The sequence below is a fragment of the Alcanivorax sp. 1008 genome (assembly GCF_020667895.1).
Classification (GTDB): Bacteria; Pseudomonadota; Gammaproteobacteria; order Pseudomonadales; family Alcanivoracaceae; genus PGZG01.
Window position 1 is genome coordinate 1 of record NZ_JAFMPS010000005.1, and the last position, 56,153, is coordinate 56,153.

The window sequence follows — 56,153 nt, forward strand, 5'->3', positions numbered from 1 at the left end:
GAGTAGGTCTTGGAGCTGACTATGCCCTGAATGATGGTTGGGCTTTAAGGTTTATGGCAACGAGCTTTAGCGAAGATGCAGTGGCATTTAGTATCAACATCATGAAGCGATTTAACGTTAGTGATAGTTCAAGAGTGAGATAAAAGAATCAAACAGAGTCTTATTTGATTTTGATGCGGTCTTTATCTGGCATTTTTGTTAAAACAGGTGGGGTTGCCAAGTGTTTTGGCTGTGAGGTTCGCAGTCAACTCATTAAAGCAACCCCGCTTGAAGAACGAGCATCAATCCATCATTTAACTTAGGCTGGTGCTTCTGGATTGCAGGCATCATGTGCCTTTGCTGGCCATTACCGGTGGTCTCTTGCCCCGATGCTGACGGCATTTCCTCGATAGCCGATGTCGCCGCCCATTGCGGAGCAGCATCTCGACACAGTCAGAAAGACCAGTCCTGATGGCGTTGATCCTTGTGTTGATATTGCTGATTGCCCTTCACTACTTACCGAGCAAAGGCGCCGATCTAATCGTCTGTCGGTGACGAGGTGCGCTGATACCCAGTAGCTTGTTGATGCAGGACGATCCGCGCCGGCAACCGATACAACCACCGGCCAAGGTCTATGGTAATCTTCCCGCGGGCACTTGGGGGGCATATCCGTTGGTTGATATGCATACAGGCCCTGGTGGCCATCCTATAGATGAGTTTATCGCGCCGCCGTCGCCCTGATTAAACACCGTCAGCGTAGACAGCCGCCAGTGTAATCCCCTCGATCCGTCACCTGACGGACCGCCTCAATCCTGAATTCCTCGGGATCACGCCGGCTGCTCATAGATACCCCTCTGAACGCCATAGCGTGTGCCTGAAAAGTGTCTTGTACATTGGTGGCGACTCAGGTTGTCTAACCTAAGATGCGAGCAAGGATGTGCCTATAAAATACGCTCAAAAAGGGTGACTACCGTAGACGAGCTAGCTCGGTCAGATCTTTGCCCTATGTAACTTCTCTGAAGTGGGCAGCCAGAGACGGGTAAATGCGGGTTTCAAAAGATACCGATTTAAATTTACCAACTTTATTTGTATGAAATGTGCCAATTTTTGGCCGACCTCACTACAATTTACCAACTTTATTTTTTCGACAATCGGCCTGAATCCCTTATAACAAGGGGTTAAGTGCAGATTATTTACCAACTTTATTTGTATATTACAGGTCGCCCGGTAACGATAGCGGCTCAGGTTGGCCAGGGAAGACCCCGCTACCGAACCGGACGATTAAACTGGTTAAAGTGATGGAGCTTCCATCCGCGCTGCCGCGGGAGATGATTTCTCATCGTGGTTCGAGTGTTTAATTTCTGCAAGCGTAGGCTGAGACTCCCCTTCAAAAGAGGGAGTTGGAATGTCCTCCAGGCAGTAACGCGGCGCTTTTGCACCCAGAGGGGTTTCAACTGACGTTAGGAAAACTGCCTTGTTCTCTGCTTGGCGAATCGCAACCAATGTGGGGACATAAACTGGAACCTGCGCTTCATTGATGTCTGTGCTGTACATCTGCGAGTAGGCGCTGATCATGTGATCGCTGGACATGATTCGGTCCTGGTAGTTCTTGCCAGGGGAGATCGTCATGCCTGCAATCATTTCGATAGAAGAGATCGCCCCTTCGGACATCGCGCCCACCAGGCTTCGACCCACTTCTCCGGACAAAAATGCCTCTGCGCTTTCTTCCCCACTCGGACGGATGCCATCTTGCTTTTTCAAAGGCCGAGCCTCAAACGCCAGCCGCTCACCGGTAACAGTGGTGGCACGAAGCACAACGTAGCGGTAGTAAGCAATCTTCGATTGGTCAAGCCAGCTACCAAGGAGCGGAGGGAGTTGGTCCATGGTGGTTGTGCGTTCCTGTGCGGGGTTGCCATCGCCGGGAAGAATGGTAATAACCTGGTCCGGTCCATTCAGAAGCATGCTGACAGTGAAAACACCATTTCTCTGCCATTCTTCCGGGGCGCTGGGCCGGCGGGGCTGGATCTTAACGTGAGTCGGCAAGTAACGCAGGTGTGCCTGTCCAGGGAAGTAACTAAGCACCTCCCCCCAAAAGGCGGAGTACACCTTCGGCTGATCGCCGTTGCCCTCGCTGACCTGGTGGCATGACTTGAAGAGCATTGTGCCTCCAGCCTGCACCGCCGGCGCAGTGCCTTTGCCAGAAAGAAAGTTGGGCATTTCATAGCGCGGCGATCGCCGACTGGCGGCATTCGGGTCGGGGCGAAGAAATACACGAATCGGCGCCCCAGTAAAAAAGTCAGTACCAAAGGCGCATTGCGGTTCGCTGGAGAGGTCAAACCCGCCGATAACCATCGCGATGGTCTCCCCGCCGCCCGTGTTGCTTTTGGCTCCCTTGCGTTGAGCTTCAACGCTCTTCGAGAGGTTCTTGAGGTGTGCCAGAGATGATGTGTTTGCAGTCATGGGCTAACTCCTAAGGATTCCCTGCTATCAAGCTCGGGATTATCGATGTCATGATCATTAACAATATCGGCATCGTCAGCCGGGGTGGGTGCGAGTGATTCGCAAAGTGCCTCGAATGATGGGATGAGCAAATCGCCCGCGACATCTCGCACGGCCCTGTATAGCTCCGCCTCTACAGACTTGGATTGATGGTGAGGCGGCCGCAACGAGATAATCTCATCCTGAAGTAGCATGCCCTGTGGATCTGCCTGTATGGCCCCGGCTGCATGCAGGCTCACGAGTTTTTCGAAGGCCGCCTTTTCATTAAACTCACCGCTCTCAAGCATGAAGGATGTGGGTGAAATCCCAGCAGACTGCAGCAGCAACAAAACACCTTGGCGATCTATGGATTCCTTTCGGCGCGCGCTAATGCTGTATGGCCCGGTCTTCACTTTATGCCCATCGGTAAACCCACGAGACTGCAGGTACGACTTGATTTGCTCACTATGGGTCTTCGCTCTTTGCTCGGCGAAAGTCAGCAAGGCCTTCCAGGCGCCATACTCTGCCACCATCATGTCGAGTTCTGGAGATGATTCTAGTAGGACGGCCTCGTCAAGAAAGTCCGGCGCTGCTGGTGTCTTGCCGGCAAGAACATACTCTTCCCAGTAGAAGTCTCCCGCATCAAGAACCTCGGACAGTATCCCCGGGTCGTGGCGAACATTGACTAGACGGGGGATGCGTCGCGGGGTGTCCAGTACGCAGAGGGCGTAGGCGTCAAATTTCACGCCTGCTCTTTTGCCTTCATGGGCATATTGGTGCAGTTGGCAGCGATATTCGAGCGGCGCGCCTTGGGAGAAAAAGTGGGCAATCTCGCCAGGAGCCTTGTAGTCAATAAGAATGCGCGCATTGCCAATCCGCCAAATGGAATCTAGGTTGCGGCGCACCCATGGATGCGTGGCGTCAGGGGCAAGAGACTCAATGGCATCGATGGCCTCCTGGTCTACCGTCGCGCCGAAGCGATGCAAGGAGAGGGCTTCAATATCATCTTCAAGCAGCGTACCCCAAAGCATTGGCCCTACCGGTCTTTGAGGGTGATTGAGAAGTAGCTTGTCTCGGACGATGTCTCGATCGCTTTTGAACGTGTGGATGTGCTCACCCGTTCGCGCAGTGCGCTGGGCCGCTACGAGGCTGCCAATGTCGGAACCGCCGAAGCCTTTTAACCGGTCAATATGCCAAAGCAACCGGTCGGGCTCCTCGCGCGCGACGATCTGAAGCCATTCCTCTGCTCGTTTGTGCGGGATATATCGGGCCTGTGGTAGTGCCCGGATCGCTGTTAAGGGTGACATGGGATAATCCCGTATATAGTGTCTTATACGAAGGACTGTAGCATGAAGAGAGGTCAAAAAAAAGCCGGCCGTGTCGGGGGGGAGTGGGCCGGCTGCAAAGTGCAACAAGTTATGAAAGGGGCCTGCAAGGGCAGCAGGCCATGACCACTATAATACATAATATACGGAGGCAAAAGAAGTAAATCAGGGCCGGCTAGGGGGGCTATAAGGCTCTTTCGGGGCTGAATTTAGTGGGCTTCTTTTCGGCTTAAACCTGCGGTATGATACGCCAATAGGGCATTATACGGGATATTTTAGATGACTAAGAAGGCGTTGGGTGATGATCAAGCGCTGTTCAACGAGCGTGAAATCCGCACCTTGCAGGGCGTTAATAGAGCGCTAATGGTTGCAGTCATTGTGCTGGCGGTCCTTGTGGGCGTCCTCGGGATTGCAGTATGGGGCGCGGGCGCGCTTAAGCCGGCTCCTCAGTATGTGGGCATTACCAACGATCTGCGTTTCGTCGAGCTTAGCGCCGAGACGGACCCTGTTCTTCAGGATGCACAGATCACGGCCTTTGCTGCTCGAGCGATCCAGTCGTGCCTAGCGTTTGATTTTGCGAATTATCGAGATCAAATACTTGCTTGTACCCAGCGGCACTTCACCGCAGAGGGTGAAAGGGCATTTCTTCAAGCGATGACGTCGTCAGGAACCATTGAACTTCTGAAGAATGAGCGTCGAGTGTCTAGGGCTGTGATAAAGGGCGTGCCCGTCATCTCTCGAAAGGGTAGCCGCGGTACGGTTTACGCTTGGGAAGTGACCGTGCCGCTCACGCATGAGCTTGCTAACAATGCGGACACTCAGCGTCGCGAACGTATCGCCAGAATTCTGATCGTCAGAGACAACACCAAAGCCCTCCATGAGGGGGTCGGGGTGACCCAATTCAACATGGAAATTGACAGAGGCAAATAATGATTCGAAGAATTATCTGTACTCTGAGCCTTATAGCCATTGCAGGCGCCGCGTCTGCGCAGGATCGGCTATCTGCCATTGCAGAGGAAGAGGGCGGGATGTCGCCAACCACAGAGGGCGCTATACGAGATACGATGCCCGTGCCTCCTGAGGAGATCACGATCTATCGCCGGTATTCGGATGATGTATCCCGGGCGGTAAACGAGCCTCTTCGCCCGCCGGCCCCAGAGGTGCGAAGCGTTAAATTAAATACGGGGCCAGGAGCCCTTCCGCCTGTCATTCAGGTGCAGCCTGGGTTTGATACGACGATTAATTTCGTCGATGTCACCGGCAATGCCTGGCCGGTAGTTGAGGCTGGAACCGGGCGTCCTGACAACTATATGGTCAAGGTCACTGCAGAATCGTCGGTTACGATACGGCCAACAGCGGCCTATCAGCTAAGCAATCTACGAGTACACCTCAAAGGGTATCCGCGTCCCCTGGCCTTCACCATGCTGCACGATGCCTCGGCCGTCGATTATGACGTCACGGCAATCATGCCAATCATGAACCCAGAGACAGATATCGCAAGAATGGTTCAGTCAAGGATCCAGTCTGAGGCCCCCGGCCTGCCGGAGGCGGTATTGACGCAGTTCCTTGATGGCGTCGCAGTGCGCGATGCTCAGCGCATTATGCTGACCGGCAACAGCAAAACGGATGCCTTTTGGTACAAAGGTAAGTTGATTATCCGGTCACCGCTAAGGCTGATGTCTCCGAGACCAACAACCAAGCTGGCGGGGCACAGCGGATATGCTGTGTATGTCGCGGAGCAGGCCCGTGCGGTCGTTTTGCTCATCGATGAGAGCACCGGTCAGCCCGTTCATGTACAGCTATCGCTTACCCAAGACATTCGAGAGAAGTCAATGCAGGCAGCCGCGGGAGAAACTCGATGAACCCACTTAAGGCTATGTCTGCGCGACAAAAAATCGTCCTGGTGATCTTGGGCGTATTCGCCCTGTTGTTCTTTGTTGTTGTCGTATCGATGTTTGGCGGCGATGAAAGAAGTCAGCTCAGCGAAGTGCAGGGCGGTGCTTCCGTAGGAGCTGGTGCTGGCCAGGTTGTCGAGGGTGAGGAAACGGACGCCTATAACGATTTGAACGTTGACTATCAGATCAGGCAGCAAGAAGAGTCCAGGGAAACCGGCGAGCAAGTGGTCGCGCCCATTTCGCTGGACCTTTCTGTTGAGACGACCACAAGTCCGATCGCTCAAGGGCCATCGGTAGATCAAATGGCGCAACCAGATCTTGAAGCGCAGAGACAGCGGGCGGATGCAAGAGCCCAGGCTGTCCAGCAAAAAAGAGCTTTTTTCGAGGCCCTCCTGCAGAAAAAATCTAATTCCTCTGCAGCAATACAAAGCGTCCCATCGCAATTTTTGGCGGAGGATGGTGGCTCTCAAGGCGGGGCTGTCACGGGCGGGGCAAATGTCGTCGCAACAGGGATGGGCCCGTCAAGTCAGCAGCCGGTGAGCCGAAGCCAGATCACACCAGGCGAGATTGAATTTGCCGTAATCCAGACGTCGGTCACATCAGACAGCCCCTCCCCTGTGAGGGCGGAGATTCTTTCGGGGCCTCTTAAGGGTGCCGTGCTCGTCGGAAATTTTACAGCTGGCAGAGATGGTCTGGTTGTAGCGTTTAACAGTATGTCTTGGAAAGGAAACTTCGCCAGCGTCAGCGCCGTTGCAATCGATGCGGAAACCGCAAGAACCGCGATGGCTACGGATGTTGACTATCATCGAATTCAGCGTTGGGGTTCGTTGATGCTCGCGGGTGCTGCCAGGGGCGCAAAAGCAGTTGTAGAGCTAGAGAGCGATGTGACAGTCCCAGCTGGAAGCGACACCGTCATCAAAAGTAGAGACCAATTAAGTGACGGAGAAATTGCCATGATGATCTTCGGCGAAGCCGGCGATGTGGCAATTGAGATGCTGAAGCGTAATTTTGATCGCCCTCCAACTATCACGATCGACCAGGGGACTACTGTAGGCATGATGTTCATGGCGCCTGTCGATGCTCCGTGGCTGCCGGCTAGAAGGTAAAATCATGACGAATGGAAAAGATGATTTTAATGACGACGATTTCTTCGAGCACGAACTGGAGGGCCTCGCCGGGGACCTGCAGACGCTCGATACAGAGCCGTTGTTGTACCCCGAGGAAGTTCATCCTCTTCGCGGTGGCGAGGGCGTGGCGAGCGAGGTAGAGCAGAATCCGGATGACGTATTTGACAGCTTTGACGCGCAGGAGACGGATTCTCATGAGGCGAGTGGCGGCCCAGATGAAGATGATGGGTTTATGGACTCGTTCGATGCGTTTGACGCCCAGCCCATCGACCAGACACCTCAGCCCCCTGTCGACACGCCGTCCGGTGGTACTTCAGATCCGGCAGAGGAGATGTCTTGGCCTATAGATGAGACGCCTGAGCCAGAGGTCCCGACTCTTGAGGCGGACAGCTCGCAAGAGGTTGTGCCGGAGGTCATTTCCTTCGAGGAGGAAGATCCATCGCCGACGCCTGAGGCTTCTGGGAGTGACGCTCCTCCAGCAGGCCAGCCGGAGCAAGACGAAGATGAAGATCTTGCATTTGGAGTCGATGAGCACTCGGCATCCCCCAGCCGCGGCACCCTTAGCACGACGAAGATAGCCCTGATTGCAGCGCCCATCATTTTGGTGGCGGTGGGGTTTGGTGTTTTCATTAAATACCAGCAGCTAATGGGCGGGCAGCCATCAAGAAACGCAACAAATTCCGCGCAGTTTGTTCCAGCGCAAGAATCCGCCGTGCTGCCCGCGCTCGAGTCCGCGCCAGCACCGCAATCTACGCCTGCTCAGACTGCTGCTGAGCCACCGCCAAGTCGCGCACCTGTAGAAAACGATCTCTTTGCACCAGTTGCTCCTGTGGATGAGGCTCCAACTCCATCCAAGCCTGCTCTGCAGCGTCAAGATGTTGCCACCACTGACGATACGGTAATCCCGCCAGGCGGAGCATTTTCAAGCAGTTTCTACGAAAGAATGGGAGACCCCCGCGTGCAGTTCAATCCTCAGAAAGTAGTGGTTGAGCCCGCCGGTGAAGATGTATCCATCAAACGTTCTGTCGCAGGAGATGCTCCTGCCCAAAGCGCATCGGCTGTAGAAACTGTTGATAGTGGGCTCGGCGGAGCGACGGAATGGCTAAGAGCCCAATTCTCTGCTGTTCGGGAAGACATGGTCGCGATTAACACCAAGCTCGATAGAGCCGCAGAGGAAAGAGAGGATCTTCGCGATGGCCTAGATGGCTTGTCTCGCCGGGTCAGCGCACTCGAAAGCCCCTCGCCCGCACAGCGGCCAGCAGGCCAGTCACCTGCCCCAGTTTCTGATGGCTCCGCCAGAATGCGGATTATTGGCTTAATCAATGGCAAAGCATGGGTGGTCGTTGGAGAAGACGTTGTTACCAGGACCATCCAAGCTGGCGATAATATTCCAGGCTTTGGAGAGGTCTTAGAGATCCGGGATGACGCCTGTGGTGTGAGGTTCGTTGGCGGCCAGAGAGTCTGTATTGAATGAGTGGCCAGACGGTAAATATCGCAGAGCTTATCGCGACGTTCGATGCGTTAAGAATGCTGACATTTGTGCTGTCTGTGCCGATGGGTATTTGGGCCATTGTATGGGCGGTTATGAAACTGCCGTCCCTGGGCGGTGGGGCACGAGGGGCATCGGCTCCTGTAACGCCCGCCCAAGTCATCATCGCATGGCTTGCAGGCGTTTTTATGCTGTATTTCCCGACCACACTTGATGTGGCATCGGAAACAATCTTCGATACCCATCCGTTTTCCTACGCTCAGACGACGGGAAGCATGATGGGGAATACGAAGATGGCATACGCGGTTATCACGTATGTCAGAACTGTAGGCATCATGGCCGTTCTTTACGGTTTATGGTTGTTCTACAGAATGGGTTCGCCCAGTCCCGGACTGCAGGTTACCGGCGGCAAAGTACTATCTTTCCTGATCGCAGGGGTGCTCGCGTACAGGATCGATGCCGTCAACGATGCAATAGCGGTCTTCGGGTTCGATTTATTCAAATTCATCGGTTACTCAGGTTAAACGTCAGGAGAAGGGATATGAAAAAGCAAAGTGTATTTACGTTGATTAAGGCGGCTATCTTCGCCGTGTTAGCCATTTCGGTACCAGCTAGTGCTCAGGCAGCTTCGGCAGCAGATATCCTGCGAAATCTTGCAGATATTGGCCCCGCAGGCGTCCTGGCTATCACGGCGCTGTCCTACCTGGTAGGAGCGGTGTTCGCTTTCTTGTCTGTCATGAATATGGTGAAGATGGGGAACGAGCGCGAAGAGAAGGGCCCCCTTATTGCCAAGGCTGCTCTGTTCTTGTTGGGCGCGGTATTTCTTATCAGTCTGCCGTCCTTTATCGAGACCGGAGAAGACACCGTATTTGACGGTGGCACCACGCGCGGCAGCTCGCAGGGTATTGACGGGTTCTAATGAGCACCATGATTGGAGCGCCACGATCGCCGAGCAAGCGCCTGTCGGGTAAAGACCGGCAGAGCGCGCTCGCGTCGGCAAAGGGGGTGTGCGCCTGTTGCGGGTTAACGTCGCTAAAGTACCAAGAGGCGGTTGACCTAAACGGGCGGCACACAATCCTCTGCCCATTTTGCTTTGTTGCTGAGTCTATAGATCGCGGAGAAGGCAAGGGGCGACTTATTTGGTGCCCCGAGCTAAGTCAGGCTCAGCTAAATCATTTGGTGGTCGCATGTTGGATGGCGAAATCCCAAGGCGATAAACGCGGGGTCGCGGCGGATGGAATCCTGGCGCAGCTGTACGCGAAGCACTACGACCTCGAAGAGGTTATGTTCGATGGTGCCAGCTACCCCGCAAAGATGGCGATGGCGCTAAGAGGTATTCCCCAAGAGCTATACGACCAGCGTAAGCAGTTTATGCTCTCCGTTCGATTCTTGCCTGCGGAAAAAGCATTCTCCGAGCTGGTGGCATACTGGAAGTCGTCGGAGTGGAACGCAATTACCGATGACGTATGGAATGCTCTTTACGAATCCGCCAGACGGGCCAAGTGATGTACTGGGCCGGCGATACGTCAGAGTTCATAACCAGCGTATGGCTTTTCGATAACCCGGTAGAACCGGGAGATGGGTGGCTGTCTGTTGAGGGGCGGCCACCGGAAAGAGAAGGCATTGCCGGGCTCTCCAAAAAGGGAATGGACTCCGTTCTTATTACAAATGTTATAGATAGCATTCTTCACGGCGTCCAAGGCGCTGGCGACGCTCTCCGGCCAACGGAGTTTATATCCGGAGAAATAGATCGAGTAGCAAGGCTCGCTGGGATAGAGCCTGTCGGGCCGAAGGCTGCGCAAGTTCTTAGCCAGATTCTCTCTCGCTCCCTTAGGCTGGCGCAAAAGGTGTATGACTTTTCGGTGCCTGGGAAAACGCTTACGGAAACCATCGCCCCAGCAATAGTAATAGATCAGAAGTATAGCAAGCCGATTAGGAAGGCGAGACAGGAAGCGGATAGATCGCTACCAGTGCAAACCTTCGCCAGAACCCCTGGAATGAATCGGGCGAGGCTAATTACGCCGTGGTCTGATGTTGCTGATGCGATCAGCAATTTGGTACTTCCACTCGGCAAATGGCAGACAACGAGGGCCAGCGTTTCCGACCTTGAGTCTCTTGCTGAGATAGAGTCATTTGCAACGGTTGTGGCAATCCGTGCCATTGGCAGCACCGTGCCAGATATTATTGCAAAAACTATCCCAGAGCTTGCGTCGGGGCAGACAGTTTGGGTTCCCGCGTCGGCCGCGGCCTGGATCGCTTCAATGTGTGGAATCGAAATCGAGGAAGCCAAAAGAAGTGAGGCAGGGCTGCTATGGGCCGACGATGACGCCATCGCAATCCCGCAGCTTGGCAAGATCGCCAGTTGCACTATTAGTGCGGATGTCGTGGTCGGAGCTCATATTGATGCCATTTGGACAGGGTTGTCGCCGGGTGCAAACAACACGATCGTCAGGTGGTGGCTGATGTGGGCGGTGAGGCATTGGATGCTGGCCACTGCTGTCCAGCTACAGGATCACGGATGGGTCATTACAGATGTTGGCGTCGGCTCGATAGGCGTTGCCGGCAACGAATCGCAAATGGACGACCTGACGTATGCCGCTGTCGCCTCTGGGCTTATATATCAGCACAAGGGCGTAAAGAGCCCCATGTCCAATGTGCCGGATAAGGTGGCGCCCGCTGGCAAAATAAATTCCACCAACTCTGTGCATGTTGCTCAGATACGTGCGGCCTCAGGAACCGCCTACCCGGCGGTTGCGATGGAGCTTGACCGTAGTAACGAGATGCAAACCGAAGCAGAAAGAAAGCAACAGGTCATGCAGATAATTGGAAAAGTACAAGACGGCGCAGACGACTTTAAGCTGGAGTAAGAAGATGGGATTCGTTGACGGTGCACTGAAGGTTGTTAGTCAGATCGTAAAAGCAAATGCCAGAGATATGTGCGCACTCGAGAGCGTTTGCGGGCCGACTACATTTGTCGCGATCGACAGTAGCCTCGTAACATTTATCGATGTTAGGGGGATGACTGCCATTCCCGGAGATGAAGAATACAAGCAAGCACACGCGAAGTTGGTTAACGCGCTTGCGTCGCGGCTTAAGGCGCCTGGCCACAGCTTACAGGCGGTGTTCCAGCGGGACCCCGCGCACACGCCTCGGGCCATCGCCGAGGCCATCCGGCCCAGCAAGGAAACGCATAAAAGGCTAAATATGGACGCTACGGTTCTGCACGAAAGCACCGTGAAGCAGTTGTCGCGGTGGTGTGTGGACGAGAGAACGTATTTCGTTCTATGGACCCATCCCGCAGCCGTATCGTCTGAGATAATAAAGAAGGCCGGCGCCGAGGCTAAACAGGCAAGAGCAAAGGCCGCAGTGAATGCGCCAGATGCCATCGACCCCTTTGTGTTTATCGAAGCACTGAGAGCAAAGCATGATTCGTATGTAGATAATGTGATCCAGGCGCTGACAAGCTCAAAGATCAAGGCCGATAAAATACCGGTGGATTTGGCTGTAAAGGAGCTTCGATACAGCATCGACCCAGATCATACGTCGCAAGATTGGCGCCCGCTTCTACCAGGGGGCAAAATCACCCCGAGAGAAACCCCTGTCACGCAGAAAAAAAGGGAGAAGGGGAAGGGTGTTAGTGATGCCTCCGACGTGGCGTACCCGAAAATTGGGGACCAAGTGGCTCCCCGGCCCATTGTCAAGAATGAGGATGGTAGAGGTTATTGCCAGATCGGTGACCTGCAGTACGCACCCATGACAATGGAGTTGTTCCCGCAAAGCCCAATGCAGTTTGCTGCGCTTTTCAGCTCAATCCCGGAGCACGTGCCCTATCGGGTTAGCTTCCACGTTGGCTCTATGAATGACGGTGGAGTTCTAGCCCTCAAGCAGACGCTGGCCACATTCTCAGCCTTTGCCAGCGCGAGGAACGCCGCAATCCGCGACACGATTAAGAAAATGAAAGATCAAATGTCGCTGGGAAAACCATTTGCGACACTGAGAGTGACCTTCGTTACATGGGCAAAAACAACCGATGAGCTTCAAGGCCGAGCGGCGGCATTGGCACAAGCGGTTCAGGCATGGGGCCAAGGCGATATTCGCGCGGATGCCTCAGATCCAGCAGAAACGATGTTGAAAAGTGCGCCAGGTATGCACCCATTCCCGCCAACCACCAGGGGCTACCCTCCGCTGTCGGAGGCTGTTGCAATGCTGCCAATCGATAGGCCAGCGTCTGACTGGAAGGCCGGTAGCATTCTCTTCAGGACCGAGGATGGAGTCGTTTGGCCATGGGAGCCTGGCAGTAGCAAGCAGACTCGCTGGAACGAGCTGGTGTTCGCGCCACCAGGCATGGGTAAAAGTGTGCTTTCCAATGCAATAAACCTAGCCATTCTTGGCAAGGCGGGAATGGAAAGGCTGCCTCGCCTGGTTATCCTGGACATTGGTCACTCGTCAAAAGGAATGATCAACCTTATTAAGCACATGCTTCCAGAGAACCAGAGAGACCTTGTGCTAGAGCATCGCATGGTTAATAGCATCTCGGAGGCGATCAACCCGTTTGACTTGCAGCTGGGGCAAAGGGTGCCAACGTCGATGCACAGGTCGTTCTTGGTCAACTTGCTGACCACTCTTGGGACTCCTGTTGGAAGAGACACGCCGTATGAAAATATGGCTGAGCTTGCTGCCATGACCGTTGACGAACTATACAACCAGTTCGCTGACCAGAATTACGCCAAGCGCTATACGGAGGGCACAGACCCTTCGATTGATAAGGCGGTGGCTGAGCTAGGCATTTCACACGACGAGGATACGTCGTGGTGGGAAATCCGGGATGAATTCTTCAAGCGTAACAAGATAGATATTGCCAACCGTGCGCAGCGATACGCCGTGCCTGTAATGAACGATGCTGTTGCCGCTATGAACTCGAATGAGACGATTAAGGCAACGTACGGTGGGATACAGGCAGAGTCGGGTGAAAAGCTAACCGTGGCGTTCGGTCGCCTGATCGGAGCCGCCATTGGCGCATACCCAATCTTCGCAAAGCCAACGGTGCTGAACATCCGAAAGGCGAGAATCGTTGCAATGGATCTTCAGGATGTCGCGCCATTTGGGGATGGGCCTGCAAAACGTCAGACAGCGGTTATGTATATGACCGCTCGATTTGTCGCAGCTCAAGACTTCTACCTCCATTTAGAAATGCTCGGGACCTTTGACAGCGCATACAGGGGTTACCAGGCGGAACGTATCGAAGACATCCACAACGACGTAAAAAGACTGGTCTATGACGAGTTCCATCGGACGGGCCGTATCTCCACCGTGCGAGACCAGGTGGTTGTCGACAAGCGGGAAGGTAGAAAGCATAACGTGCAGGTCGCGCTCATCTCCCAGGATATATCGGACTTTGATGACATTATGGTGCGCCTCGCAAGTAGCATATTCATTGTGGGCAGCAGCAGCCCGGGTGATGTTGAAGAGCTTGCACGCAGGTTTAAGCTCGGCGCGTCTCAAAAAGCGGCTTTGCTGGACGGGAAGGTGCACGGTCCGCGAGCCGGGGGGTCTAGCTTCCTCTTTCTATATGAAACGAAAGATGGATGGAGTAGCCAAGTCCTCAAGAATACAAGAGCTCCAGAGGAGCTTTGGGCGCTATCTACAACAAGGGAGGATAACGATCTTCTCAAGCGCCTCACCCAGCAGTTTGACTATTCAAGGGCTCTGAAGATGCTTGCGGATCGCTTCCCAAATGGATCGGCAAAGGAGTACATCGAAGAAGTTGCGAATCGTCCAGACGTAGTCGCAAGGGCGGGAGGGGACACAGCGTCAGGAGCTGTTGCTGTGGTGGTCAGGGAGCTAGTCGACAAGACCAGGGCGGCATAACCCCCCTAGTTGGCGCGAAGGAAGGCGGCAAGCTCGGAAGGGTCTGCGCGGACAATGGCATCGCTCTGAACGGCGGCAGGGTTCCCATATTGCGCCTGGGCTCTGCTGGATGAGTGCCCCATTAATACAGCGATCTCTGGCTCTGATAGGCCGGCATTTTCCAGATTGCGTTTGAATTGATGGCGGCCGCTATAGAGCGTTATTTGCTTTGAGTCCGTAGTCCCGCCTTCTCTGCTGGCGCGACCAAAAACATTGTTATTTAGATTTTTCCAAAAAGACTTAAATGCTTGTTCGGTTGGACAGCTTTGGCGAATTTGCCCTATCACTCCTTGAATGAGGTCTATTTCCGCCTGTCCATAAGCCAGAAGTGGAACGGTGCGAGTTGCCGGGCCGTCTGGGGTCGTGAAGTCCGTTGGCGATCGCTGCTTCCGCGTGAGCACGTGAAGAGCCCAGCCAGAATGATAGCGAAGCATCGAAGCATCTGACCATTCCACAGGGCGAAGCCCGGTCAGTACGGTTGCTCGTAGCCAGTCGAGCGCAAAGAAGCCGTGCTTGAGCCGCCTTCTCGAAACCCATTCTCGAAGACGTGAGAAGTCTTCCAGCGACACACCTCGATCCCGCCGGCTCATTAGGCTGGGAGGGTGATTAAGGTCGGTGGGAAGAAGGTTTCTGGCCGCAGCCAGGTGTCGCGGCAGCTCAGTGGCGACCATGTGTAAGGCTGTTCTGCGGTAAAGGGACCAGGTGTTGGCGCTGACGTTCCCGCCAACGTCGCTTGCAAGCCATCGGCAGACCTTTAGCCAGTCCGGGGCGAACAGGACAGATGCCTCGACTTGTCCTGTCGCAAGGGCGTATCTGCGCAGCAAGCCATCAGCGATGGCCCGGTAGCCTTGTGGCTTGTTCAATGAGGTCATAGCGTCTAATATACTCCGTAGAAGGGGTATTCTACAAAGGATTTACTAGATATGAAAAAGTACATATCAACTTTAGCCGGCGTCGCCTTGCTGGCTGGATGTGCGTCGAAGCAGGCTGTCATATCAAACGAGTACGCCTTTGAAACGCCCAAGTACGAACAGATTATGGTCGAACTGGCCGAAGATAATGCGAGCCTGCTCCGTGCGCTGGTAGAAATTAAAAACGCCAAAACGGTGAAGGCTATGACACCAGCTCAGATGGCTCAGGTCGAGTGGCAAAGTAACTATGTCCCTGATGGCTACGACAAGCCGATGTCGCTGGAATATACAGGCCCTATTTCCAACCTGGCCCGAATGGCCGCGGATGCCGTTGGAGCAGAGTTCCGCATTCAGGGCAAGCAGCCGATCCCTGACGTCATGGTGCGGGTTTCCGCCCGTAACTCTACCGTCATCGATGTCCTAAGAGATGCTGGTGGACAGATGGGCGGCGCCGGGCGATTGATGGTTATGCCTCACTCGAATGTTATTCAGGTCACCTATCTCGGCGAAAAAGGCGAGGCCCAAAGATGATTAGGGCTACGCTGATTGCCGTTATGGCAACATTGCTGCCGCACATTGCGGCAGCGGAAAATCAGCCAGGCACTCCTGCGTATAGTGGGATATTCCCGGTGCCCACCGAGCTGAAAGATCATGACCGGTATCTCAATTCTTTGCTGAAGGTCGTTCCGGCTGGCGAGCAGGATGAGGAAGGCGAGGAGGACTCACTGCGGCTGCAGGCGCTGCGCGTTTCGGCAATGGAATATGGCAGTGATGCGGGGTTCTACTGGCAGGCCCATCAGTTCGATCGTTATCTCCGCCACCACGAAAAGAGCCTTGACGAAATCTTTGACTTCACCGCGCTGATGGTCAAAGACGATGGCGGCAGATTACTGCAGCCGGCTGTTATCTCGGAAAGCGTGCGTGTGGCTAAAATTAGTGACAATGGCCAGGCCATCCGCACCGTGGCTCATCACTATAGAGTTCTACAGCCCGCCAGATTCGCTCTGCAGCCCCCTACCTGGCGCGATTACTTACCGGTGTACGCGCAGCCGCCTCAGAGTCGGCTCATGGTCAAGCCGAAGCCTAAAGAAGTCAGCCTCTGGAGGGAGTTTGTTCTCGAGGGGTTCAGGGCAGGTGTTACGCAGGCCGACCTGACCATTAGATCGAACATGGCCATGCTCGCCCGGGATAGAGCCGGGATGGTGAGGTACCACATTCTTCTTCAGCAGGGGCTGGTCGCGCCTCCCGAGATCGACTCCAGATATCAAGGGGTAACCGGCGGTGGCCGCGAAATGGCAGTTGAGGATCGAGTGCTAACCATTCGCGCCCCGGCGGCATTGAATTCAAATTCAGGAGACTGGGAGCCCATCCCCAAGCTGCCGCGCTTCGAGTATTTGAATATCAGCATTCCTGGAGAGGACGCAGACAATGGTTGAAAACCTGAAGTCGGTCGCGTCCGCTATCAACACCCAGCCAACAAAAGATGAGATATCTGCCCTTCTTATCGCCGCAATGAAGACAGACGGGTTTGGAGATCTTTACTTGGCCAGCGATAGAGTGCCGGCGGCGAAGATCCACGGGAAGCCAGTCATGCTGTCGGCGCGAAAGTGGATTCACGGCGAAATCGAGGAGGTAGTAAGGCATTTGGACGGCCCGAGCGGGCCTGCGAGGCTCTTGCAGGGCAACCAGATTGATCGATCGTTCGAGGTCGTTCACAGGGAGCCGGGCGGCAAGGCAGAAAGATTCAGGTTCCGCCTGAATATGACGGCCATTCGCTCGGGGCGTGGGGATGCCGGATTTGCCATAACAGCTCGCGGCATAAACTGGATGCCACCCAAGCTGGACCAGCTGGGTCTCGAGCCAGAAATAAAGGAGCAGCTGTTTCCTCGGCAAGGGCTAAACATTATTGCCGGCTCCACCGGCGACGGGAAGTCGACAACTCTGGCGGCCGCCCTGCGGGACTTAATAGAAACCGATGAGATCGGGAAGGTCATCAATACCTACGAGGAGCCGATCGAATTCGTATATGACGGTTGCCAGAACCTTTGCTCGATAGTTCATCAGTCAGAAGTGCCGATCATGGTTCGTTCTTTTGCTGATGGCATAAGGGCGTCGATGCGTCGAAACCCGGACATCATTCTTGTCGGCGAGTTAAGGGACAATGAAACGATAGCTGCCGCGATCGAGGCCAGCATGACGGGTCACTTGGTGTGGGGCACTTTGCATGCAAACCGCGTTGCCGATGTTATGCGCAGAATGGTTTCCAGGTTTGACAAGGAAGAGCAGGCGTCAAGGCTTGGGGACATCATCTCGAGCACGCGCCTGTTGATGGTTCAGCGGCTTGTGCCAAAGGTTGGCGGCGGGCGCGTGGCATTGCGCGAATATCTTGTATGCGATGACGAGGTCAGGGGGATGCTATTTGAAGCAAGCCTGGCGACTATCGCTCATACGGTAGATGGGCTCGTCCGGGAGCGGGGAAAGACGCTACTAGCCTCAGCGAAAGAGGCGCACGCTGCAGGCATGATAAGCGATCAGGTACTTACGCACATGGAGAAGACTGGATGAGCGAGCACCAGGAAGACGACATGGTATGGGCATTTGCGAGCGAGTGGCCAAGGGTGGTGGGAATGGATTTTCGCCCTCTTGCCCTATGGTTCCTCGCACTGCTGGTTCCTTATGTGTGGATTGTTGCTCTTTTGGTGACAATCCTCTTTATAATAGCTAATATGCGGGATGAAAACCCGGGATACCTAGTGAGGCGAATTCAAATGAGCTCTAAATTCTCCACCCCTTTATGGCGCCGGAACTATGCAATTGTGGCGCTTCTTGCCTCTGGCATTGGCGCCGGAACCATGCAGGAAGCCTCTGCGGAGTTCGTGATTATCGATGGCCAGGGTGGTGCTTGGGAGCAGGTCGAAACCCGGCACACCACCGCGGAAAAAGGCTCAGATGCTTCTCGCTATTACGAAAACCCCCTTGTAGAAGGAGGCTCAGAGGGTGTGCCCCTCTCAATAGCTCTTCAGCAGGTGTTGCCGGCGGGCTGGTCTGTATTTTATGGGGATGATCGGCTGAAGGATGTCCCTGTAAGTTGGGCTGGCGGAATGTCGCTGGTCGACGTACTCGCCAATTTGGCACAGGACCACGGACTCGATCTGGAGGCAGACTTCGACAGAGAGCGTTTGTACGCCGCAGTTGCTCGTGATGGTGGCCGTCTGCGCTTGGCTGGCAAGTACGCCTCAAGCCTAAAGCCTGGTGAAAAAGAGATCTGGAAGATAGCTCGGGGCGAGCTATTGACGGGCTCGATCCAACGGTGGGCGGAGCGAGCCAGCTATACCTTGGTATGGGAGCTGGCTGAGGACTATCGCGTTGTCGCCGATGCGACATTTACAGGCACCTTCAGGGATGCGATTGATCATTTGGCCCGGAGCTACAGACAGCAAGGGGCAATGAAGACCGTCGAATGGGTGTTCAAGAGAGGCAACAAAGTTCTTGTGGTACGCCATTTCGACCCCCGAATTGCGGCCCCAGTTGCCATCGAAGATGCCGCCCAAGAGAAAAGTGGAGAAAGAGAATGAGCCGGTTAATCGTTGCATGCGTAGTTAGTGGTGCGATCTTGCTTTCCGGGTGCGGAACCCGACTCACCGCTGAGACAGAAGCTGATATTGCTGAGGCGCACGATGCCGTATTGGAGGCGAAGGCAAATGGTCGTCGCGACTCCAGCCTGGAAAGACAGCTCGTCCGCGAAGAGGACGAAGTCTATGTTGGCCCTGGCGCGATGGTGATAAGAGATAATTTGCCCTCGGGTTTCGATGAAAGAGTGGCGATCACGGAAGCCGTTCCTGTGCCGATCTCGGTTATCGCTGAAAGAATTGGTCAGATGTCCGGGTATAGAACCATCGTTTCGCGGGAGGTCTATGACTATTACGAGACACTAAAGGACTTAAGTAGCGATGAAGTGGATGTCCAGCAGGCGGTTGCTGATCCTGGTGCTGCGAATCTGGCTGAGTCAGCAGGGTTGGGCAAGGGGATCGGCCCGAAGATGCCAATAGCGTTCAAGGGTCGCCTTCGGGATCTTTTGGATCGAGTTGTCGCGGGGCTGAATTCCTACTGGAGGTTCGAGGAGGAAACCGGAACCATTTGGATCTACCGGTACGAAACAAAGACGATGAGAATATCGGCCATAAACAATACGTTGTCTGGCCAGGCTACGATGTCCAACACCTCGAGTACCGGGGATGGCGGGGACGCAGGTCAAGGCGGGTCAAACACCCAATCGCAAACTCAGATCAATATTTTTGATGCTGTTGCTGCCGGGGTAGAGGGTTTGCTCTCCGCTGACGGCAAGTCCACTGTCGCCAGAGAGTTTAGCTCCGTCACTGTTACTGATACCCCTGAGGTCATCCGTAAGGTTGAAAAATATATTGCCAACGTCAATCGGACTCTTACACAAGAAGTCGTTATGGACGTCACTGTGCTGTCAGTTCAATTGTCCAATGAAGACGAACGCGGAATCGATTGGGATCTTGTCTACAATTCAGGCCAGAGCGCGAGCTTTGGCATGACAAGTGGAGGAGGCGTGGCATCTCCGGTCGGGTCATTGACCGGTGCAATCTTGAATACCGCCACCGGCACTGCGGGCAAGTACGCGGGTAGCTCGATCGTCGTACAGAATCTTGCCAGACAGGGTGATGTCTCAGTTGTAACGACCGCAACATTGAGGACCTTGAATAATCGCCCAGTGCCCATGGCTATCGGCGACAAGATTACTTATATCGCATCTTCCTCGACGACTATTGGCGACGGATCGACCACCGGCGCCCTGAACACTGAAGAGCTATCGGTGGGATTCGCTTTGAACGTGAACCCCCACGTTCTTGATGACGCCGAGACAATCTTGATGCAGCTAGGGGTGAACATTTCACAGCTAAATGAGCTTAAAACGATCACGCAGGGAACATCGCTAATTCAGGCGCCAGATGTTTCATCGAGGGATTTCCTCCAGAGCGTCTCGATTAGAAGTGGAGAAACATTAGTTATTGCCGGCTTCGAGCGGATGACAGACGACATCGAAAGGCGCGCAATGGGGCCTAGCGCGAATTGGTGGCCATTTGGTGGTGGGCGTGCGGCTGGCAAGAAGCGAGAGGTTATCGTCATTGTTATACAGCCGTTCGTTCAAAATGGGGCGAAGCGTGTCGCGCGGTTCTAAAGGGGCTCCATCATGTCTGTGATATCCGTAGGGGGGCAGAAGTACGCAGTCGATATGGACTGGCGTGCGCTGACTTCAGAAGAAGAGGGCCGTCACCAGGCGGCGAATAGGATTGCCAAGGAAGCCGGCAAGAAATCATTCGCGCTGTGCCATCCGGATGACCCTACTGCCGATGATTCGGTGGGGTTGTTTGCGGACAGCACCCCCGCCGGAACAAAGTCCCTTGCGGCGGCGATTGTTGCATCAGGAAAGTACCCGGCTGCCTGCGCCTTTATTATGCCGGCCTCGGAGGCTGGCGACGTCTGGTTCCTTGCTATTGCAGGAGGCTTGCCCGATCCAAATACTGATCGCATTGTAAGCAGTGTCGATGAGTGCATGGAGAGTATTTCGTCGGCGTTTATGTTTGAGGACAGCGTCCCAGTGTATACCTCGCTGCAGATGGATCTGCGCGAAGGCTATGTAAGGGAGCACCTGGCTTTAGCGGAGCTGATTCCTGATCATGGATCCGCGCCGAAGCCGATTAAGGTCAAGGGCAATGCAGTCCTGGCAGCGGTTGTTTTTGGCGCCATTGTTATTGTCGGGTTGATCGTAGCTTTGATGCTTTGGCCGTCCGATCCGCAGCCCAAATTAAGTCCTGCTCAATTACAGGCGCAAAAACAACAGATCGCCAAGAAGCGGGCTGAGGAGGCGGTCGCCGCCCTGGTCCAGAACATTTCAGGTGGCGTAAAAAGAAAGTGGGTCAAGCCAGTCAAAGAGATGTTCTGGGATCTTCCCATTAACCTTGATGGCTTGAAGATGAAGGAAATACTGTGCACGAATCAGCCTGAGTGCACTGTAACGTATATCAATGCAGGTCGCATGAGCGTGCCAGCCTTTAGGGGCAGGTTCGAGAGCGTGGCGGACGATATCGCCTTTGCTATCGATGGGAAGGCCGCGACGTTAAAATTCGATTTCGGTGATCGCCAAGCCCCGGATATTATTGAGCCAATTCGTGTCGAGCCTGTTACTAAAGACGATGCGATTGCATTGATCAGCAATGCTCCGGCTGCCAGAGAGTTTGGAGAGGAGCTATTGATCAGGCTTCTGAAGCTCGAGCAAGCCTACCCCGCTGGCTGGACAAGGTCAGTTCAGGTGCCGAAGGCCGCGCCCAATATGCCCGCGCCAGGCACTCCAGGGAGTCCCGTTAGTGCGACCATCATGGTCGGCGGAATTGAGGTTAGCATCCAAGAGTTGTGGATGATGGGCGCGGTGCTCGACCTCTTGGATTCCCCATATATCTTTATTGAAAAGTTCGAAGTGTCAGGGATAGACGGGCGCCCAACGGCCCGGCTGTCCGCAAAATATATTGTTCAAGATAGCCGTGGAGAACAGAGATGAGCGTCAATAAATCGGTTTTGCTTCTGCTCGCTGGTATTGCAGTGGTGTTTGCTAGTCCGGTTCGGGCTGATGGTTTTGTAGATCCAGCGATGCAGGATAGGGGCGACGCTCGGGCCGCGTGGGAGTTGGAGTACGAAAGTGATGGCCAGGAATACCAGCCGATTCGAGGCGAAGGATCAGGCTCCGCGCAGGTGGGCTCGCCAATCGGCGGTGACCCAGACGGAGACGGGAGTATTGCCACCAAAACAGTCACAACCACAGAAACCATTACGCGGATTCCTCGCCCCCCCGTGGAAAAACGTGTCTGCGACGTAACCGACACCTGTGACAGGCTTGATACCTTGAGACTGATTGATGAGATGCAGGAAAAAATGGCTGTACTAGACGCGGAAAAGAGACTTGCTGAGGCGCGAGGCGCAAAAAATAAGGCCCTGTGTGAAGAGGCAAAGGCATGTGCGGGCATTGTGAGCTTTGACGCTGCGGGAATTACTAGCTCCACCACAACAGCATCAGTGGCGTCCATCTACGGTGCAGCATCTACAGGCTATACTGCAGACATTATCGTCAACGGGTCCAGGGTGTCGGTTTCCGAAGGCGATGAGACTCCTGATGGTTCCACGGTACTGTCAATCACGCCGAATGCTGTTGAGGTCGCGGCTCCTCGTAGTGGAGCCAAGACGAGATTGCCGTTCGCCGGCGGTATGGCAGGGCAATAAAATGTCTAGCCCGGCCGTCGTAATATCAGAAGACAAGCTACCTCGCATTCGCGGGCTGGTGAAGGGCGCAGCGAGCGCCATTAAGCCAGATGTCAGCCGACTGATAGCGTTGCTAGAGCTTGTCTCGGACGGTGGTGACGAAAAGAAGGCAGCCGTCACTATGGTTGCTGAGTCACTCATGGCGGCCAAGAAGGATGAGGTTAAGGCCGCTGCGGGCATTCTGAGGCAGCGGTTTGGATCAGAGTATCGTTTCGTAACGCCTTTAATTGTTAGAGACCATCTGTTTAAGCAAGTTCTTGAGCGGGCATCTGTGGTCGCAACGGACGAAGAGGACTCAAAAGAAGGAATACAGCTTGATACGGGCGCCCAAACAAGAGCGTTCGAAACGATCATGACAAAGGCTGTCCAGCTTAAAGTCACGGATGTGCATATAAAAATTAGTCCGGCCGAATCCAGGGTTGCGTTTAGAATTTTCAAACAACTCGAGGTCCAGCCATTTGGACACTCAGAAAAGGATTTGACGGATATCGTGACGTCGGCCTATAACCACCTTGCAATACCCAGTAGCCGATCTGGCCAGTTCAGCTCGACAAAGCGCATGTCGTGCATGATTGAAAGAAAGATCGCAGGTGAAATGTACCGGTTCAGATATCAGCATGCGCCCATTGAGCCCAAAGGGGTTGAGGTCGTTATGCGACTTCTTCCTATGAGCGAGAAGGAAGCCAAGGCCCTCTCATTCGAGCAGCTGGGGTACTCGGACACCCACGCAAAGTTGATACGTAAGGCTACTGCCCGTCCTGATGGCGCGGTTCTGGTAGCGGGCACCACTGGCTCAGGTAAAACTACTACGTTGAAGCATGGCATAATGGGCGTCATGGAGCGCCGCCCTGGGATCAGTGTAAGAACCGTAGAAGATCCCGTAGAATACATTATCCCCGGAGCATCCCAAACCAGCGTAATCAGAAATGACAGTGACGACGCTTCCGGAGCGAGAGAATTTGCTCAGACAATTCGCGCGATCATGAGAATGGACCCCGACATTATTATGATTGGTGAAATTAGAGATAAGGACTCCGCTGATTTGGGCGTAAAGGCGGTTCTTTCGGGGCACCAGGTCATGTCCACCACTCATGCCGCTTCCGTTCTGGATGCAATAAGTCGTCTTATCGACCTGGGTGTTGAGAGAAGAACCATTGCATCGCCGAACTTTCTCGGAGGACTGATATATCAGCGTCTGGTGCCCGTGCTGTGCAGCTCGTGCAAAATTAAGTATCAAAAAGGGATGAAGGTCGCGGGCCGTAGAGAGTTTGAAAAAAGGATGGAGCCCGTAAATACGCCTGGCAGCACAATCTATATTAAGGGCCCCGGTTGTGTGGATTGCTCGCAAAGAGGGATTGTTGGAATAACCGTTTGTGCTGAAGTTATGACGCCGGATGATGAGTTTCTCGACCTTATATCGAAAGGTGAGGACATAGGTGCCAAGCGCCACTGGAGGGAGCAAAAAACACCGGATCCATTTGATTGTGTCGGGGCTCCGGCCTACTACCACGCCATTCTTAAAATGCGGGCAGGGATGATATCTCCCGAGGACGTAGAGGATAATTTCGGTCTTTTTGAGAGCGATACGATAGCAGAGATGTACGCAAAATATGGATTCAATGCTGTAAATGAAACACATCCAAATGTAAGCGTTGTCGGTGGCCATCCAGCCCGAAATACATCGGCGGAATAGTAGGGAATTACCATGGTTGATACTGCGGACATCGAAAGAAAGTGGCTAAGAATAAGTGCGTTTGGGGCGGATGCTAGAAGGGGAGTGTACCGCAAGATCGTGATGTTCATGGAAGAAAACCAGGCGCCAATCGAGGCCATTAGGGTCATGAGAGCGCAAGCGCAAAGACGTAACGCGCCCATAGGCAAAATTCTCGCCAGTGTTGAAAAGTCTATTAAGGATGGCAAATCGCTATCTGGCGCATTTGCGCCTTGGGTGCCAGCAAACGAGCTTGTGTTTATGGCGGTTGGGGAAACGGCAGATACGCTCGCGGTCTCCCTAAGGCTGGCAGATGAGATGATGACTCAGAATAGGGCCTTAAAAAGAGAAATTATTGATGCCATTAGCGGCCCACTTTTCCAGATCGGCGTAGCAGCGTTATTGGTAATTGCATTTAGTCTTGGCCTGGCGCCAAAAATGAAGCCAATGATGGACAAAGTTGACGTCCCCCCTGATGTGACAGTCGCGTTTTTTGGATTCGCGGACGCAGTCCAAGTCTCTTGGCCATTTGTCCTTCTCGGGATGATTGCAGTAATTGTTGGGATATACGTCGCTCTGCCGAATTGGAGCGGACCTGTGCGTACGAGAATAGATGGATATATCGCGCCATTCTCAACGTATCGCTGGGTGCAAGGATCGATGTTCCTGATATCTCTGGGGGCGATGATGAAAGCGGGAGTCGCTCCACGTGAGTCGATTTTGCAGTTAATGGGAGTTTCAACAAGATGGTTCCAGTATCACGCAAGAAGGATGCTTGGCAAGATCGCCGCTGGCAACTCTGTAGCGGATGCGATGGCCGATGGTTTGCTTCCTCGTGCTATCGCTGAAGACGTCGTCGACTTCGGTGCGCTTTCCGGATTCGAGCGCGCCATTGACGCTATTGGACGCGAATCCGTCGCTGACGTGAGAGTCGAGCTCGCATCGCTAGGTAAAAAAGTTGGCATAGCAGCAAAGATGGTTATCTTCGGATTTGTTTTATGGGCTCTGGCCGCTTTTGGGCAGTTGATTATGGCGATTCAGGCTTCCCTGGGGGTATGAGCAGATGAACAATCGTAGCGAGGGTTTTACGCTGCTCGAGGTGTTGCTCGTTGTCGCATTGCTCGCGATTGGTCTGCAATTCGCATTCGGTTTATATCAAACCGCTGCAGATGACTGGTCCGCTGATGAAGCCGCAGCCCTTGCGTCCGAGATAGATCAGCGTGCAAGAGCCTATTACACATTCAAGGACGATTACGCGACCCCGCCGATAACAACGGCGCTGGTAATCAACGAGGGTCTTGCGCCGGAGCAATATGTGGACCGCGCAGGTCCCACAGTCGTATTGCCTTGGGGCTCAAACCTTACGGTGGAAGTTAATGGAACGGATTACCGGCAAGTAATTCCAGTGCCGGTCGAGTTGTGCGTGAGATTGATATCAAAGGTTGCCAATCGATTCTGGAGAATCGAGGTGACCGATAACGGCGGCGGTGGAGCTGTCGACGTAAAGAACGTTCGAACTCCAACGGATTACGATCCTGCTGTCGCTATTGCAGCGTGCAATCAGGATCAGATCCCGTTGGTGCGTTTGTACGGTAACTAGCACTACTAACCCAAGCAGGAGAAACAAAATGATGAAGAGTAAAATGAACAAGGGCCAAGCGGGATTCACGTTGATCGAGATCCTGCTGGTGATGGCAGTTGTCGTAGTTATCATTGCCGGTGCGTTCGCGGTCTATACCCAGCTAACCTCGAGTGGAACGGCGCAAGCTGAATCGACTGCCCTTGCGGCCACGCAGGCCAAAATTCGCGAAGTCTACGGCACCAACGCTCGCCGCTACACGGGTTTGGGCGAAGCTGACGTCGCGGCAGGTCGCATGGCACCAGCATCCATGCTCAGCGATACTGACGCTGACGGGGTTCCGGATGCGCTCGTAAGCGGCTTTGGTGCCTTAATTACTATCGCGCCAGTTAACGTTAACGGTGCAAACGATGGTTTTTCGATCACCTACACCGACGTTCCCTCACAGGAATGCGTTGATCTCGTTCCACGTCTCGCAACCCAATTCAAGTACATCCAGGTGGCAGCTGGTGGCGGTCTGGCCGCATTTGCTGCTGCTACAGCCGTTGGCGGTGGCGGCGTTGCACGAAATGCATTTTCCGGCGGCGACCTTGACCGTGGTTACATGATCGCGCAATGCAATTCTGCGGCCACTGTTGATCTGTTGCTGGCTACAAACTGAGGTATGAGCATGTCGCCGCGACAAAATGGGTATGTACTTGTTAGTGCAATGCTGGCGCTTACGCTGGTAAGTGTAGGTATGGTGTTTGTGCTAGGTCAGCGTCTTGAGTCGCAGATCAGGGACGAATCCCAGGCTCGAGGCCGGTATCTTGCTCATTACAATAGCGGAGTCAGAGCTTTTATATCAGACCTTGGTGCGCAGTCAGTCGTTTCGTCTGGCTGTGCCGGGGCGCCATGCATTATTGCTGGAACGTTGTGGCTGAAGGACTCAGACGACTGTCCGGACGCCACTGCGGCAGGCGTGGTGAGTGTTGAGCCATATCTCGAATGCTCATTCCCTGACACCTACGCTGGAATTCAACCAAGAACTGCTATCTTCGATACTGGCACTGCAATACACGCAGTTACGTACATGGGTACATTCCAGGGAGCTCAAGAAGAGGTCCGAATGGATCTGGCCCAGCTTGCTGCATTGGCTGCGGTATCAGAGCAGCCGAGCGTTGGTATGAGCACCGTGACGGGCGCGGGCACACCTATCGGCACCCCGCTGGCAGGGACGGCGTTCTTCCAATATTACGTCTACGAGGACGGTCTCTCGGTATGGGGCTACGCGGCAGGGCAGGCGGCTCCCCCGGCTGATGGAGAGCTTATAGCTGAGGCAAATACAGCGCCAAGCCTGGATGCATGGCTAAGAACGGACGGCTCGAATGCCATGCAGGCCGACCTCGACATGAACGGAAATGACATACTTAATGCTGGCACGGTCAATATGATTGATGGTGTCGTCGAGTCAGTCGGATCAAACCTGTCTGAGGCGATTTATTTCGGCGGACTTTTCCGGCACGGCTCATTTTTAGAAAAGCCAATGTGCGATCGAGACCCGGCGAACAACCCGGGAGGGGAGGGCACCCCCCAGGCGTTCGTCACCACGTCAGGCGTTGTGTATCAAACTGATTCTACGCAAGGCGGCGAGGCCCTCCATGGTTTTCTCGCATACGCCGTTGACTGCACGGGAAATAGTGTTGCCGGGCTAGACAACGATCAAGACCGTTGCGGCACGACCCCGGGACCAGCAGATCAATACTGGCAGATTAAGGCGTTCGCTCTTACAGCGGGCGGTGCGCCTCAGCCACTGGAAGATCCTGCTGGGCAGCCGGACCATATTGGTGCCTTCCCCACATTTACCCGGTGTTACTGGCCATGATTAAGAGAATGGTGCGGGCTGTGACCATGGCGACACTCATGGTCCTCGCTGCATCTTCGTATGCTGGGAGCTGCTACAGAGACGCTGCTGATGCGTCTCGCGTCGATGAGCTGGTTTTGAAGGCGGTGATAGAGAGTCTTTACGAAGGAGCATCATCGAGAAAAATGCTCATCGAAACCGCCATCGAGCGAAGCGCTAAGCACAATGTTAATCCTGCCGTAGTGCTTGCTGTTATTCACGCGGAGTCTGCGTTTGATGTTAATGCGTTATCTAGCAAGGGCGCCCAGGGATTAATGCAGATAATGCCGGCCACTGCAAAATGGCTAGGCCTGGTCAGCCCTTTCGATCCCGAGGCCAACATTGATGCCGGGGTAAGGTATCTAGCCTATCTCCAGAGAAAGTTCGATCGTCTTGAGCTGGTTTTAGCTGCCTACAATGCTGGCGAAGGAACGGTGAGACGAAATAAAGGCGTCCCGCCATACAAGGAAACTCAGGAATACGTTCGCAAAGTAAATATGTTGAAGAACCACTATCAGGGTGTTGTAGAGAGATCTAAGGCGTCGAGTAATTCGGCGCGCTGCAGAAGCGCATCCGGGATCGCGGCAGCGCTGGCCTCCGAGCTGAAAGCACGCGGAAGCACATGGGAAGCAGTGGGAGCAATCTTTAGTGAGAACCCCGATGCGCAGCGCAGGTTCAGGAAAAGAGTCTATCAAAATTGGAAGACTGAACTTGCTGGGCTTGGCTCTCAGCCCTAATTGGCTGCTTGAAAGTAAAAAAATCTACTAGCGCGTTGCAATTGGTAGCGCGCGGCATGGCTAGGTATTTGGAGGTGTTATGAATTGGGCCCAAGAAGCGACCGTTGTAGGACTTGATGATGGCTACAACAATATTAAAGTAGTGACCGCTGACGGTTTTAAGATCAGCGTGCCAAGCCGTGCAAAGGTTGGAGCCAGCACTCGCGTAGCGCTGGATGGAGCCGGGGATGAGACGGGTGTATTCGAATACGAAACGGAAGGGACGAGGTACAGCGCCGGCGATGTCCAGGGTGATGACACAACCTTTGATCAATACGCCCATAGCCCCCTCAATCGCGTCCTTGTGCATCATGCGCTAAGGGTGGCGCGCGCACAGGGCGGAATAGATGGAGGCAAGGTAGCCATTGTCTCTGGCATCCCAGTAAGGGAGTATTTTACTGGAGCGTCAAGCAACCCTAAAAACGAGATGTTTATTAAAAAGAAGCAAGATAATCTGGCCATTCCCGTTGAGGCCATTGGTGCGGACTCAATAGAAATAATGCAGAACCTCGTTACTGCTCAAGGCTTTGCCGCCTGGTTTGATTGGGTTATTGAAGTAACCGGTGACGAGGTGCTTCTCAACCCGGAAAAGCGCCGTGAAAGCGTGGCGATAGTTGACATCGGCGGTCGAACAACCGATTTTGCCGTGATTTCGAATGGGACGGTGGACACATCGGCGAGCGGTAGTATTAATTGCGGCATGCTGATGATGAGAGATTATTTGCGTAACGAGATCAAGGTCAGCCTGAATCTGCCAGCAGCACCAAGTGACGTAAGGATCGACGAGGCAATCAAGACCGGCCGTATAAAAGTGCATCACGTTCATCACGATGTCGCGCAGATTCTTAAGGACGCAGAAAATATGCTGGTCTCAAGAATAAGGACTGAGACGAAAGTAAAGCTGGGTTCGGGCCAGGAGCTTGACCGCGTAATATTTATTGGCGGTGGGGCCAAGGCTCTCGATGAGAAGGGGCTCCTTAAGGAGTGGTTCGTTCACCAGGAGCTCTCGGTGGACCCCTTGTTTGCCAACGCTTCCGGGATGATGAAGTACGGCCGTTTCGTGGCGTGAGCGAGTTATCCATGAAAAAAAGAACGGTCACGCTAAGGCCGCGGGTGACGGGCACGCGCCGCGCTACGGCGGACGATATCGCAGCGGCGATTATCGCAATAAAGGACGGTGGCTGGTTTGATGGTGAAGAAGCCAGGCAAAACATCGTTTTCGACTGCTATAATCCAACGCATGCAGCAGCCCTGGAGGTTCTCGGGCAATTTATCCCCAGAAAGCGAGCAGAAGTGTTGCGTGCAGCGATGATGTTCGCTGCCTCTGGCGGTGAGGCCCGGGTGGTGACAGCGCCAGTTGCTGAGATAGAGGCAGAAACCGCTGAAAAGGCGCCCGAAGGTGAGGTCGGTCGAGAGGAAGATAAAAAAATAAAGGTAGATCCGAGCCTAAAAAGTCTTCGCGGAATGTTATGACAGGGTGCTACTGCACCACCCTGTCATAAAGTCCTTTCCAGTCCGTATCATTTCCGATTGAGCCATCGCCGCTTTTCCCGCCAAACGGAAGGTACTTGTCGTCAAAGGTTTCACGAACCATGTTGTTCATTGCCCTGTCGGTTTCACGGACCGAGTCATTGGCTTCACCGATTCGTTCATTAATTGGATCTCTGACTACGCTAACGGCAGACTCAACCGCTCCGCAAACCCCCTTCTCAATGAAGTCTTTTAGCGCCCCGAGCAGATCGATCCCACCGAGGAATTCAAGATTAATAAGGCCGCCAATGCCGCACTTCGAAAGCAGGGACTGGGGCTTGTCCATTTGGTAGCTCTTGGCAACCTGGCTGGCATATTCATACGATGAAACCCCGCAGGTTGCCATGCTAATCGATGGCATCGTGAGGAGTGCCGTGAGCGCAAATACTAGCTTGTAGTTCATTCTGCCGCCTCTGATGTTGTGTTGGCGAGGGCCCTGAACAAGGCCTCAAAATTCTGATCTGAGAACACCTGGGTAAGAATATCGTGGCGGGCCAGACTGTTTAGTCGACTCATCACGGTGACCTTCCAGGTGTGCTGATTAGAGTCGTTTGGGAAGTGTCGCTCTGAGACGCTGGTAATAAAGTCGGGGTGATATCGAGTCAGAACCTGAATAAAGAGAAGGCAGCGCTCAAGGCTCATATAGGCAAGCACCCCCAGCGTGTCATCCAGCCGCTGTACATACTTCGCCGTATTGCCTTCGGGGTCCTTTTCTAGCGCCGTTGCGATCCGAAATATCCGACCAGACACTTGAGGATCGGAGTCCATGACCCAGCTTTCACTCATGCTGAGTCTGATCAGGGCATCTTTTGCTGGCTCCGGAAGGCGGGCCAGAAAGGCTTGGACATGCTTCTGTGCGATCATAGTCAGGCTGCAGAAAATCCTATATTATGGGTATCATACGGAAGAACCTACATTGTTTCCAGACCTGGTGGCCGCCATGATCCGCATTCTGACAATCACTGCCGTGCTCTTTCTGCAGCTCCTATCAGCAGCCTCGGCGAATACATCCCGGGAGGCCTACCAGATTGCAACGCCCGATAATATCCAGGCTGTAGAGCAGGCTCTTGATGACAACCTCCGAATCGCCCCGGAGGACTTTTTCGATGGCCCTGCTGCCGATGATTTGAGCTATCAGATGCTTTACCAGCTGTTCGGCACCCCGGTGCAGAGCGTTAGAGATGCATTTTTCGGCGGTAGTGGGTTCAACTCAGCAGCTATTGATCAATACCAGGGCGGCACAACCCTGCTAACCAACCTGGCGAAGATCATGATTGCGGTCTCAATGATCGTGGGCATGATCCTTTTGACGTATATCATCATTATTGGCTTGCTTAAAACCAGCCAAACCGGTCAGTTTCTTGGCAACTGGGATTCGGTCATGCTTCCAATGAGGGCAACGTTGGGTTTTGGCCTCAACTTGCCAATGCCTGCCTTCGGTGGTTTGAATGTCGCCCAGGTTGCAACTCTTGGGGTCGCGTTGCTTGGGATCGGCATGGGTGGAGCTGTCTATAAATATGTCCTGAATTCGTATACCTCTACCCCAATCACGATGACCCAGGGCGGTTCGAATACGGAAGATCTCGTCGGTAAGCTAATCCTCTCGAAAGTGTGCGAGAGGTTTCTTGTTAAGTCTGGCTTGGCGGATGAGGCAGGCGGGGCATACGAGCAGTTTTCAATGCCGGGATCCGCGAACAAGTACCTACTTGTCGGGTTGGATGGTGCCTGTGGGCAGATGGCGGTGGCGGGAGATATAGGCTCTGCACAGCAATCCTCAATAAACAGCGTTGGCGCTAAGAATGTCATCACTGCCGCAGACATCGCCAAGATTAAAATACAAAGAGATATAGGAAACAAAGTTATAAGCACTCTGTCGGGATCCGCCATAAGATCTATCGCTGACGATATCGTTTCTGGAAACATCACAGAGGCGACACATAGAGCAAGAAGGGACGCGATTCTTGGGCTTACTGCAGACATTCAAAGCGCCGTAACAGCTGGGTTGCCAGCTTGGTCAAACGAGCAGCGCAGAGAGGGCCTGGAAAAGCTGAACCGCTTGGGGTGGGTCGGTTTTGGATCTATCTACTGGACCCTAAACGCGGAGCAGAACAAGATCCATGACGCTGTAGTAAGCGCGATCCCCAAGATCACGACTCCGGGCGAGGGCGTTAGCGGATACGAGGCTGGGTGGCTAAGTAACGACGCGGTCATGACTGAGTTCACTGCGGTGATGGCGCGCGCTGACAAATTTAACAAAATTGCCGCGACCATGGCTGACGCGATGAGTCAGCTGCAAACAAGGAATGACTCAGAAAGCGTTTTGGGGAGGATCGCTAATGTCTGGAACTCAATCACAAATGGCGCGACAAGAATCACCTACAATCTAGGAAGTGGGGCGCTAAAGACAGGCACATACGGGCTGTCCCCTGGCGCCTCGGCGGGAAACTATGATCCGATGCTCGAGCTCAGAACGATGGGCAACACGATTCTCACTATTGGCACAGGGCTGGTAGCAGCTGACTTCGTATCCAAGTTTATGGGCGATGACGAGGGCTCCGATAAGGTAAGGGGTAAAGGCGGTGCTGCAATAAGCTGGGCCACCGGGCTGGTCGCCACGTTTTCAATGATGTTGCTGGCGATTGGGGTTCTGTTGGCGTACGGCATTCCTTTGATGCCATATATCTTATGGACTATCGCCATGGTCGGGTATTTAACCTATGTAGCCCAATCGGTTGTTGTCGCGCCACTGTGGTCGATTATGCACATGACGCCAGATGGCGGTGATGTAACGGGCAAAGGAGGAAGTGGCTATCCCATCCTAATGAACCTGGCGCTGCGCCCGGTCTTGATGGTGACGGGCATGGTGATGGGTATCGCGATATTCAGAGTGAGCGGCTGGCTTGTTAATGAAACCCTCCTTGAGACGCTGATATCAACCCGGGAGGGATCGTTTGGGCTTCCCCTTACTCCAATCGTAGGAATGGTCGTCTACACACTGCTAATGGTGGTCGTGGCATATATGAGCTTCTCTCTATCATACGAGCTGCCCCGCGCAGCCCTGCGATGGGTGGGTGTAGATGACACGATGGATCTTGGTGAGAGAGAGGGGCAGTCACAAACGCTCGCCTTCTTTGCTACGTCTGGGCGAAACCTTGGAGGGTTCAAGGCAGCGGGAAAATAAAAAAAGGGGCCTTAGGCCCCTTTTTTATATTAAGTGTGACGTCGATTAATTGCCCGTGGGCCGCAACTCAACACCTTTTGCGTTGATCAAAGTAAGGTCGTACAGACGGTATAAATCGGGAATATGCTTTAGCGCCCGCATCGCGGCCACCGCGCTTTGCACATGATCATTTGTTAGAGATTGCACCCATGCGTGCTCGCTACCGGAGAAGGTAACCTTGCGACGTTCGTTTGATGTGTTTCGGTAATCGATGATGAGAGTCTGGTGAATTTCCCGAGTCATTATCCGCCCCTTGGTTTTAATAGATCCCTGATAGTGTCGACAAGCGTGATTTCATTTTGACAGCATACGCTATTGTCCTTACGACGCGGCCAATAATAGCAACATAGTCCTAAAAGTCGATAGGGGAAAAGAGAAATATGACGATTCTAAGAAGGGGCGTCCGCGGGGCCCGAAAGCCTGGCGGCATGATGCCAGGTGGGAAATTAGCATATAGACAATTGGGCATATATTCAGGATCATATAAATGATACGTGATAAATAGTAGGTAAACATGAAGAATATTCACAGGGTTTTTTCTTCTATTGTCTTGCTTGTGGTGGGGCCATTGGCTTTCGCGGCATCCGACGAAGAATGGCAGTGTCCGCTTGAGGGTGCGCAAGAGATGGAGGTAGAGCTCAGGGTCGAGCAGGCTCAGACCGGATTTTTGGTGTCGGCCCTAGAGGCGGCCGATGCTAATGGTGATGGCCTGATAACCAGGCGCGAAGCTGGGTCTGTCAGGGGGGTAATTGCTGACTTTGATGATATTGACGTCAATCGCGATGATCAGGTGACCGTTCAAGAGGTTGCGGACTGGCTCAGATCGAGGCTAACCCTGCAGGCGCGAGTCATGATGAGAATGGGAGATGCAAACAAGGACGGAGTTGTAACCAGAGAAGAAGCAAACAGGTATCCCCTTCTGAAGAAGAACTACGAACAACTGGCCGCCGGCGGGGACCAATTGACGGAAGACGAGATATTCTTGGCGCTTCTTGATGTTGCCAGGAAGGCAGATTTGGGTGTTGCTACGAAGGAATAGTAAGCGTGCCGCTTACAAAGGTGAGCGCTTTGTACCATGCGCTCTCCTCCTCATTTTCCCATGCCGCCGCCGGCATATAGAGGTCATGTTTTTGCAAGGCGGTTGAAACAAATGCGTTAACCTTGTCTTCAAACCCTGCAAGCGCTTCCTCGTAGGGCAGTGGGTAGTAAGACCCGCTCATCGAATGGTGAACAGTAACGCTGCTTGAGTCTGAGTAAGTAATGTTGTCCTGAACATGCTTGAGGCATGTCTTGAACAGGGGGATGTCCTCAATAAGGTCGGCGTATGAAGCTCGGCGTACGTCGGTGGGATAGGAGTCCCGCTCTTTCGAGCGATAAAGCCTTTGCCGGCCATTAATGTAGGAGGTCGCGCACGCAAGAAGGGTCCCGAAAAGTGTTCGTTGCTGGTGTTTGAGCCTGCTCTCCGTCGGGTATGTGTATTGCGAAAGAAAGAACCAGCCTGGATACGCATTTTCAAAAATCTCCGGGAAGGGGAACTGCCCGAATAAGACGTCGAAGGCGGCAAGGTTGATTGGCGCGTCGTTGTCAGAGCCCTGTCTATCGCTGCCCCGCGAGAAATCCATATCAGAAACCCCCGCTGCGGACCGAACAGACCGGATGGCCTCGTCTATCTGGAAGGCCATGCCTGCGTGTATGAGCAGGGCCAGAATATGTTGGTTATGTTCTCGTGCTAATGATACCGACATGGGCTTGGCAGCGTGAGGGCCCTGGCTGTGGCGAGCGGCGACATGCTCAAGAAACGCAGCAGAGAGAAGTCTCGAGTGATAAAAGCATAGTGACGTTGCCATCTCGAATGGTGACCCAAGGGATGTTTTCCCCCCCCAGCCGTCCTGCTCGCCGCCAAGGCGAGCTATGATTCTATTTAGCTCTGAAGCTGCATTCTGGGCAGCTGCCAGAGTGCGCTCGCAATCGACCTTGGCCGCTTGCTGATCGGCAAGAATGGATTCAAGCTCTGAGATCCGCCCAGAGAGCGCCTCGTTTGCTTCAGGCCCAACGTCCACGGAGCGAAGAAAGTCTTTTTCACCATCCAGAAATGTCGTCATAATCTCTGTGAAATATACTATGTACGTGAAATAATGACCCATAACGGGTGCCCGGGCAAGAAGGAAAGCAGATGGCCAGAATCAACCCTTGGGTTATACACAGAGCGATTGAGAGCCTTGTGCCGGATGTCGACTTTAGGCAGGCCGCGCGAGATGCTGGTGCGAGGGTGGCAGAGGATCTCCGGGTTGCTAAACACAACAAATTGGTTGACCAGCGAAACAAGCTGGCCAACAAGGCGTGGGATCTCGCCGTTGAAGCCCAGGAAGAGGCGAACCGCGGTCATGCGTTGCAACGAGAGGCGACAAAGATATTGTCCGCCACGAAAGCGGGCTTGTCTCGCGTTGCGCCCTTAATCGAGTCAAGAAAAAATGAGGCGCTTGATCTCTACGCTACAGCAGATATGGATGCCGGATCCGAAGGTACAACGCGAAAATCGAAGCGTGGCGGTCATCTGGCATTCGACTCCCTGTTCCATGTAATTCGAAGAACGTTGCCGAGAGGCCTCCCGCAGTTTGATGGTATTGAGCTAGTCGGCTATGACAATAGTTACTTAGGCTGGAGCCGGGCATCAATTTTGTGGATGTGGGCTATGGCCCCTTCCATTCATAGGGCGACGCTGCATCCAGTGATGGCGGCAAGAATGGCCCCGGTTATGGCAGCGCTCCTGGATATGGAGAGGGAGAGCGGGAATTACAGGAAAGAAATTGCCTATATGTCTTCGGCAATGACCCACTACGCAATCGGCCCTGCATCAAAGCATCGCGAGGATTGGAATGTGGCCAGATGTTTCTTTGAGATGGCAAAGAATGCTCAATATGAAACAGACGAATCTGTTATTCCATCAGGCTGGGTGCAGCCTGGTTTGGTCAACGAGGATCCGCTGATCTATTTGACGGCAATGATAAATACCACTGCCGACGCAGAACCACTTTTCTTCGAAAAAGAAACGGCTATAAATGCCCGCAAAGCGCTTAGTGTTGCCGGGGAGCGCGCGCATGGCAAGTGTGCCATGACAAGTGTTTATGAAGTGAAGGTGGACGAGCTAAAGCAGTATGAAAATGGTGTCAGCGTGTGGCAGATTGGCAATATACGCAACTCGGGAGCCATCGCCAGGCTGCCGTTATTATATCGCGACCAGGATCCATTGCCGGCAGAGCACGTGCCTCTGAGGAGGTCAATTGTAGGAGGCATGCATGGCGAGGTAATGATGCTTGCCGGGCGCTGGCCGGACGGATCAAGGGATGCCAATGACAAATCTCAGAAGACGGTCTATGAGATGTGGCTAAAGGAAAATGACGTATCCGAGGAGCTAAAGGCTGATAGTTTGCTGCTTAAACAAACGTAGGCTCAGACCTGTTCTCATTCAGAAGATTAATAAGAGCTTTAGCAATCAGTTTTGTAGTGCTTGAATTATGAAGAATGCGCATCTTTGAAAGCCGAGCTTCATGGTCAATCCCCGCTGACTCCGCCACACCCATCAAACTTTCAAGAGTCACCTCTAGTCCATCGTCTATTATCGAACTCACGCTCCTCGCGATACGCAACAGGAATCGATCATCAGCGTTCATGACATTTAACAAGTTCTCGAGTCCATCCGCCCGTGTTTTGAAAGGGCGTTCAAGCGAATTCGTCCCGGCAATCTTGGCACGATAGAGCCCTTGAAAATTAGGGGCGTACCGATTGGGGTGAGTTGGGTTAGGAATGAGAGTGATGCAAATATCTGAAAGGTCAGGGTCCAAACCGCAAATATCGGAGTAGAAATAGTGGCGTACAATAGATTCTAGTAGCTTATTGTTGGAGCTGTGCGCTAGAGCGCCAGCCAGGCCGGAATCAAATTGGGTTTCGCCAAGGTCTTCAAGCATCTCGATCCAGGCGGGGATGGATACGGGAATCTCGAATGCCGGCGCTCCAGATGCCGCTGGGATGCCAACCCGTTCAACTAATGTCACTAGAGAGGGGCTACCGGCAACATCGAGAACTTTTGCAAAGCACTGTTGATCAGTTTGCAGTATCAACGAGGCGATTTGGTGGCCTGCGTAAATCTGCCAGGTCTCTAAGACGGCGGCTTGGTTGGAGGGCTCGAGCGGTGAAACCCGCGCGCAAAACTCACCAGATGAGTCTGGGATGAGCTCGCCAGAATCTGTGATCGTCGCAATAAACGTTGTCTCAGGTGCGTAGTCATCGTTGGCAACGACCTTCAGGGGGCGATCTGATAAATTGCGGAAAACGTATGGTGCGCGGTGTTTTTGTCTACTTGCTTCTGACGAACGGCGTAGTCCCCCTGTAAAAACCATTTTCTCCAAAGAGCGCTCAGCAGGATCGGCGAGCATATTAACTATAATAGGAGGCAGCTCGTCGAAGTAGGCGCCTCTGCGCGGCCCTAACCCTGAAGGGAAACGTGGAGAAAGCGCCATTGAGTACAATGGGCCGGCCCGATATAGCGTGCCAAGAGGCATATCAAAGAAGTGGAGGTCTACTTTTTCATCATAATGAAGAAGGCCACTCTGAATGGCGTCAGGGTGGGACTGCGCAATGCGATCGAGCTTCCCAAGGGCTGCCCCGCCTATAGCTCGGCATTTGCTGGATGCAAGCCCTAGCATCTCATGCGGAGTGCTGTCTGGCCCGTGACTAACGGTAGCGGAAAAAATAAACGCCGCGTCAGATAGTTTGTGTGCCGGTGCGCTATCACGGCCATCTTTTCGCCAGGGGCTAGAGTGAGCCAAGCATAGAGCGGCTGGAGATAGCAGGCGTGTTTCAAAACTCCCGAGATCGTCACGAGATGGCAAAGTCATGGCGTGATCCCACATCCAGCCAGAGCCTCGGTTAAGCAAGAACTGAACCCCACCGACATCTCTTATGTGGCTATCCTTTGATCCGCCTGGGGAGTGGGCAACGATAATGGAAAATTGCTGTTCCTCTGGTTCACTAAAGAAAAAGTTCTGAGGAAAGTTAGGGTGCCAAAGTAGAAAGGCGGACTTTCCGCAAAATACTGAAGTAGGCCAGAGGTAGCGCACAATTCGGGCCGCATGAGAGGCGACTGCAGATTTAACGGCGCCGGGTGACATCGAGGCGTCCACGTAGATGCCTGGAGCAATACTCCGAAGAAGCGCTGGGAATGTCTTTCCGTGGCGAGAAAAAGGTTGTGAGAGCCTGTGTAGAATGTATTTAGAGGGGAGAGATGTTTCCTCCGAAGAAAAACCCGGGGTTCGACTGGGCAAAAAATAAAGCCCATCAAGGCAAGGAATGCCGGCAAGCGATCTACCTGGTTCAATGCTGCCTATCATTGCTCACACTCTGATTATTGGGTAATAAGAAAAGCGGATCCATCAGCTACTGCTGACTCTCGAACAAGGCCCGATGCGGTGCAGTAATTCATTACACCGTTGAATGCCGGCTCAATACAGGGAATCGGAATGGCATGGCCTACGCCTTTTTCCCACTCATAATGAGAGCGTATCGCTGCGGTTTCGATGCTCGGTCTTTGGATGCCGCAGTCGCTAATGATATACCAGAGAGTGCGATTAAGGGGTTTGACCCAAAGAAAGATGTTGGGAGGAAGATTGCCATTATGCTTAGCCCTTAGAAACAAGGCATGGGTAAAGGTTGTCGAGAAGCCGTGCTTACTCAAAATGCTCGAAACCCGGCGGTCGGATGAGTGCTTATGCAGGACATCGTTTGCCATCTTGTCTGCAGCGGCGAGATCTCCCTGCTTTCCAAAAGCAAGGCCGAACGCTTTGATTAGTGATTCAGCGGTATCAAAATCGAGGCATGCCTGAGCCATCAGCACTGCCAAGACTCGCCGATAGTTAATATCCAGTGCTGAGAAGTTAGAAATGGGCCCGCCAAGCTGAGAGGTCAACGCTTCTCGGAGCCTTTCCGCATCTACTACGCCATCCCGAGGTTGCCAGCCAGGCACTTCATCATTATTCGGTGTAAATCCTGCATAAATCTTATTCTCGATAAGCCAGTGATCAGGCCTGGTCCGCCAGGCATATTTTCCCTTGGTGACGACGGAGTCCTTTTCTGGATGGATATGCGTGAACATTGCAACCTGGGGGTAGTAAGGTGCCTCCTGCTTTATTAGGGATTCAATATCATGTTTTCGAGAGGGGGCTAGGTTGGTTAGATTCCGCCAGGTGATGTAACCGCCAAGGCTGGCGATCAGCAAAAAGAGAAACCATCGGTCAATCTGCCAAAGGCGATTCTCAATCCTCGAAACAAGTTCGAATGGAATCGCCTTGGCGGGGGTGCTTTCCAGGTAGCTGCGAATTGCCTGAACATCTGCGCTTGCCTGGGCCGGCAGGGGCAATACATCAAGCACTATCACCTCTGCGTGCCGGATTGCCTTCCATGGGCCAATGACAACCTCAGGCTTGAACTTGATCAGGGCAAAGAACCCGAGAATGAAAATGATGCCACCAATCAATACATAGATTGGATCTGAGGCTGGCCCTTTTTTGTCACTCATGCGGTGTATCCTCTGCCATGGAAGGCATGCCTGTCGTCGATGAGACCGTCTTGCTGTGGGTTAAAGAGCGAGCACCTAAGATGCTCCGTTCGATGTCCTTGGCGGAAACGTACCATGGTATCCATAGGGCCCATGAGGCAACAAAGGATCGCACCCCGCCAAGCCTGGCATGCTCAATTTGCCAGGATCTGAATGCGAGCCCCCAAGCGCGCACAAATGCCCCGGTGCTGCTTAGCATAAAAACGATAGCGAATACTGGCAGCCCCATGACAGTCCCGAACCCGGAGATAAAGGCGTAGCCAGTAATCGCCAGAAAGCCCAGCGACATCAAATACAGCACAAGAGATGCTGTGGTGATGTGCGCATGGATCTTTTTAAGTCGGTCGGCGGTGATGCCCTGGCTGTCTATGGTGTCAAGGAATGCACGGTGAAGCGCTACGGTGTCTGTCTCCGGTATCGCCGGACCCTGATCAGGTGTAGATCCCTTCGCTTGCCGAAGCATTTCCTCGGTTTGCCGCATTGGCCCTTTGTTGTAAGCAATGCCTGAGGTGTACGCGCGGCGCAGTGCAGTCCCTACATAGAAGAAGGGGTTTGCAAACCGCCACGCACTTCTGGACTCGCGAGCCATCAGGGCTTGAACCGGTTAAGCATAGAAGAAATGATCTCATTGATTCTGGTGATGAGGTCGTCCAGCGCCTCCTTCATCAATTTCGTTTGTTTCGCCATTGGTGCTACCAACGGGCTCATCGGCTCCTTGTCATCGCTAAGAAACCTGGTGGAGAGCACTGCGTCGGCCTTGCCCATAGAGTCACCAATTGCCTCGATGTCCTCTCTGAGTGATGGATGGCGCTCGATGAGATCGGAAACAGCGTCCGCATTGGCCAGGAGGGGTTGCAGAGCAAGCAACGCCGTCTGCGCCTTTGTGCAAGCAGTAGAGGTCTCCCGCCGCATTCTTGATATGTTCTCATGGTTCTCAGCAGAATTTACCGTGTCTGGTTTTATCGGCCGGCCTTGCGCCCCCTCGCCTGCATCCTGGAAGTGCTGATAGTGGTCAGCAAGCTGAGTAACGGCGGCCCGGTAATCCCGAGCATGTTTCGATGCTTCCCGTATCTTGGCGTCAGCCGCTTTCAGCGGGTCAGGGGATTGCCGTGGTCTGGCATTGTTAAGCGCGCTGGCGGCAGCTTTGACCTTTTCGGCAGCGCCAGAGGCCAGCTGGCCAAGCCCCAGAGAGATCCCGCCGGCGCCCTGTGGCTCGCGGCGTTTCTCTGCAACGTCCTTAGCGTCGTGTTTCACAGCGCCAGCCTGTTGATCGGCCAGCTGCCGCCCTCTGGCTGCCATGGCTGGAGAGGATGATGAGTCATCCATCTCGATGTCACTGGATGGCTGAGGCGAGCCCTCGGGCTGTGCTTCTGTTTGTGGGGCGACCAGAGAGCTTGCATGATCAAATGTCGCAGGTTCGGCAGGCGGCTGGGGGCTTGCCAGCTCAGCCTCAGCGGATGCGCCATTTGCAATGTTTTTAAGGTCATCCAAGACCATAGGGAAGGTGTTAGGCTCGACCTTTGTATAAAGGTCCCCGGAATAGTCGCTTTCGGGTACTTCGGAATAAACAAGCGCTCTGTCCCCAGGCGCAATGCGCCAAATGCCAGATGGGATCTGGTGCATTTCGTCGTCGATCTCCCCGATAATTACGCCATCTGGCACGTGCATAATCAGGTGAGGAGAGTCAGCATCATTCGGCATCATGATAGAAACTGTGTCGCCACCCAGCTGGGTCACTATGTCGTGAATTTGCTCTTGCTTTAGCATAACGGCAGTCATAGATCCTCCTAAGACCTTATCTGTTAATTTGTACGGGCTTAACTTCGCTGGCCGTTGCGGCCCATGCGCCTTTCAGTTTTCCAGCATTACTATTTAATTGCTCCGTGAGGGATACGGCTGACAGCATCAGCAGCTCATCATTCTGTTTAACCTGCTCTACAAGAAGATGGTTCTGGAAGGCGAGCATGACAAGCTGCTCTCTCAGAAGTGCTTCCGGCGACATAAGGCTTTCTCTGACTGTCCGCTTCCACTCGGGGTTGGCGTACCTGCGCTCAGCCTCAAAGCGAAGCACATCCATCTCGGAAAGGCCCTCGCCCGCGCTATTGCGCTGCAGCCAATCCTTTATCCAGCCGGTAGGGTCTTTTTCCTCCTGCGCTGCGGCCTGGAGCATCCGTCCGAGCTCAACGCTACGCACCCGAGAGCTCATGACCCGGTTGATTACTGACTCGCTCACATTGGACTTGGCAACAAATTCGGCCTGCGCAGCCTCGTAGAGCTTTCCTTCAGGCGTGTCCGCTGCCTCTGCGGCTAGAGCCCGGGAGGCAAGGATGGTGCCTGTGCGAAGCCGGTTACGAAGCGCCATCGCTGCCTGCTCTTCGTCCTTGCTGTAGCCGCCATTTTTGATAAACGTTGCGGCATTGAGGTCCTCGTTGTTCTCGCCAAACTTAGCTCGTCGCTGGTCTGTTTCTGCAATCAACTTTCTGACTGTCTCGCGATTTTCCATCAGCTCAGTCGCTGAACGGCCAGACATATCACGGGTCATTCTGTCGGTACGATCTTTTGAAGCCACCGCAGCGACGCCCCCTGCGTCATTGACGCAGCTTGCGGCATCCGGCCGCGCAGCAAGTACAACCTCACGATTATGGATGTCCGTCATGGCTCCAGCGATCCTGTCCCCGGTCATGCCGATAGCAGTCGATGTGGTGCTGGCGCCTTGATTCATTGCAGCAAATAGATCGCCACCAAACGCTGACATGATCTTGGTGAGAATCGGTTTCAGCTGGCGGACGGCTCTCTTGATTATAGAGCTGGAGCTGAATGCATGCGCATCCTGTGGCATGAGCATAAGAACAGCGGCAACACCTGCCACGGCTGATACAGGAACACCGTACCGCTTGCTTATCTCCTCCTTCTTCTCATCTGTAAGCTCCCCGGACTCATGGATTTCCTCGGCGATCTTTTCGAACACCTCGTCTTCGGAAAGGCTTTCATTCACATCGGAGTGCTCGCTGCTGCTCGCGTGCGCAGTATCGTCATCTTCTTCCTGGCACTGGCTCTTGATCGCCGGGTCAGAGGGAAGTGCAGCGCGCGTTTCCTCTGCGCCCTCCGCTGCTTCGGAGTCGCGGCCAAAAATGCGGGCGAAGAATGATCTGCGAGAGATATCGTCGTTGCTCATTGTGGGTTCACCTTAGAGTCGCTTGCCTGCCATGATCGCTGGAGATCGCCGGCAGATGTGGCTAAATTCAGTTGATTTGAAACCGCACGAAGCAGGGATGCTCGTTCTCGCTGCTCGTGAAGATGAAATCTAAGATAGGTGTTAAAGGCGAGCGTCAGCGCGACTGAGCGGTTAAGGCTAGTGTCTGAGACGATCAGCCTACGGCGGTTGTTGCCGGCGGGGTGGTAGTGCCTGGCAGCCTCAAAATTCAGCAAGTCAATAAAGCTGGAGGTGCCGTCCGGATTCTGCTGTTTCCAGACCTCCGCCAGATCAGGCGCTTCTTCGCCGAACATTTCTGCAACTTGGCGGGTAGGGAGGCGTACTCTCCGGTTTCGGATATCATCAAGCACGGCGATTGCCATATTCGATGCGCTGGCGATGAATGCCCGCTGAGACTCCAGTGCTTTATCTCCCGCGGCTTCTTGTAGGGCATCATCATCTGATGTCCATGCGCTAAGGCTTGCTGTGGTCGAGGCAAGAAAAGCAGCAGCTGCCTTGGCCTCTTCGTCGGTATATCCGGACCCTTTGACAAAATTGGCGGCCGATAGAGATTCGTCCCCGCCATCCTCAACCGCATTTAATATTGTCTCCGCCACCACCTTGGATCTGCTTTGGCGGCGAGAGTCCAGACTGGCGCTTGCGGCTTGTTGGCCATTGTCGACAGCAGCTTTAGCCACGCGCTGACTCGCCGCGCCAACTATTGCTGGGTATGTGGTGTCTGCGCAAACGGGCTCGGCACTCATGGCTGCGTTAGAGATTCGTTGATTGTGCTCTGCCACCATTGTCTTGCCGATATGATCGCCCATGGCGCCCATGCTCATGTTCATCCTGTCGTTTTCTTCTTTCTTCGACTGTTTGATCATGTCGGTCATCATCTGCATGCCCATTTCCCAGGCGATCGGGAATCCGCCTGTAAAAAATGTGGTGACGGCTTTGAGGATCTTTTTTAGCAGGCGTTTTCTCCAGCTGCTTAGCGCATACGCTGGCGTGGCAGCCACGAGAAAGAACGCCGCTATGCCGCCGCCGAGCAGGCGCCTGCGCTGGCGTCGATACCGTTCTTCGCTGGTGATGTTGTCCTGCTCTTTGCCAGGGTTCTTCATGGCATAGGACCAAGGCCAGGAGGGGAGAAGATGGCGGATTGCTCGGTGCTAGGGTCTTTAGCTATATCCAATGCACCATCGCACTCGGCTTTCCGTTGCGGAGACTGTGCGCTGTAAGCCGCAAGCATTGCCGTGGTTTGAACCACCTGAGAGACAACAATCGGAAGTAGTGCCTGACTTGTCGTGAACGCTTTCGTTAGCGCACTTTCGCAACTAACTTGCTCCCGGATGAGGGATGCACAGTAGATCTTGCTCGACAGGCGAAGCATGCTATTTAGCCGTTCTTTGTCTGAGCAAGTTGCTGTTTGATTCCCTGCGGTCTGTCCCAATGTCTCTGTGGCCGAGATTGCAAGATTCACAATGTGGCCACAGGCCTCCTCGAGTCCAGCCAGAGGGTCTCCGCGGCGCTGCAGGGTGAGGGCGACATCGGCCGTTGCCTCTGCCAGAGCATCTTCGGTCGCCAGCAAGTCTACGTCTTTAGTGTTGAGAGGGAGCTTCCGGCGGCTGGAAATGGCTGGGAGGCCTTCTGCTGCTACAACGGCAGCAATGCCAGCGGCCATTGCGCTTGTTGCCTGGCGAGGATCGGCGCCCGCCCGGGCCTGTAGCGCGGAGGATTTCACTAACGTTGAAAAAACAGCAGAGGCGATAGGGCCGGTGTGTGGGCCTGGGGCTGGCAAAGCGCTAGTTGCCGCTCCAACAATTTCGGTCATCGCATTCTTGATGCCGGCTGGGTCGGCAGCCATAGAGATCGCTACCTGGACGGCCGGGCTCAGCGCCTCTATTGAGGCAATCCAATTCTGCAGTGGCCTGGCAGCCATCAGGATGGCTCCGGGGATGGCGCCGACGTCGGGGCGGAGAATGCTCCGTTGAGTCCTAGCTGGTAACCGGTGGACATATCAACGAGCGTGGGCTCCATGAGGCCCTCGGGGATCTCGTCACCCGGCGTGAGCATTTGGCAGAGGGCCGACCACTGCTGGCGGACGGACGTAAAATCGGCGATACCGTCAGGCTTGGGGTTAGGAAATAGATTGCTCCACAAGTACTGGCAGAACAGAGCGCCAACGCCGGCCGGCGCCGCTGTGTTTGATGGTGCCGGCATGGCAACAGCGAGGGCGCCCGCGTCGTCATAGCCTCTCATTACCCGGAATGGAAAGGCGCGAGTGCCCAGGGAGTACGCAGCAAAGCTATTTACAAGGTAGAGCAGGGCTGGGCCGAGGGGGCCTTCTGCATCGCCGCTTACCAGATTTGCCAGGCTTGCCTCCTGTCCATCGACGAAAGCAACGGGCGGAGAGCCGGCCCCGCCAAAGTGGGCGGAATAGGTCGCGCTGATAATCTCTCCGAAGCTGGCCATGAAGTATTCCTTAAATCCTCTGTATACAGTATATTCTAATGAATGACCAAGGGTTTACAAGATAGCAATGCCTATGAATTTCACAGCAGAGGACCAGTGGCGGGTGGGCCTGTGGGTCTCAATGGCGGCAGCCAAGGGGCTTATTGACGATATGGTCGATTGTTCGATCTATGGCGCTTTCCCTCTTATGTCGATGAACGCCTCGGCTGGTGCTGGGCTGGCGCTAAATACGATTGAGGAGCCTGCCCGCCCGGTGCTGACGTTCCCTCTGGGGCTTGAGTGGCTCGTTTCGCTTCCATGGCGACGCCTTGTGCTGTGTGAGGAGGGATTGTTTCTAGTTGGATTGACCAGCACAGGTGCACCTTTCGGCTTCGGATTGAGGCTCGATCGGGCGGCCAGGGCTGTATTTAATCGGGCACCGGCTGTGGCCGATTTAGGCGTAATGCGCCCAACAAAAAGAAACGAAAAAGTGATATGGGGCTGGAAGGGCAAGCGTGTTCTCACTCTCGAAAACCGAGGGGCTGCGCCGTTAGTGCAGGCTATTGATTCACTAACAGGATGAGATTGCGATGACTGTAAAAGATATTGGTGGCGTGACTGGCTTGATCGGCAAGGAGCCCGCTCGAGCGGCCGGAAAGGCCCTTGAGATGAGGCAGGATAGCCCCGTGGCGCCCGCTAAGATGATCGCTGGGCTGGATATGTTGAAGGGGTCGAGCCTGGACCGTGCAGCGCAGATTCCGCTCGCCCGCGATGCGCTTCCGCATATTACATACATCGCGGCTGGCGGCGGGGTTACTGGTGAGGCGGCTAAGTATGCGACCAAAAAACTTATCGAGGCGCGGACGCCTCGAGCTGAGCGCGAGGATCTGTCTGTCGCGTACGAGCGCTCGGTTGGTGTGATGAACGGACCAGGAGTGCCGCCACAGTGACTGCTTTCGTTAAGCCTGTTCGCGGCGCGTCCTTTTGCTTTGTTGACGGGTCTTGGCCGGATTTCCGATCTCATCTTGCTAAGTCGCTCGATAAGCGGAAAAAGACGCTTTATAACCAGCTTCTAAAGGTCATGGACGGGGAGTCGGTGGAGGAGGAGAAGCTCTACGCCAACCAGGCAAAGGCTTTCGCAGCTGCCATTGCCGTCCTTTCGTGGCATCGACGCCTTGCCTCGGGCAAACGAGGGTCAGCTCACAAGTCTTTGATGAAAATGATTGTCAGGCCTACGCCATCGGCATGGACTACGCTTTCTGTGGACTACGCGCAGGCATCTCTGGTTCGCGACAAAAAGACCGGGATTATCGTGGTTAACAAGCCCGCCGAAAAAGACGGAGACTGTCTGCTTCTCGATGCCTACATCGATGCGCTCAGCGCGGTCCACTTTCACAACTCATCTGGAGGGGCCTTTCTGTTCGAAGGGCGCCAGCTGATCAACGTAGGGTGGCAAAGAGGCCGGAAAAAGTTCGACGTCAGAGCTCTGCTGCGTGAGCCTTATAGGTTGATTCGCGCTCCCTCAGTTGCTCGCTGAGGTAGCGCATCCCCGAGCGACGTAGGGGTTTCGATTCCCTTGTACGGCCTCGATCCTAGTGTCAATAAGGCACTCAACGTCCGAAACAGGGTCTTCCTGATCCCATCGTTTTAGCATGCTGATCATGTCATCAGGAATTAAGACCCGATGAGTGGTCATCATGTAAAAATGGACCCTCGCCACATCACCCCTTACGGTCAGGGGCGGCTCTACAACCTGATCGTAGACCTCGAAGTCGCACTGGCCAAAATGTCTCGGCTCTCCACGTACAATACCAAATCGATAGTTGCTCCGTTTTAGATTGACGTAGCCGATCGCTGGCCGCAGGTTATGAAGGTCAAACGCGGCTTTTTGAAAGTCGGGATCGTTGGATTCACAATAATCGCGCCCAGACTCCCAGCATGACCGCCCCGCGCCGATCCAGGAGGCCGGGACAATGTGCTCAGCCTCCGTCCGCCAGCTTCGCTGCCCCATGCTGCTGTCGGTGTATTGGCATCCGGCGAGATCTGGCTGGCGGGATTCATACTTGCAACCGCAGTAAAACGTACGCGGCGAGACCTCCCATATCCGGTACATCTTGGTTTTGGCGTCCGTCCATGTGTTTGGGTATCTGACATGCTGGCGGATGGGTGGCGTTGGCTTCCAGTTGGGCAGAGACTCGGATGTCTCGCGCTGTACTTGCCGTATCAGCTCTTTGATGGCATCAACCGGGGTGAGTCGGTGTCCTGTAACGGCGGCCGTGATCTGCATCAGAAACAGTGAAAGAGCGACAGCGATGAGGACTCCAATCCAGACATTGCGATTCATGTTGTGCCTTTTTTATCCCGTAGTATGTACTATATAATAGACAAAATAGATGCTGTCTGGAAGAATGAAAGATATCCACAGAATCGGTGGAAAACCTTGTGGACAACTGCTCTGGGAGTCGGAGCTGCAAGCCAAACACAGAATGGGTGATTTATGATCAGTGCCGTCCAAGAACCCCAAGTCGTGATATACAAGCTCGACCCCCGGGATGCCATTACGGTAGATCCGGCGGCCAATCTACTCCATCAGGACCCGGAGTGCCCGGCGGCTGCGGGTGCGCGATGGCCTCTGATGAAAGATACTCTGCCGGATATCGCGGTAATGGAAGGCCCTCATTGGTGCCCCGCCTGCTCCGGCCGGCACCGCTCGGTGTAAGGAGGTGTTATGAAGAAGGCCCAGATCGACATTCTTACTGGCGGTAACGCGGCATTGATTCCGTCGGTCGAGGCAATCGCTGCCATGCCTCCGGTGCCAGGGGAGCAGGTTATCCCTGTTGCGGAGGCTGACGCACATCTGCGCCTAGCCGGCGTCAAGAAGACGCCAGAGGACAAGATTGTCGACACCATGGCCGATCTAGGCTGGAGCGGACCTCAAATGGAGGCGCTGCTTAAGCTCAGATTCCCTGAGTCTTTCCGGGCTAATCTCGGTGATGAGATTGGCGACATCGGGTCATTGTCCGAGTAGCCCCATGACGATAGACGTCGCATCACGCAAAAGAGAGTTACTTCAGCGGGTCAGGTCCCGCGTTCAGCGTGGAGTGCCAGAGGGGAATCTGGACCTGGCCCATCTCAAATCTATTCATCAGCACATCTTTGACGGGGTTTACTCCGACGCCGGGGAGACCCGAAAGGAACCAGGTAGTTTCAAGGGGCATCCGTCGGTCCCTGCCGAGGGCCTGGAAAAAGCGCTGCAGAAACGGCTTCGCCGGCTTCGCGACGCTGGGTATCTCGAAGGGACTCGAAATAAAGATGAGCTGATTAACGAGGTGGCAGATCTATACGTCGACCTCAATGGCGCAGCGCCATTTCGCATGGGTGGGACGCTGGCCACCAGCTTATTTATTCGCGGTGTCGCGTTACGTCTTGGCGTGGACGTTGACCTGACCCATGTAAACCAGGCGCAACTGGACTTTGCTATTTCTCAGGCTCTCGCAGGCCGCAAGGATGGCATCAGGGATCTTATCTCGCAGAGCGCCACGACAGCAGATTGGGTGAATACAGCCCCCCCGTCGGTTGCAGGGCCTCAGGCCGGCGCTGATGATATTCGAGCGGAACCAATGCTGGCGGCTCGGCACGGTGCTTTCCAGAGCGATGATGCGAGAACAGCGGCGATCACCTTGGCGGCGATGGTAAAGGTCATACTCTCTGAGATTGGTGCTGACGACGCGCCTAAGAAGGATAAGCAGGCCCTGTTCGAGTCTCTAAAGGCTGATGCTGCTCAGCTGGTGAAATACCCGGATGTGCTTCGCGAAAGGATCATCCTCTTGGCTGAAGACGCCAAGATGGTTCGAAAGAAAAACGTCGCGCCCAAGTATGACGGTGGCATCGAATTTACATTGGGCCACCCCAAAATCTAACGCCCAGGTGAATCTCCCTTTTCCCGCCTACTGAACATCCCTACTGAAAATAACCATAATGTGGCCATTTGGCCAAGTTATGGTATTTCGGTGGCCACATTATGGTATTCCAGCAGATATTCGCCAAATAATGGTGTTTCGGTGCGTAAAAATGCGCTCGATCATGGGATATTGCCAGTTCGGAATTAATGTAGAATATGCCGCATGTACGGCCATTTGGGTCAGGCATCACTGAGGTGGTAGCAGATGAAAGCCAAGAATAGTCGCGGCTCTTTTCGAAAATGGGAAGGCGAGGATGACCGCACCCTTATTCATCATATCCAGAGCGTGACAATGCCTGCCGCGGCAGCCAAAGAAATGCACCGCAGCCGAGAAGACGTTTTCCTTCGAACCATGGAAATGGGATTGAGGCTTCGCGGCTGGCGGGATCTTTCGCCTGGGATAGTTGCCGCCGCCGCATCGAGCAAGCCGATCGCCGAAAGGCTTGCGGTTATTTGTGATGCGGAGCAAGACGCTTACGGGTCGCTTGAATTTCTCGCTCAATTTCTCCGCGTCAGTGAAGAGGATCTGAGTGGTTTTGCATCCCAGATTGATAAAACTGAAGATTTTAGCGAGAAGCAGGGCAAAGCGCTGTTGAAGATGGCAAAGACTGGGAAGTTTGCCAACTTGAAAGCGTTGGCAGATGAATGGGGCAGATCGTTCGTAGATGTTGTAACCAAGGCGAATGCCCTGTCAGTTGCCTTGGAGGCTCGAGGCGGCTGGTCGAAGGCTGCGGTGGCGGCAATGCTGGCCGGTAATGAAATGACTCATCAACAGTTCGCCTATAAATACAAGGTAAGCGAGAAAGAAGTGCGTGTTCGTGATGCGGTTCTTCATCGCCTGAAGATCCGGCCAGCGATGGACCGCAATTTTGGATTCGGCGTGCAGAGCCGGGAGTCCGTCCGGCGGCACATGGAAACTCTGGACGAATGGTCTGGCAGGCTGGAGGAGGAGCGGGATGCGCACTTTTCCCAGAAGCTCAAGGAAATCGGGCCGATGTTCGGCATCGTAGATGCTGCCGACGTTTTGGGAGTTGATGCGCGCTACGCTAAGGCGCTGTGGAGCAAGATGCAGGAAAAGGGGGAAGTGAACCCTATCAAGGCAATTCGACAGCCAGATCCTATTAGTCAGCCTGAGATTGACGCTGTGAAAAGCATGGTTAAGGACAACCAGTCAACTGCGGCCATAGCCAAGCTGCTGCGTAGAGATGTGGCTTGGATGGATGAGTGGCTCAAGGCTAACCCGTTATAGGGCGGATACTCAGGGATCACGGTGAGAAGCTGGCATCACTCGCAGGGCTATCATCGTGAATCCTGGCTTGCTTGCGAGCCAGCAGGTCATCTTTCAATCGATTGATTTCAGACTGCAGGCCGTGACGTCGAAGGTCATCGAGCGTGTTGCCCATCAGCTGCCACCGGTCACCATTCAAAGCGTGCACCTGGAAGTTCAGCTCATCCGATTCCTCAGATGACTCGAATACGGTGACGCGGAATGTTTTGCCACGATGTTCGATTTCCTGTTCCAGCCGAATCGGTTTCCACCAGTTATGCTTGTCGCTGAGGTGATCGATTCTGTCGCGCATGTCGTTGAGTGATAGCACGCACAGCTCCCCCATGACAGCGTCCGCTCCATCCGCCGGGGTGACGGCAGGATCCGGGCGTGCAACCACGGCAAGCCGCCAGGCGCCGTTGCAATCTGTCAGGCACAAAAAATGATCCCGCTGCCAGGCGCCCTGGGGGAAATGCTTACTCGCTTCCCTGAGTGTGACCGCCTTGCCCATCAGGCAATCAATGTCGGATTCGCCGGTATGAAACGGATCCCGGGCGTCGAGCTTCTCCTTCATCTCGATAATGAGCTGCTCGATCTGGTCAAGGCCCAGCGTATCAAGGCAAACGGCGATTCTGGATTCTGGGCGGTCGGTCATGGATGTCACCATTATTCGGCGTGGATGAGGACGGTGCCGATCGCGCGCTGGCTCGCGATGTAGTCACGTTCAACCTGCCTGGCCAGGCCCGGATCAGACTTGACGCGCAGGACAGCCTCTTTGGTGAGCGGATTGTAGGTGGCGATTCGAGGGCCGCCAGAGGAAACAATCAGCTTGACCAGAAGCAGTGGTAGCCGGGTAGCGAACCGGGAGGTAGGTGCCAGGCGAGCGATATCCCAATAGCGCGGCTCGGACAGCCGGCCGGCTGGCTCCCCTCGATCTTTGTTCAGCACCGAAGGTGGGACGGAGAACACAAGCGTTTGCAGGACCGTGTGGCGCTTGTCGAGCCTGGCCGCGCCTGCAACTGCAGCTGTGATTTCGCCAATGACCACCCACTTGGGATATTGCAGGGCTGCCGAGAACAGAACCGGTTTCGCCGGCGGCAAATTCTCGTACATGGTCAGGCCCAGCTGCGCACCGGTAACAATCACCGTGGCGACACCTTCATCCAGATCCTCGAACACCAGGTGGGAATAATGCGGCCCCAACACGGTAGTCAGCTGCTGGCGGTCATAGGCGGTAGCGTCAAGATGATGCGAGTGGGTGGCGGGCTCCCAGGAGATCGCATCACCAAAGGCGTGATGCAGGGCCGGACCGATCTCTTTTGAGTATCCCTTCCATAACCGAGCATGCCGGCCACGAATACCCCGTCGCTCGCCGGTTGCGCGCGAAATCACGCAAATGCGGCTGCCACCCGGGAGGCCGAGCTCCATGCTCAGAGTCCTGAGCGCCTGAGGCAAGGCCTTGCCAGCCCCAGAGAATCGGTCGAAAGCCCTGATTGGCAGGATGTCGCGATGGGTGTCCATGGCCATTCCGTTGTCTAAGTCCCGTGTAGAGTATATCATACGGGATATAAGGTAAAAGCCACCGTTAGGAGCCGCCCATGTCTGAGAAAGAAAATCCCCTGCTGCCCGCCCATCTGGCTACCGCAGATGTGATCCCGCTGATTATTCCGCTGACAGTGTCCTCCGGCGGCCAAGTGTTGAGCGCGCTCACCGGTGCGCCCGTAGCGGTGGGCAAGAGAGGCATGCTTGAGGATTTCGAAGGACTGCTGCCCACCAATGCCTGCATGTTGACCGCTGAAATCGGCACGCTGGTATTGGTGCCGCGGTCGAAGATCCTTGATGCCGAAGATCACACCAAATCAGGCACCAGCAAGCTGGCGGAAGGCTCCTTCCAGATCAAGGCGTCCGAGGGGACGATTATCGCTACCGCCCGGCCGCTGGCGGAGCTGTTTGCCGACCTGATGATGCAGGGTTACACCGACACCATTACCATCCCCAAGGCCGAAAAGGTCATTACCATGGGCGATTCGCCGGTGTATAGCGTGCCGGCGGCCATCCGAACAGACAATGGCGGACCGCACAGCATCAGTATCGAGTGCGCAGCCGTTGGGAAGGCGCTGGTCGACCTTGAGGCGCTGGCTGAAGGCGCTGGCGCGGCTATCGGCGGCGTGCCGGCGCAAGTCAAAGGAGCCGGGCACATCAAGGTTGGAGCCCAGTGCTCGCTGACCGTGATCCCCACCGATAATGAGCGTGCACAGGTAGATCTGCAGGAGTCTGCCCAGGTAGAAGGCTCCGCCCTCATGGTGTCATCCAAGGACAAGGGCGTTGTCCGCGGCACCGACGTGTCCTGCTTCGGCGCCGACGGCGTCAGCGTTACCGCTACTGAGCAATGCCGCGTCATCCATGGTCGCGACGGGGTGGTCGATGCCGATGTGCCTGGCGCAGTGGTGTCAGGCCTGAGTGGCACTCACACGCTTGGTGCTGGCGCTGTCTCCACGCTGGTATCTGGCGAGCAGGTTGCCGGGTCCGAGTCTGTGCAGGTGATCGAGCAGGGAACCCAGAAGGGCGGCCAGCATGCCGTCCAAATCGGCAAACGTGGTGTCGTCGTGCAGGAGGCCAGCCATTACGCGGTGCAGGACGCCGGTGATCAGGCTCGCCAGACTGCCGGGCATTTCGCAGTAATGCGGGCCGGCAACCAGGCCGTCCAACGAGCCGGGGATGACTGCCACTTGGTGGCCATGGAGTTTGCCAAGCAGACCGCCGGCAATCGGGCGACTCTGATGGCAGGCCAGGGGTCCACTCAAACCGCCGGGGATGACTGCATCTGCACCCAGCGAGGCCCTGGTGGCACCGTAACGCTCGGCAACCGGTCAGTGTTTTCCCTGCGTGGGGATGACGGCCAGCTGCTGTACACCCTTACCGCAGGGGGCGACTTCGAGGTGGGGGTTGCCATGGCTGTCACCTCATCAGGCCTGGTGCCCGCCCATGAGGCCGGGGAAAGCCCTGTGTTGGTGGAAGGCCAGATTTAGCCATGGCCGGCAATGGCCGGAGTCCTGTTGAGCAGATCAAGGCGCTGCAATCAGAGGGCACCAATCCGACGTTAGCGTTTATTGATTCGCCGGTAATGGGCGACGATATCCACGTCAATCTGGATCTTTTTCATAATGAGACAGTCAGGCTCGGTTTGCGTGGCAACCAATGGGTGCCGCGCATGCCTGAAAGCGTCCTCATGTCCAATGAGTTCTTCCTGATTCTGCAGATCGACCCGGCCAAGATTCCTGGGTTCGAAGGAGATATAAACAACGCAGTCCCGCCCGCTCTATATCTTGACCGCCGCTCGGAGGAGATCAAGTTAAAGGCACGAGACTGGGTCTATGGTGCTTATTTTGAGAATGTCGAACTCGCGATCACAGCAGCAGCAGTGCGATTGTTAGGTGGGGACAGGTCCACCCAGCTTGCGAAGGCTGTATTGCACGGGGAAGACAGGATTTCTATTGATGTTTCTGATCGGCTACGGCAGCAAGTCAGGTACTTGAACTCTGCGCTGGCACCGGTCAGGGCAAAATGGCTGGCGGATCGTGTTCAACAGTGGATGGATGCTGGCGGACAGGATGTTCATCCTACGGTCGACGTAAAGGCGGCAGAGTGGAAGACAGGCAGCGAATACGTGTTAAACACCTGCGTTGGGGCGGTGCCGGTCATCGCGCGAACGCATGACGCAATAAAGTGCTGCTACGACAGCGCGTCAAGGATTGAGTGGCACAAGAAGCCATCACAACCGTTCTTTGACATTGATGTCCCCATGACGGTTGCCGAGGTTGGCCATGTTGATGGAGGTCATCAGTATCTTGTGGGCGCCTCCACTGTTACTGGCGAAGACGCGCAGCGACTGATAATCGGGCGCCACGCAGAAATTCTCTGGGACGAGCTCAGGTCACTGCTCGATGGCACCTATCAGTTAGCGCCATACCTCGCTGAGGGGAGGGACCAGCTAATTAAGGGGGTACATAACCGGGTTCAGCGGTGTATAGCCATGATCAGGACTGGGCTGATGGCAAATGGCACTGCCCGAGAATACACCATCCCTGAAAATGAGCGCCGAGGCTTGCCTGACGTTGAATCCTGGCTGACTGCTGCTGCTGAACAAATCCGTGATCAGGCAAAGCCGATGCCGGCAGGGGGCTGTCTGTGACGGATATCGAGCTGACAGCCATGCAAATTCGGGATCTGGTTGTGCATCGCGACAAAATCGCCTCGGCAATTTTTTTCGAGCCAGAACCGCCGGATAAATGGCTCCCGAAATATTCCTTCGAACATACCAAGAAGTTGTCTCCGATAGTCCTGTATAGGCGCCATACAGAGGTTCAGCCATCTGCACTTGTTGATGTCCTGGGTAGTTGCGAAGCGGGATGCATTGGTGTGTTTGATATCCAGAAGGTGCTTCCCGAGCGAACCGGCATGAAAGGGCCGGTCTACATCTACATCGAAAAGCCGTTTCGCTCGACATTTAGACCCGGCGAAAGATCTTCTTCAATGACATGGGTGTTGGCCCGTAACACTCGTGAAATTACTGATGCCGTTTCAGAGCGTCTGAAATTTTCGACAAGCAGAATGGCGCAGCCGCTCGACCGCCTGCTGTGGGGAACGAATGAAATTTTCGACCCTGCCGGAATGGAGGCGGGAGAGGCTATGTCGACGAAGTTACTCGCCTCGCTCGATTATCACAAAAACATGCGAAATGCGCTGGTCGCCAAGTGGCTGCGCCAACAGGTTGTGGATTGGGCTGTGGATGTCGCCTCTGGCAGGCCAGGTTCCAATCATGCTCATCTTTTTTCGAGGATTGATTCAAGGGGTGGCTATCCCGCCGAATCAGTTCGGCAGACGTTATTTGGTCCGGTTGTCTTTTCACATGCGGGAAGCGAGATCACCTCGGGCGATCGGTCAGCCGTAGCCATTAAGATTGATCTGGCAAAGGGTGATGTGGGAGCCATCTATCGGGTTGCCATGACCAAAACTCTCGATGAGAGGTCATGCAAAAGCCCGTTCCGGAATGAAGCCTCCTATGCAGAGCTGTCCAGTCCATGGGATGCCATTGATCTATACAGTGATGCCTGCGCGAGAGTGGCGTGGCAGGAATGGAAAGCATTCCTTGACCTCACAATGCTGGCGATCAGCATCGAGAACGCATTCGGCCGAGCGTCTCTTCCACGCTCCCCATTGAGAAAAGTAATAGACGCCGCCAACTCAATGCTTCTGAGGCTTGGGCTTGGAGAGGGAGATTTGATTCAGGCAAGCCAAGTCCAGGCGATATTCGATGCGTCGAAGCGAGTCCCTATTGACGATCTTCCTGGGCGTAGGCCAGCCGAGCAGGATATGAAAAATGACCCGGTGGTGGCGCCATGAGCAGCTTTATGGAGTCCACTGGCGTTGATCTTGATGCCCCGGCGGGTGAGATTCGGTGGGCGGGGCTCACCTGGCGTACTTTCAAAAGCGGCATCATGGAGAGCCAGCCCGTATCTGAGCT

Annotated in this window: 55 protein-coding genes (1 of these 55 running past the window's edge); 37 read left to right on the forward strand and 18 right to left on the reverse strand. The window is 54.4% G+C overall.

The genetic code is table 11. From position 1 onward, the window contains the following. Positions 1–1,269: 1,269 nt before the first annotated feature. Both J1C54_RS07695 and J1C54_RS07700 read right to left on the reverse strand, forming a co-directional pair. Entirely contained in the window at positions 1,270–2,439 is a 1,170-nt protein-coding gene (locus J1C54_RS07695) for a hypothetical protein (RefSeq protein ID WP_229146211.1), read from the reverse strand. Then, a complete protein-coding gene (locus J1C54_RS07700; protein WP_229146212.1) occupies positions 2,436–3,764 on the reverse strand; it encodes a YqaJ viral recombinase family protein in 1,329 nt (442 codons plus the stop codon). Before J1C54_RS07700 ends, J1C54_RS07695 begins: the two co-directional genes overlap by 4 nt. Positions 3,765–4,061: 297 nt before the next feature. Between J1C54_RS07700 and J1C54_RS07705 the strand changes: the two genes are divergently transcribed. The 9 genes from J1C54_RS07705 to J1C54_RS07745 all read left to right on the forward strand — a co-directional run bounded on the left by J1C54_RS07705 (position 4,062) and on the right by J1C54_RS07745 (position 14,161). Beyond that, the gene (locus J1C54_RS07705) at positions 4,062–4,712 is read left to right on the forward strand and encodes a DotI/IcmL/TraM family protein (protein WP_229146213.1); all 651 of its coding nucleotides are present in this window, start codon (positions 4,062–4,064) and stop codon (positions 4,710–4,712) included. A gap of 98 nt (positions 4,713–4,810) precedes the next feature. Further along, positions 4,811–5,644: a DotH/IcmK family type IV secretion protein gene (locus J1C54_RS07710; RefSeq protein WP_229146214.1), complete on the forward strand. Its 834-nt coding sequence runs from the start codon at positions 4,811–4,813 to the stop codon at positions 5,642–5,644. Then, a complete protein-coding gene (locus J1C54_RS07715; protein WP_229146215.1) occupies positions 5,641–6,783 on the forward strand; it encodes a DotG/IcmE/VirB10 family protein in 1,143 nt (380 codons plus the stop codon). The genes J1C54_RS07710 and J1C54_RS07715 overlap by 4 nt, the downstream gene beginning before the upstream one ends. Before the next feature lie 4 nt (positions 6,784–6,787). Continuing rightward, a complete protein-coding gene (locus J1C54_RS07720; protein ID WP_229146216.1) occupies positions 6,788–8,278 on the forward strand; it encodes a hypothetical protein in 1,491 nt (496 codons plus the stop codon). Continuing rightward, positions 8,275–8,817: a hypothetical protein gene (locus J1C54_RS07725; RefSeq protein ID WP_229146217.1), complete on the forward strand. Its 543-nt coding sequence runs from the start codon at positions 8,275–8,277 to the stop codon at positions 8,815–8,817. The genes J1C54_RS07720 and J1C54_RS07725 overlap by 4 nt, the downstream gene beginning before the upstream one ends. A gap of 17 nt (positions 8,818–8,834) precedes the next feature. After that, on the forward strand, positions 8,835–9,212 hold the full coding sequence (locus J1C54_RS07730) for a hypothetical protein (RefSeq protein ID WP_229146218.1): 378 nt from the start codon (positions 8,835–8,837) through the stop codon (positions 9,210–9,212). A 275-nt stretch (positions 9,213–9,487) separates the two neighbouring features. Next, positions 9,488–9,799, forward strand: coding sequence for a hypothetical protein (locus tag J1C54_RS07735; protein ID WP_229146219.1), 312 nt, complete (start codon positions 9,488–9,490; stop codon positions 9,797–9,799). After that, entirely contained in the window at positions 9,799–11,160 is a 1,362-nt protein-coding gene (locus tag J1C54_RS07740) for a hypothetical protein (protein ID WP_229146220.1), read from the forward strand. The genes J1C54_RS07735 and J1C54_RS07740 overlap by 1 nt, the downstream gene beginning before the upstream one ends. Before the next feature lie 4 nt (positions 11,161–11,164). Then, complete coding sequence (locus J1C54_RS07745; RefSeq protein ID WP_229146221.1) at positions 11,165–14,161, forward strand: type IV secretory system conjugative DNA transfer family protein; 2,997 nt, start codon at positions 11,165–11,167, stop codon at positions 14,159–14,161. Between the two features lie 5 nt (positions 14,162–14,166). Here the strand turns inward: J1C54_RS07745 and J1C54_RS07750 are convergent, their stop codons facing one another. Next, a complete protein-coding gene (locus J1C54_RS07750; RefSeq protein WP_229146222.1) occupies positions 14,167–14,769 on the reverse strand; it encodes a hypothetical protein in 603 nt (200 codons plus the stop codon). A gap of 354 nt (positions 14,770–15,123) precedes the next feature. On the opposite strand from J1C54_RS07750, the gene J1C54_RS07755 reads away from it, so the two are divergent. From J1C54_RS07755 to J1C54_RS07825, 15 genes are all read left to right on the forward strand, one after another. Then, on the forward strand, positions 15,124–15,642 hold the full coding sequence (locus J1C54_RS07755) for a DotD/TraH family lipoprotein (RefSeq protein WP_229146223.1): 519 nt from the start codon (positions 15,124–15,126) through the stop codon (positions 15,640–15,642). Next, positions 15,639–16,547, forward strand: a complete 909-nt coding sequence (locus J1C54_RS07760) for a type IV secretory system conjugative DNA transfer family protein (protein ID WP_229146224.1) — start codon at positions 15,639–15,641, stop codon at positions 16,545–16,547. The genes J1C54_RS07755 and J1C54_RS07760 overlap by 4 nt, the downstream gene beginning before the upstream one ends. Continuing rightward, on the forward strand, positions 16,540–17,676 hold the full coding sequence (locus J1C54_RS07765; RefSeq protein ID WP_229146225.1) for a type IV pilus twitching motility protein PilT: 1,137 nt from the start codon (positions 16,540–16,542) through the stop codon (positions 17,674–17,676). Before J1C54_RS07760 ends, J1C54_RS07765 begins: the two co-directional genes overlap by 8 nt. A 62-nt stretch (positions 17,677–17,738) precedes the next feature. Continuing rightward, on the forward strand, positions 17,739–18,686 hold the full coding sequence (locus J1C54_RS07770) for a TcpQ domain-containing protein (RefSeq protein WP_229146226.1): 948 nt from the start codon (positions 17,739–17,741) through the stop codon (positions 18,684–18,686). Beyond that, complete coding sequence (locus J1C54_RS07775) at positions 18,683–20,317, forward strand: hypothetical protein (protein WP_229146227.1); 1,635 nt, start codon at positions 18,683–18,685, stop codon at positions 20,315–20,317. The genes J1C54_RS07770 and J1C54_RS07775 overlap by 4 nt, the downstream gene beginning before the upstream one ends. 12 nt (positions 20,318–20,329) lie before the next feature. Further along, positions 20,330–21,694: a hypothetical protein gene (locus tag J1C54_RS07780; protein ID WP_229146228.1), complete on the forward strand. Its 1,365-nt coding sequence runs from the start codon at positions 20,330–20,332 to the stop codon at positions 21,692–21,694. Beyond that, positions 21,691–22,410: a hypothetical protein gene (locus J1C54_RS07785; RefSeq protein WP_229146229.1), complete on the forward strand. Its 720-nt coding sequence runs from the start codon at positions 21,691–21,693 to the stop codon at positions 22,408–22,410. Before J1C54_RS07780 ends, J1C54_RS07785 begins: the two co-directional genes overlap by 4 nt. Before the next feature lies 1 nt (position 22,411). Further along, entirely contained in the window at positions 22,412–24,142 is a 1,731-nt protein-coding gene (locus J1C54_RS07790; RefSeq protein ID WP_229146230.1) for a GspE/PulE family protein, read from the forward strand. Between the two features lie 12 nt (positions 24,143–24,154). Further along, on the forward strand, positions 24,155–25,219 hold the full coding sequence (locus tag J1C54_RS07795; protein ID WP_229146231.1) for a type II secretion system F family protein: 1,065 nt from the start codon (positions 24,155–24,157) through the stop codon (positions 25,217–25,219). 4 nt (positions 25,220–25,223) lie between these two features. Further along, positions 25,224–25,760, forward strand: coding sequence for a prepilin-type N-terminal cleavage/methylation domain-containing protein (locus J1C54_RS07800; RefSeq protein ID WP_229146232.1), 537 nt, complete (start codon positions 25,224–25,226; stop codon positions 25,758–25,760). A gap of 28 nt (positions 25,761–25,788) precedes the next feature. After that, positions 25,789–26,400: a type 4 pilus major pilin gene (locus tag J1C54_RS07805; RefSeq protein ID WP_229146233.1), complete on the forward strand. Its 612-nt coding sequence runs from the start codon at positions 25,789–25,791 to the stop codon at positions 26,398–26,400. Between the two features lie 447 nt (positions 26,401–26,847). Then, a complete protein-coding gene (locus J1C54_RS07810) occupies positions 26,848–27,603 on the forward strand; it encodes a hypothetical protein (protein ID WP_229146234.1) in 756 nt (251 codons plus the stop codon). Next, positions 27,600–28,358, forward strand: a complete 759-nt coding sequence (locus J1C54_RS07815) for a lytic transglycosylase domain-containing protein (RefSeq protein ID WP_229146235.1) — start codon at positions 27,600–27,602, stop codon at positions 28,356–28,358. Before J1C54_RS07810 ends, J1C54_RS07815 begins: the two co-directional genes overlap by 4 nt. Before the next feature lie 79 nt (positions 28,359–28,437). Further along, positions 28,438–29,466 (forward strand): ParM/StbA family protein, encoded by a 1,029-nt coding sequence (parM, locus tag J1C54_RS07820; protein ID WP_229146236.1) that lies wholly within the window; start codon positions 28,438–28,440, stop codon positions 29,464–29,466. An 11-nt stretch (positions 29,467–29,477) separates the two neighbouring features. Next, the gene (locus J1C54_RS07825; protein WP_229146237.1) at positions 29,478–29,870 is read left to right on the forward strand and encodes a hypothetical protein; all 393 of its coding nucleotides are present in this window, start codon (positions 29,478–29,480) and stop codon (positions 29,868–29,870) included. 7 nt (positions 29,871–29,877) lie between these two features. Here the strand turns inward: J1C54_RS07825 and J1C54_RS07830 are convergent, their stop codons facing one another. Together J1C54_RS07830 and J1C54_RS07835 are read right to left on the reverse strand one after the other, a co-directional pair. After that, positions 29,878–30,330 carry a hypothetical protein gene (locus J1C54_RS07830; RefSeq protein ID WP_229146238.1) on the reverse strand — a complete coding sequence of 151 codons (453 nt, stop codon included), beginning with the start codon at positions 30,328–30,330 and terminating at the stop codon, positions 29,878–29,880. After that, a complete protein-coding gene (locus J1C54_RS07835; RefSeq protein WP_229146239.1) occupies positions 30,327–30,791 on the reverse strand; it encodes a hypothetical protein in 465 nt (154 codons plus the stop codon). Before J1C54_RS07835 ends, J1C54_RS07830 begins: the two co-directional genes overlap by 4 nt. A 76-nt stretch (positions 30,792–30,867) precedes the next feature. Here J1C54_RS07835 and J1C54_RS07840 point away from each other — a divergent pair, with 76 nt between their 5' ends. Further along, positions 30,868–33,108, forward strand: coding sequence for a DotA/TraY family protein (locus J1C54_RS07840; RefSeq protein WP_229146240.1), 2,241 nt, complete (start codon positions 30,868–30,870; stop codon positions 33,106–33,108). A 45-nt stretch (positions 33,109–33,153) separates the two neighbouring features. On the opposite strand, the gene J1C54_RS07845 is transcribed toward J1C54_RS07840, so the two are convergent. After that, positions 33,154–33,390 (reverse strand): hypothetical protein, encoded by a 237-nt coding sequence (locus tag J1C54_RS07845; protein WP_229146241.1) that lies wholly within the window; start codon positions 33,388–33,390, stop codon positions 33,154–33,156. A gap of 271 nt (positions 33,391–33,661) precedes the next feature. Here J1C54_RS07845 and J1C54_RS07850 point away from each other — a divergent pair, with 271 nt between their 5' ends. Beyond that, on the forward strand, positions 33,662–34,186 hold the full coding sequence (locus J1C54_RS07850; RefSeq protein ID WP_229146242.1) for a hypothetical protein: 525 nt from the start codon (positions 33,662–33,664) through the stop codon (positions 34,184–34,186). On the opposite strand, the gene J1C54_RS07855 is transcribed toward J1C54_RS07850, so the two are convergent. Further along, positions 34,173–35,249: a hypothetical protein gene (locus J1C54_RS07855; protein ID WP_229146243.1), complete on the reverse strand. Its 1,077-nt coding sequence runs from the start codon at positions 35,247–35,249 to the stop codon at positions 34,173–34,175. The genes J1C54_RS07850 and J1C54_RS07855 overlap by 14 nt on opposite strands. 71 nt (positions 35,250–35,320) lie before the next feature. Between J1C54_RS07855 and J1C54_RS07860 the strand changes: the two genes are divergently transcribed. Then, a complete protein-coding gene (locus tag J1C54_RS07860; protein WP_229146244.1) occupies positions 35,321–36,595 on the forward strand; it encodes a hypothetical protein in 1,275 nt (424 codons plus the stop codon). On the opposite strand, the gene J1C54_RS07865 is transcribed toward J1C54_RS07860, so the two are convergent. From J1C54_RS07865 to J1C54_RS07900, 8 genes are all read right to left on the reverse strand, one after another. Then, positions 36,582–38,315, reverse strand: coding sequence for a hypothetical protein (locus J1C54_RS07865; protein ID WP_229146245.1), 1,734 nt, complete (start codon positions 38,313–38,315; stop codon positions 36,582–36,584). The genes J1C54_RS07860 and J1C54_RS07865 overlap by 14 nt on opposite strands. 233 nt (positions 38,316–38,548) lie before the next feature. Beyond that, on the reverse strand, positions 38,549–39,718 hold the full coding sequence (locus J1C54_RS07870; RefSeq protein ID WP_229146246.1) for a hypothetical protein: 1,170 nt from the start codon (positions 39,716–39,718) through the stop codon (positions 38,549–38,551). Beyond that, positions 39,711–40,220 carry a hypothetical protein gene (locus J1C54_RS07875; RefSeq protein ID WP_229146247.1) on the reverse strand — a complete coding sequence of 170 codons (510 nt, stop codon included), beginning with the start codon at positions 40,218–40,220 and terminating at the stop codon, positions 39,711–39,713. The genes J1C54_RS07870 and J1C54_RS07875 overlap by 8 nt, the downstream gene beginning before the upstream one ends. Before the next feature lie 125 nt (positions 40,221–40,345). Beyond that, complete coding sequence (locus tag J1C54_RS07880) at positions 40,346–41,536, reverse strand: hypothetical protein (protein ID WP_229146248.1); 1,191 nt, start codon at positions 41,534–41,536, stop codon at positions 40,346–40,348. Positions 41,537–41,552: 16 nt separating this feature from the next. Further along, positions 41,553–42,932, reverse strand: a complete 1,380-nt coding sequence (locus J1C54_RS07885) for a hypothetical protein (protein ID WP_229146249.1) — start codon at positions 42,930–42,932, stop codon at positions 41,553–41,555. Continuing rightward, the gene (locus tag J1C54_RS07890; RefSeq protein ID WP_229146250.1) at positions 42,929–44,071 is read right to left on the reverse strand and encodes a hypothetical protein; all 1,143 of its coding nucleotides are present in this window, start codon (positions 44,069–44,071) and stop codon (positions 42,929–42,931) included. The genes J1C54_RS07885 and J1C54_RS07890 overlap by 4 nt, the downstream gene beginning before the upstream one ends. Continuing rightward, positions 44,068–44,889: a hypothetical protein gene (locus J1C54_RS07895; protein ID WP_229146251.1), complete on the reverse strand. Its 822-nt coding sequence runs from the start codon at positions 44,887–44,889 to the stop codon at positions 44,068–44,070. The genes J1C54_RS07890 and J1C54_RS07895 overlap by 4 nt, the downstream gene beginning before the upstream one ends. Continuing rightward, the gene (locus J1C54_RS07900; RefSeq protein WP_229146252.1) at positions 44,889–45,422 is read right to left on the reverse strand and encodes a hypothetical protein; all 534 of its coding nucleotides are present in this window, start codon (positions 45,420–45,422) and stop codon (positions 44,889–44,891) included. The genes J1C54_RS07895 and J1C54_RS07900 overlap by 1 nt, the downstream gene beginning before the upstream one ends. Positions 45,423–45,495: 73 nt before the next feature. Here J1C54_RS07900 and J1C54_RS07905 point away from each other — a divergent pair, with 73 nt between their 5' ends. Genes J1C54_RS07905 through J1C54_RS07915 form a run of 3 tightly spaced genes read left to right on the forward strand, consistent with a single transcriptional unit; the run spans position 45,496 to position 46,938 of the window. Continuing rightward, positions 45,496–45,984: a hypothetical protein gene (locus tag J1C54_RS07905; protein ID WP_229146253.1), complete on the forward strand. Its 489-nt coding sequence runs from the start codon at positions 45,496–45,498 to the stop codon at positions 45,982–45,984. A 7-nt stretch (positions 45,985–45,991) separates the two neighbouring features. Continuing rightward, on the forward strand, positions 45,992–46,351 hold the full coding sequence (locus J1C54_RS07910; RefSeq protein WP_229146254.1) for a hypothetical protein: 360 nt from the start codon (positions 45,992–45,994) through the stop codon (positions 46,349–46,351). Beyond that, positions 46,348–46,938, forward strand: a complete 591-nt coding sequence (locus J1C54_RS07915) for a hypothetical protein (protein ID WP_229146255.1) — start codon at positions 46,348–46,350, stop codon at positions 46,936–46,938. The genes J1C54_RS07910 and J1C54_RS07915 overlap by 4 nt, the downstream gene beginning before the upstream one ends. Here the strand turns inward: J1C54_RS07915 and J1C54_RS07920 are convergent. Next, positions 46,924–47,745 (reverse strand): endonuclease, encoded by an 822-nt coding sequence (locus tag J1C54_RS07920; protein ID WP_229146256.1) that lies wholly within the window; start codon positions 47,743–47,745, stop codon positions 46,924–46,926. The genes J1C54_RS07915 and J1C54_RS07920 overlap by 15 nt on opposite strands. A gap of 384 nt (positions 47,746–48,129) precedes the next feature. On the opposite strand from J1C54_RS07920, the gene J1C54_RS07925 reads away from it, so the two are divergent. From J1C54_RS07925 to J1C54_RS07935, 3 genes are all read left to right on the forward strand, one after another. Beyond that, positions 48,130–48,429, forward strand: coding sequence for a hypothetical protein (locus J1C54_RS07925; RefSeq protein WP_229146257.1), 300 nt, complete (start codon positions 48,130–48,132; stop codon positions 48,427–48,429). A gap of 4 nt (positions 48,430–48,433) precedes the next feature. Further along, entirely contained in the window at positions 48,434–49,321 is an 888-nt protein-coding gene (locus tag J1C54_RS07930) for a Fic family protein (protein WP_229146258.1), read from the forward strand. 246 nt (positions 49,322–49,567) lie between these two features. Further along, positions 49,568–50,611: a hypothetical protein gene (locus tag J1C54_RS07935; RefSeq protein WP_229146259.1), complete on the forward strand. Its 1,044-nt coding sequence runs from the start codon at positions 49,568–49,570 to the stop codon at positions 50,609–50,611. A gap of 16 nt (positions 50,612–50,627) precedes the next feature. Here J1C54_RS07935 and J1C54_RS07940 read toward each other — a convergent pair whose 3' ends face one another. Together J1C54_RS07940 and J1C54_RS07945 are read right to left on the reverse strand one after the other, a co-directional pair. Then, positions 50,628–51,284 (reverse strand): hypothetical protein, encoded by a 657-nt coding sequence (locus tag J1C54_RS07940; RefSeq protein WP_229146260.1) that lies wholly within the window; start codon positions 51,282–51,284, stop codon positions 50,628–50,630. Positions 51,285–51,295: 11 nt separating this feature from the next. Next, positions 51,296–52,150 (reverse strand): hypothetical protein, encoded by an 855-nt coding sequence (locus J1C54_RS07945; RefSeq protein WP_229146261.1) that lies wholly within the window; start codon positions 52,148–52,150, stop codon positions 51,296–51,298. A gap of 77 nt (positions 52,151–52,227) precedes the next feature. Here J1C54_RS07945 and J1C54_RS07950 point away from each other — a divergent pair, with 77 nt between their 5' ends. The 4 genes in view from J1C54_RS07950 to J1C54_RS07965 are tightly spaced (at most 2 nt apart) and all read left to right on the forward strand, a layout consistent with a single transcriptional unit that may run on beyond the window. Continuing rightward, on the forward strand, positions 52,228–53,658 hold the full coding sequence (locus J1C54_RS07950) for a hypothetical protein (protein ID WP_229146262.1): 1,431 nt from the start codon (positions 52,228–52,230) through the stop codon (positions 53,656–53,658). Positions 53,659–53,660: 2 nt separating this feature from the next. Next, positions 53,661–54,821, forward strand: coding sequence for a hypothetical protein (locus J1C54_RS07955; RefSeq protein WP_229146263.1), 1,161 nt, complete (start codon positions 53,661–53,663; stop codon positions 54,819–54,821). Then, positions 54,818–56,032 (forward strand): hypothetical protein, encoded by a 1,215-nt coding sequence (locus J1C54_RS07960; protein ID WP_229146264.1) that lies wholly within the window; start codon positions 54,818–54,820, stop codon positions 56,030–56,032. The genes J1C54_RS07955 and J1C54_RS07960 overlap by 4 nt, the downstream gene beginning before the upstream one ends. Further along, positions 56,029–56,153: the 5' portion of a hypothetical protein gene (locus J1C54_RS07965; RefSeq protein WP_229146265.1), read on the forward strand. Its footprint extends 1,009 nt past the window's final position; only the first 125 of its 1,134 coding nucleotides appear in the window; its start codon is at positions 56,029–56,031; the stop codon falls past the right edge of the window. The genes J1C54_RS07960 and J1C54_RS07965 overlap by 4 nt, the downstream gene beginning before the upstream one ends.

What these genes read in the sequence shown, in the direction of transcription:
- J1C54_RS07695 (WP_229146211.1), bottom strand. Translation starts at nt 2,439, where the DNA reads ATGACTGCAAACACATCATCTCTGGCACACCTCAAGAACCTCTCGAAG.
- J1C54_RS07700 (WP_229146212.1), bottom strand. Translation starts at nt 3,764, where the DNA reads ATGTCACCCTTAACAGCGATCCGGGCACTACCACAGGCCCGATATATC.
- J1C54_RS07705 (WP_229146213.1), top strand. Translation starts at nt 4,062, where the DNA reads ATGACTAAGAAGGCGTTGGGTGATGATCAAGCGCTGTTCAACGAGCGT.
- J1C54_RS07710 (WP_229146214.1), top strand. Translation starts at nt 4,811, where the DNA reads ATGTCGCCAACCACAGAGGGCGCTATACGAGATACGATGCCCGTGCCT.
- J1C54_RS07715 (WP_229146215.1), top strand. Translation starts at nt 5,641, where the DNA reads ATGAACCCACTTAAGGCTATGTCTGCGCGACAAAAAATCGTCCTGGTG.
- J1C54_RS07720 (WP_229146216.1), top strand. Translation starts at nt 6,788, where the DNA reads ATGACGAATGGAAAAGATGATTTTAATGACGACGATTTCTTCGAGCAC.
- J1C54_RS07725 (WP_229146217.1), top strand. Translation starts at nt 8,275, where the DNA reads ATGAGTGGCCAGACGGTAAATATCGCAGAGCTTATCGCGACGTTCGAT.
- J1C54_RS07730 (WP_229146218.1), top strand. Translation starts at nt 8,835, where the DNA reads ATGAAAAAGCAAAGTGTATTTACGTTGATTAAGGCGGCTATCTTCGCC.
- J1C54_RS07735 (WP_229146219.1), top strand. Translation starts at nt 9,488, where the DNA reads ATGGCGAAATCCCAAGGCGATAAACGCGGGGTCGCGGCGGATGGAATC.
- J1C54_RS07740 (WP_229146220.1), top strand. Translation starts at nt 9,799, where the DNA reads ATGTACTGGGCCGGCGATACGTCAGAGTTCATAACCAGCGTATGGCTT.
- J1C54_RS07745 (WP_229146221.1), top strand. Translation starts at nt 11,165, where the DNA reads ATGGGATTCGTTGACGGTGCACTGAAGGTTGTTAGTCAGATCGTAAAA.
- J1C54_RS07755 (WP_229146223.1), top strand. Translation starts at nt 15,124, where the DNA reads ATGAAAAAGTACATATCAACTTTAGCCGGCGTCGCCTTGCTGGCTGGA.
- J1C54_RS07760 (WP_229146224.1), top strand. Translation starts at nt 15,639, where the DNA reads ATGATTAGGGCTACGCTGATTGCCGTTATGGCAACATTGCTGCCGCAC.
- J1C54_RS07765 (WP_229146225.1), top strand. Translation starts at nt 16,540, where the DNA reads ATGGTTGAAAACCTGAAGTCGGTCGCGTCCGCTATCAACACCCAGCCA.
- J1C54_RS07770 (WP_229146226.1), top strand. Translation starts at nt 17,739, where the DNA reads ATGGATTTTCGCCCTCTTGCCCTATGGTTCCTCGCACTGCTGGTTCCT.
- J1C54_RS07775 (WP_229146227.1), top strand. Translation starts at nt 18,683, where the DNA reads ATGAGCCGGTTAATCGTTGCATGCGTAGTTAGTGGTGCGATCTTGCTT.
- J1C54_RS07780 (WP_229146228.1), top strand. Translation starts at nt 20,330, where the DNA reads ATGTCTGTGATATCCGTAGGGGGGCAGAAGTACGCAGTCGATATGGAC.
- J1C54_RS07785 (WP_229146229.1), top strand. Translation starts at nt 21,691, where the DNA reads ATGAGCGTCAATAAATCGGTTTTGCTTCTGCTCGCTGGTATTGCAGTG.
- J1C54_RS07790 (WP_229146230.1), top strand. Translation starts at nt 22,412, where the DNA reads ATGTCTAGCCCGGCCGTCGTAATATCAGAAGACAAGCTACCTCGCATT.
- J1C54_RS07795 (WP_229146231.1), top strand. Translation starts at nt 24,155, where the DNA reads ATGGTTGATACTGCGGACATCGAAAGAAAGTGGCTAAGAATAAGTGCG.
- J1C54_RS07800 (WP_229146232.1), top strand. Translation starts at nt 25,224, where the DNA reads ATGAACAATCGTAGCGAGGGTTTTACGCTGCTCGAGGTGTTGCTCGTT.
- J1C54_RS07805 (WP_229146233.1), top strand. Translation starts at nt 25,789, where the DNA reads ATGATGAAGAGTAAAATGAACAAGGGCCAAGCGGGATTCACGTTGATC.
- J1C54_RS07810 (WP_229146234.1), top strand. Translation starts at nt 26,848, where the DNA reads ATGGATCTGGCCCAGCTTGCTGCATTGGCTGCGGTATCAGAGCAGCCG.
- J1C54_RS07815 (WP_229146235.1), top strand. Translation starts at nt 27,600, where the DNA reads ATGATTAAGAGAATGGTGCGGGCTGTGACCATGGCGACACTCATGGTC.
- parM (WP_229146236.1), top strand. Translation starts at nt 28,438, where the DNA reads ATGAATTGGGCCCAAGAAGCGACCGTTGTAGGACTTGATGATGGCTAC.
- J1C54_RS07825 (WP_229146237.1), top strand. Translation starts at nt 29,478, where the DNA reads ATGAAAAAAAGAACGGTCACGCTAAGGCCGCGGGTGACGGGCACGCGC.
- J1C54_RS07830 (WP_229146238.1), bottom strand. Translation starts at nt 30,330, where the DNA reads ATGAACTACAAGCTAGTATTTGCGCTCACGGCACTCCTCACGATGCCA.
- J1C54_RS07835 (WP_229146239.1), bottom strand. Translation starts at nt 30,791, where the DNA reads ATGATCGCACAGAAGCATGTCCAAGCCTTTCTGGCCCGCCTTCCGGAG.
- J1C54_RS07840 (WP_229146240.1), top strand. Translation starts at nt 30,868, where the DNA reads ATGATCCGCATTCTGACAATCACTGCCGTGCTCTTTCTGCAGCTCCTA.
- J1C54_RS07845 (WP_229146241.1), bottom strand. Translation starts at nt 33,390, where the DNA reads ATGACTCGGGAAATTCACCAGACTCTCATCATCGATTACCGAAACACA.
- J1C54_RS07850 (WP_229146242.1), top strand. Translation starts at nt 33,662, where the DNA reads ATGAAGAATATTCACAGGGTTTTTTCTTCTATTGTCTTGCTTGTGGTG.
- J1C54_RS07855 (WP_229146243.1), bottom strand. Translation starts at nt 35,249, where the DNA reads ATGACGACATTTCTGGATGGTGAAAAAGACTTTCTTCGCTCCGTGGAC.
- J1C54_RS07860 (WP_229146244.1), top strand. Translation starts at nt 35,321, where the DNA reads ATGGCCAGAATCAACCCTTGGGTTATACACAGAGCGATTGAGAGCCTT.
- J1C54_RS07865 (WP_229146245.1), bottom strand. Translation starts at nt 38,315, where the DNA reads ATGTCACCCGGCGCCGTTAAATCTGCAGTCGCCTCTCATGCGGCCCGA.
- J1C54_RS07870 (WP_229146246.1), bottom strand. Translation starts at nt 39,718, where the DNA reads ATGAGTGACAAAAAAGGGCCAGCCTCAGATCCAATCTATGTATTGATT.
- J1C54_RS07875 (WP_229146247.1), bottom strand. Translation starts at nt 40,220, where the DNA reads ATGCTTCGGCAAGCGAAGGGATCTACACCTGATCAGGGTCCGGCGATA.
- J1C54_RS07880 (WP_229146248.1), bottom strand. Translation starts at nt 41,536, where the DNA reads ATGACTGCCGTTATGCTAAAGCAAGAGCAAATTCACGACATAGTGACC.
- J1C54_RS07885 (WP_229146249.1), bottom strand. Translation starts at nt 42,932, where the DNA reads ATGAGCAACGACGATATCTCTCGCAGATCATTCTTCGCCCGCATTTTT.
- J1C54_RS07890 (WP_229146250.1), bottom strand. Translation starts at nt 44,071, where the DNA reads ATGAAGAACCCTGGCAAAGAGCAGGACAACATCACCAGCGAAGAACGG.
- J1C54_RS07895 (WP_229146251.1), bottom strand. Translation starts at nt 44,889, where the DNA reads ATGGCTGCCAGGCCACTGCAGAATTGGATTGCCTCAATAGAGGCGCTG.
- J1C54_RS07900 (WP_229146252.1), bottom strand. Translation starts at nt 45,422, where the DNA reads ATGGCCAGCTTCGGAGAGATTATCAGCGCGACCTATTCCGCCCACTTT.
- J1C54_RS07905 (WP_229146253.1), top strand. Translation starts at nt 45,496, where the DNA reads ATGAATTTCACAGCAGAGGACCAGTGGCGGGTGGGCCTGTGGGTCTCA.
- J1C54_RS07910 (WP_229146254.1), top strand. Translation starts at nt 45,992, where the DNA reads ATGACTGTAAAAGATATTGGTGGCGTGACTGGCTTGATCGGCAAGGAG.
- J1C54_RS07920 (WP_229146256.1), bottom strand. Translation starts at nt 47,745, where the DNA reads ATGAATCGCAATGTCTGGATTGGAGTCCTCATCGCTGTCGCTCTTTCA.
- J1C54_RS07925 (WP_229146257.1), top strand. Translation starts at nt 48,130, where the DNA reads ATGAAGAAGGCCCAGATCGACATTCTTACTGGCGGTAACGCGGCATTG.
- J1C54_RS07930 (WP_229146258.1), top strand. Translation starts at nt 48,434, where the DNA reads ATGACGATAGACGTCGCATCACGCAAAAGAGAGTTACTTCAGCGGGTC.
- J1C54_RS07935 (WP_229146259.1), top strand. Translation starts at nt 49,568, where the DNA reads ATGAAAGCCAAGAATAGTCGCGGCTCTTTTCGAAAATGGGAAGGCGAG.
- J1C54_RS07940 (WP_229146260.1), bottom strand. Translation starts at nt 51,284, where the DNA reads ATGACCGACCGCCCAGAATCCAGAATCGCCGTTTGCCTTGATACGCTG.
- J1C54_RS07945 (WP_229146261.1), bottom strand. Translation starts at nt 52,150, where the DNA reads ATGGACACCCATCGCGACATCCTGCCAATCAGGGCTTTCGACCGATTC.
- J1C54_RS07950 (WP_229146262.1), top strand. Translation starts at nt 52,228, where the DNA reads ATGTCTGAGAAAGAAAATCCCCTGCTGCCCGCCCATCTGGCTACCGCA.
- J1C54_RS07955 (WP_229146263.1), top strand. Translation starts at nt 53,661, where the DNA reads ATGGCCGGCAATGGCCGGAGTCCTGTTGAGCAGATCAAGGCGCTGCAA.